45 protein-coding genes and 3 tRNA genes (1 of these 48 only partly in view) are annotated in these 57671 nt (G+C 37.0%); 21 read left to right on the top strand and 27 right to left on the bottom strand.

The window, feature by feature from the left end; translation table 11 throughout:
• Positions 1-114 precede the first annotated feature (114 nt).
• The 8 genes from HME9304_RS13845 (at position 115) to HME9304_RS13810 (ending at position 9796) form a co-directional block, all read left to right on the top strand.
• Positions 115-1557, top strand: coding sequence for an MBOAT family O-acyltransferase (locus tag HME9304_RS13845; RefSeq protein ID WP_112379144.1), 1443 nt, complete (start codon positions 115-117; stop codon positions 1555-1557).
• A 6-nt stretch (positions 1558-1563) separates the two neighbouring features.
• Positions 1564-2511: a hypothetical protein gene (locus HME9304_RS13840; protein ID WP_123877511.1), complete on the top strand. Its 948-nt coding sequence runs from the start codon at positions 1564-1566 to the stop codon at positions 2509-2511.
• Between the two features lie 55 nt (positions 2512-2566).
• Entirely contained in the window at positions 2567-3808 is a 1242-nt protein-coding gene (locus HME9304_RS13835) for a GNAT family N-acetyltransferase (RefSeq protein ID WP_112379142.1), read from the top strand.
• A gap of 82 nt (positions 3809-3890) precedes the next feature.
• Positions 3891-4838 (top strand): GNAT family N-acetyltransferase, encoded by a 948-nt coding sequence (locus HME9304_RS13830; protein WP_112379141.1) that lies wholly within the window; start codon positions 3891-3893, stop codon positions 4836-4838.
• Positions 4798-6090 carry a GNAT family N-acetyltransferase gene (locus HME9304_RS13825; protein ID WP_112379140.1) on the top strand — a complete coding sequence of 431 codons (1293 nt, stop codon included), beginning with the start codon at positions 4798-4800 and terminating at the stop codon, positions 6088-6090. The genes HME9304_RS13830 and HME9304_RS13825 overlap by 41 nt, the downstream gene beginning before the upstream one ends.
• Before the next feature lie 8 nt (positions 6091-6098).
• Positions 6099-7268 (top strand): GNAT family N-acetyltransferase, encoded by a 1170-nt coding sequence (locus HME9304_RS13820; RefSeq protein WP_112379139.1) that lies wholly within the window; start codon positions 6099-6101, stop codon positions 7266-7268.
• A gap of 112 nt (positions 7269-7380) precedes the next feature.
• The gene (locus HME9304_RS13815; protein ID WP_112379138.1) at positions 7381-8607 is read left to right on the top strand and encodes a GNAT family N-acetyltransferase; all 1227 of its coding nucleotides are present in this window, start codon (positions 7381-7383) and stop codon (positions 8605-8607) included.
• Between the two features lie 13 nt (positions 8608-8620).
• Complete coding sequence (locus HME9304_RS13810) at positions 8621-9796, top strand: GNAT family N-acetyltransferase (protein ID WP_112379137.1); 1176 nt, start codon at positions 8621-8623, stop codon at positions 9794-9796.
• Between the two features lie 13 nt (positions 9797-9809).
• Here HME9304_RS13810 and HME9304_RS13805 read toward each other — a convergent pair whose 3' ends face one another.
• From HME9304_RS13805 to HME9304_RS13755, 10 genes are all read right to left on the bottom strand, one after another.
• Positions 9810-10988, bottom strand: a complete 1179-nt coding sequence (locus tag HME9304_RS13805) for an OmpA family protein (RefSeq protein ID WP_164674847.1) — start codon at positions 10986-10988, stop codon at positions 9810-9812.
• Between the two features lie 116 nt (positions 10989-11104).
• Positions 11105-11563, bottom strand: coding sequence for a hypothetical protein (locus HME9304_RS13800; RefSeq protein ID WP_123877508.1), 459 nt, complete (start codon positions 11561-11563; stop codon positions 11105-11107).
• 1 nt (position 11564) lies between these two features.
• Positions 11565-12707, bottom strand: a complete 1143-nt coding sequence (bshA, locus tag HME9304_RS13795) for an N-acetyl-alpha-D-glucosaminyl L-malate synthase BshA (protein ID WP_112379135.1) — start codon at positions 12705-12707, stop codon at positions 11565-11567.
• A 15-nt stretch (positions 12708-12722) separates the two neighbouring features.
• The gene (locus tag HME9304_RS13790) at positions 12723-15647 is read right to left on the bottom strand and encodes a glycoside hydrolase family 3 N-terminal domain-containing protein (protein ID WP_112379134.1); all 2925 of its coding nucleotides are present in this window, start codon (positions 15645-15647) and stop codon (positions 12723-12725) included.
• Positions 15648-16428: 781 nt separating this feature from the next.
• Complete coding sequence (locus HME9304_RS13780) at positions 16429-16911, bottom strand: ABC transporter ATPase (RefSeq protein WP_112379132.1); 483 nt, start codon at positions 16909-16911, stop codon at positions 16429-16431.
• Between the two features lie 26 nt (positions 16912-16937).
• Positions 16938-17792 carry a LamG-like jellyroll fold domain-containing protein gene (locus HME9304_RS13775; protein ID WP_112379131.1) on the bottom strand — a complete coding sequence of 285 codons (855 nt, stop codon included), beginning with the start codon at positions 17790-17792 and terminating at the stop codon, positions 16938-16940.
• Between the two features lie 17 nt (positions 17793-17809).
• Positions 17810-18601: a (Fe-S)-binding protein gene (locus HME9304_RS13770; RefSeq protein ID WP_112379130.1), complete on the bottom strand. Its 792-nt coding sequence runs from the start codon at positions 18599-18601 to the stop codon at positions 17810-17812.
• A 13-nt stretch (positions 18602-18614) separates the two neighbouring features.
• Positions 18615-19940 (bottom strand): 4Fe-4S dicluster domain-containing protein, encoded by a 1326-nt coding sequence (locus tag HME9304_RS13765; RefSeq protein ID WP_112379129.1) that lies wholly within the window; start codon positions 19938-19940, stop codon positions 18615-18617.
• Between the two features lie 3 nt (positions 19941-19943).
• Entirely contained in the window at positions 19944-20909 is a 966-nt protein-coding gene (locus tag HME9304_RS13760) for an MlaD family protein (protein ID WP_112379128.1), read from the bottom strand.
• Between the two features lie 67 nt (positions 20910-20976).
• Positions 20977-22185, bottom strand: coding sequence for an N-acetylmuramoyl-L-alanine amidase family protein (locus HME9304_RS13755; protein ID WP_112379127.1), 1209 nt, complete (start codon positions 22183-22185; stop codon positions 20977-20979).
• Positions 22186-22315: 130 nt separating this feature from the next.
• On the opposite strand from HME9304_RS13755, the gene HME9304_RS13750 reads away from it, so the two are divergent.
• Both HME9304_RS13750 and HME9304_RS13745 read left to right on the top strand, forming a co-directional pair.
• Positions 22316-25012, top strand: coding sequence for a putative LPS assembly protein LptD (locus HME9304_RS13750; protein WP_112379126.1), 2697 nt, complete (start codon positions 22316-22318; stop codon positions 25010-25012).
• Between the two features lie 45 nt (positions 25013-25057).
• Positions 25058-25438 (top strand): RidA family protein, encoded by a 381-nt coding sequence (locus HME9304_RS13745; RefSeq protein ID WP_112379125.1) that lies wholly within the window; start codon positions 25058-25060, stop codon positions 25436-25438.
• Here the strand turns inward: HME9304_RS13745 and HME9304_RS13740 are convergent.
• The 4 genes from HME9304_RS13740 to HME9304_RS13725 all read right to left on the bottom strand — a co-directional run bounded on the left by HME9304_RS13740 (position 25431) and on the right by HME9304_RS13725 (position 32909).
• Positions 25431-26282, bottom strand: coding sequence for an N-acetylglucosamine kinase (locus HME9304_RS13740; RefSeq protein WP_112379124.1), 852 nt, complete (start codon positions 26280-26282; stop codon positions 25431-25433). The genes HME9304_RS13745 and HME9304_RS13740 overlap by 8 nt on opposite strands.
• 70 nt (positions 26283-26352) lie before the next feature.
• A complete protein-coding gene (gene gap / locus HME9304_RS13735) occupies positions 26353-27354 on the bottom strand; it encodes a type I glyceraldehyde-3-phosphate dehydrogenase (RefSeq protein WP_112379123.1) in 1002 nt (333 codons plus the stop codon).
• 21 nt (positions 27355-27375) lie between these two features.
• Entirely contained in the window at positions 27376-28362 is a 987-nt protein-coding gene (gene pfkA, locus HME9304_RS13730) for a 6-phosphofructokinase (RefSeq protein WP_112379122.1), read from the bottom strand.
• Positions 28363-28493: 131 nt separating this feature from the next.
• Positions 28494-32909 (bottom strand): translocation/assembly module TamB domain-containing protein, encoded by a 4416-nt coding sequence (locus tag HME9304_RS13725; protein ID WP_470299664.1) that lies wholly within the window; start codon positions 32907-32909, stop codon positions 28494-28496.
• Positions 32910-33017: 108 nt separating this feature from the next.
• Here HME9304_RS13725 and tsaD point away from each other — a divergent pair, with 108 nt between their 5' ends.
• Positions 33018-34046, top strand: a complete 1029-nt coding sequence (tsaD, locus tag HME9304_RS13720) for a tRNA (adenosine(37)-N6)-threonylcarbamoyltransferase complex transferase subunit TsaD (protein ID WP_112379120.1) — start codon at positions 33018-33020, stop codon at positions 34044-34046.
• 187 nt (positions 34047-34233) lie between these two features.
• Entirely contained in the window at positions 34234-34938 is a 705-nt protein-coding gene (locus HME9304_RS13715; protein ID WP_112379119.1) for a 16S rRNA (uracil(1498)-N(3))-methyltransferase, read from the top strand.
• Here the strand turns inward: HME9304_RS13715 and HME9304_RS13710 are convergent.
• Positions 34935-35720, bottom strand: coding sequence for a DUF1223 domain-containing protein (locus HME9304_RS13710; RefSeq protein WP_112379118.1), 786 nt, complete (start codon positions 35718-35720; stop codon positions 34935-34937). The two genes, HME9304_RS13715 and HME9304_RS13710, sit on opposite strands and share 4 nt — an antisense overlap.
• A gap of 39 nt (positions 35721-35759) precedes the next feature.
• On the opposite strand from HME9304_RS13710, the gene HME9304_RS13705 reads away from it, so the two are divergent.
• From HME9304_RS13705 to HME9304_RS13695, 3 genes are all read left to right on the top strand, one after another.
• Positions 35760-36410: a DUF4159 domain-containing protein gene (locus HME9304_RS13705; RefSeq protein ID WP_112379117.1), complete on the top strand. Its 651-nt coding sequence runs from the start codon at positions 35760-35762 to the stop codon at positions 36408-36410.
• A 3-nt stretch (positions 36411-36413) separates the two neighbouring features.
• A complete protein-coding gene (locus HME9304_RS13700) occupies positions 36414-37514 on the top strand; it encodes an AI-2E family transporter (RefSeq protein ID WP_112379116.1) in 1101 nt (366 codons plus the stop codon).
• Between the two features lie 73 nt (positions 37515-37587).
• Positions 37588-38718: a class I SAM-dependent methyltransferase gene (locus HME9304_RS13695; RefSeq protein ID WP_313789980.1), complete on the top strand. Its 1131-nt coding sequence runs from the start codon at positions 37588-37590 to the stop codon at positions 38716-38718.
• On the opposite strand, the gene HME9304_RS13690 is transcribed toward HME9304_RS13695, so the two are convergent.
• From HME9304_RS13690 to HME9304_RS13670, 5 genes are all read right to left on the bottom strand, one after another.
• A complete protein-coding gene (locus tag HME9304_RS13690; protein WP_112379837.1) occupies positions 38696-39409 on the bottom strand; it encodes a M15 family metallopeptidase in 714 nt (237 codons plus the stop codon). The two genes, HME9304_RS13695 and HME9304_RS13690, sit on opposite strands and share 23 nt — an antisense overlap.
• Before the next feature lie 4 nt (positions 39410-39413).
• Positions 39414-40085 carry a carboxylesterase family protein gene (locus tag HME9304_RS13685; RefSeq protein ID WP_239023285.1) on the bottom strand — a complete coding sequence of 224 codons (672 nt, stop codon included), beginning with the start codon at positions 40083-40085 and terminating at the stop codon, positions 39414-39416.
• Between the two features lie 62 nt (positions 40086-40147).
• A complete protein-coding gene (locus HME9304_RS13680) occupies positions 40148-40669 on the bottom strand; it encodes a 5' nucleotidase, NT5C type (protein ID WP_112379114.1) in 522 nt (173 codons plus the stop codon).
• A gap of 412 nt (positions 40670-41081) precedes the next feature.
• Positions 41082-41155, bottom strand: a tRNA-Arg gene (locus tag HME9304_RS13675).
• 162 nt (positions 41156-41317) lie between these two features.
• The gene (locus tag HME9304_RS13670) at positions 41318-42463 is read right to left on the bottom strand and encodes a formylglycine-generating enzyme family protein (RefSeq protein ID WP_112379835.1); all 1146 of its coding nucleotides are present in this window, start codon (positions 42461-42463) and stop codon (positions 41318-41320) included.
• A gap of 737 nt (positions 42464-43200) precedes the next feature.
• Here HME9304_RS13670 and HME9304_RS13665 point away from each other — a divergent pair.
• Together HME9304_RS13665 and HME9304_RS13655 are read left to right on the top strand one after the other, a co-directional pair.
• Positions 43201-43791 carry an RNA polymerase sigma factor gene (locus HME9304_RS13665; protein ID WP_164674845.1) on the top strand — a complete coding sequence of 197 codons (591 nt, stop codon included), beginning with the start codon at positions 43201-43203 and terminating at the stop codon, positions 43789-43791.
• Positions 43792-44150: 359 nt separating this feature from the next.
• On the top strand, positions 44151-44474 hold the full coding sequence (locus HME9304_RS13655) for a hypothetical protein (RefSeq protein ID WP_112379111.1): 324 nt from the start codon (positions 44151-44153) through the stop codon (positions 44472-44474).
• 414 nt (positions 44475-44888) lie between these two features.
• Here the strand turns inward: HME9304_RS13655 and HME9304_RS13650 are convergent, their stop codons facing one another.
• The 4 genes from HME9304_RS13650 to HME9304_RS13630 all read right to left on the bottom strand — a co-directional run bounded on the left by HME9304_RS13650 (position 44889) and on the right by HME9304_RS13630 (position 49957).
• Positions 44889-46271, bottom strand: coding sequence for an amidohydrolase family protein (locus tag HME9304_RS13650; protein ID WP_112379110.1), 1383 nt, complete (start codon positions 46269-46271; stop codon positions 44889-44891).
• 966 nt (positions 46272-47237) lie between these two features.
• Entirely contained in the window at positions 47238-48149 is a 912-nt protein-coding gene (locus HME9304_RS13640; protein ID WP_164674844.1) for a TolB family protein, read from the bottom strand.
• Positions 48146-49111: a TolB family protein gene (locus HME9304_RS13635; protein WP_112379107.1), complete on the bottom strand. Its 966-nt coding sequence runs from the start codon at positions 49109-49111 to the stop codon at positions 48146-48148. The genes HME9304_RS13640 and HME9304_RS13635 overlap by 4 nt, the downstream gene beginning before the upstream one ends.
• 90 nt (positions 49112-49201) lie before the next feature.
• Positions 49202-49957 carry a LytTR family DNA-binding domain-containing protein gene (locus HME9304_RS13630; protein WP_112379106.1) on the bottom strand — a complete coding sequence of 252 codons (756 nt, stop codon included), beginning with the start codon at positions 49955-49957 and terminating at the stop codon, positions 49202-49204.
• A gap of 488 nt (positions 49958-50445) precedes the next feature.
• On the opposite strand from HME9304_RS13630, the gene HME9304_RS13625 reads away from it, so the two are divergent.
• The 4 genes from HME9304_RS13625 to HME9304_RS13610 all read left to right on the top strand — a co-directional run bounded on the left by HME9304_RS13625 (position 50446) and on the right by HME9304_RS13610 (position 56880).
• Positions 50446-51816, top strand: a complete 1371-nt coding sequence (locus tag HME9304_RS13625) for a hypothetical protein (protein WP_112379105.1) — start codon at positions 50446-50448, stop codon at positions 51814-51816.
• A gap of 77 nt (positions 51817-51893) precedes the next feature.
• Complete coding sequence (locus HME9304_RS17190; RefSeq protein ID WP_239023284.1) at positions 51894-53966, top strand: T9SS type B sorting domain-containing protein; 2073 nt, start codon at positions 51894-51896, stop codon at positions 53964-53966.
• A 33-nt stretch (positions 53967-53999) separates the two neighbouring features.
• Complete coding sequence (locus HME9304_RS13615; protein WP_112379104.1) at positions 54000-54938, top strand: PorP/SprF family type IX secretion system membrane protein; 939 nt, start codon at positions 54000-54002, stop codon at positions 54936-54938.
• Positions 54939-54948: 10 nt separating this feature from the next.
• Positions 54949-56880, top strand: a complete 1932-nt coding sequence (locus tag HME9304_RS13610) for an OmpA family protein (protein ID WP_112379103.1) — start codon at positions 54949-54951, stop codon at positions 56878-56880.
• Positions 56881-57338: 458 nt separating this feature from the next.
• Here HME9304_RS13610 and HME9304_RS13605 read toward each other — a convergent pair.
• From HME9304_RS13605 to HME9304_RS13595, 3 genes are all read right to left on the bottom strand, one after another.
• Positions 57339-57413 (bottom strand) — tRNA-Pro (locus HME9304_RS13605).
• 35 nt (positions 57414-57448) lie between these two features.
• Positions 57449-57532 (bottom strand) — tRNA-Ser (locus tag HME9304_RS13600).
• Between the two features lie 112 nt (positions 57533-57644).
• Positions 57645-57671, bottom strand: partial view of an HD family phosphohydrolase gene (locus tag HME9304_RS13595; protein WP_112379102.1) — the 3' portion only. Its footprint extends 2010 nt past the window's final position; the window shows 27 of its 2037 coding nt (coding positions 2011-2037); its start codon lies beyond the right edge, outside the window; it ends in the stop codon at positions 57645-57647.

Here is a 57671-nt window from a genome sequence, read left to right as displayed (position 1 = left end):
AGAGCTATTAATCAAATATCTTCAGTTAGTATTAAAGACCGATTTTTCAAATTCGGATTATATTTATTCAAAAGAGAGATTTTGCACAACCTGTGTTAAACTTTAAGCTTCGCAATGCTTTTCAATTCCTTTAATTTTCTTTTGTTCTTTCCAATAGTTGTATTGGGTTTTTATTTAGTACCACATAAATTACGTTGGTTATGGTTACTGGCCGCAAGCTATTATTTCTATATGGCGCATGAACCAGTATTGATTTTGTTGTTGATTGTCTCCACTTTGGTAGATTATTATTGTGGACTAAAAATGTACAAAGCCAAACCAAAAACAAAAAAATTGTTTCTTGCATTGAGCACAGGTGTCAATATAGGTATACTCTTTGTATTTAAGTATTTGTATTTTTTTACGTCATCAATTCAAGATTTTTTATCCTTCTTTGGAGCTTCTACTGTTCAAGAAGAACCTTTAAACTCCTACAATTTTGGTCAACTTCTATTACCTATCGGTATTAGCTTCTATACATTTCAAACCTTAAGCTATTCCATAGAAGTATATCGGGGAAATTTTCGCCCTGAAAAACATTTGGGCAAGTTTGCCCTTTACGTATCCTTCTTTCCCCAATTGGTAGCAGGACCTATAGAAAGAGCCTCTCACCTTTTACCCCAGTTGGTCCGAAAAGTATCTATAGATCTGCCAAATATTAAAAAAGGGCTCATTTTAATGGCCTGGGGATTCTTTCTTAAAGTAGTGGTAGCAGATCGACTGGGAATCTATGTGGATGAGGCCTTTATAGACCCTGAAAGCCCGCACGGAGTGTCTTTAATTTTGGGGAGTATTTTCTTCTGCTTTCAGATTTATTACGATTTTTCTGCCTACACCTCGATTGCAATAGGTGCAGCAAGAGTAATGGGCTATGATTTAGTCCAAAATTTTAATCGTCCTTTTTTTGCTACCTCAGCTTCCCAATTTTGGAAAAGATGGCATATTTCCTTTATGCGTTGGCTAAGGGATTACCTATATAGACCATTGGTACGGAATTTTAAGCTCAATAGATTTTCTGCGGTAATTATTGTATTCTTTATAAATGGTCTTTGGCATGGAGCAAACTGGACCTTTGTAATATGGAGCTTATTGAACGCACTATTATTGGTATTGGAAGTAGCTACAAATAGATTTAGAACAAAACTTTTTAGGAAGCTAAAAATCCCCAAGCGAATAATTGCACTTACTGGATGGTCAGTTATGGCTGCATATTTGACCATTTCGCTAATATTCTTTAGATCGCCATCCATTGCACATGCATTGGCATACATTAGGAGCATGTTCTATTTTAAAAGCTTACATTTTAATATATTAGGTAATTATCTTGAACTATTTTTATGCTTTCTCTTTATACTGATTGTACAAACAATTCATTATTTTAAGGGAAACAATAGAGTTTATGAGTTGGTCACTAACCAATCAAGACCAATGAGATGGGGTCTTTATATTGGATATATAATGGTTATCGTATTATTTTCCATAAATAGACAGAACACATTCATTTATTTTCAATTTTAGCCTGATATGATGAATTTTATATTGAAAATCATGTTTTTTTGTTTGACCTTAATCGGGGCCTACTTCTTTTTCGTTGATAAGCTCTCAGAAGGTTATGTAGATGATTATTACAACAAGTTCACACAAGAGGCAGGTAGTTTGGTATTGGGCCTTTCTCGTGGTGAACAAGGAATCGTTCCAGATATAGTTGAGGAAACTTTCCATGGTCAAATTCAAACGCCTGTTATCAATTTCGCTACCAATCAATCTTCCTATGGAGAGGCTTACCTACGGGCCGTTAAAAGAAAATTGGGCATTAATCATAAAAAAGGGCTTTTTATTCTTTCTGTTACCCCCGGTAATTTTACGGCGCCGCAAGGTATGTCAGATGAGGAAATTATTGCCCTAGATGAAAATACGCCCATGGGAAAAATGGATGATTTTATTTCCTCCCCAAATTATGAATACATTATAGATTGCTATGCATATTCTTTATATAATGTCTTCAACCCCTATAAATCCCAAGGTCCTTTACTATCGCACAAGAATGGATGGAATGAAATAAGAATCGATGAAAATCCTGGTCCAGTTGTAGAAAATGACATAGCCAACTGGAAGGCATTGACAAAAAAATATTACAAAAGAAAATTAAAGGAGGAGAGTATCTCGCAATATAGAATTCAATCCTTTATCAAAACATTGAACTTTTTAAAAGAATATGGAAATGTTGTAATGGTAAGGATGCCTGCCGATGTTGAATTGATACACTTGGAAAATGACAATTGGAAAGATTTTGATTCGAAATTCGATAGCATCGCAAAAAAACATGATGTTCCATATTTAAACTATTCAAGATTGAAAGATTCACTTAAAACCTATGATGGGTCGCACTTGGTTTCAAAAAGTGCCAAAAGATTTACACGGATACTTTCAGATGATATTGACAACCTATTGGTACGCCAAAAAACAAAGTAGTTCCGTATCAATTTGGTTAATGATCCCTATAACCACATAGCAAAACGTATATAATATGGAAAGTAGTCCGTATTTATCCGAACCATTTATATCAACTTGGATAAAACATTTTAATGAGGGGAAGCCTTTTGTCCAGTTCAACTTCATGGAACAACTTTCCTTTGTTGAACATTCCCGCTTTCCCATATATTTCAACACGGGAAAGACCAACACCAAAGGATTGTCCTACACCCTCATACCCATCAAATTTGATGGCCCAAGCAGTAAAGTTTTTTTCATATATGACGTTCACGGTGCATTTCAATCAAAAGATTCGTTCAGCAATGCCAATATTGGAAGGTTGAGCAGCATGCAGTATATAGGATATCTATGTGATTTAAAAGGGCATTCTAATTTGGATACCTATATGAACCAGGTAATCAGTAAAAGCAGTAGATATAAGTTTAGAATGTATAAAAGAAAATTGGAGTCTTCCTTCAATATTCATTACAGGGCATATTTTGGAGACATTGCCAAACAAGAATACGAGTTCTTGTTTAATCGATTCAAAAAACTTTTAGAGAAAAGATTTCGCGAAAAAAGAATACAAAACAACAATCTCGAGCCTAAAGAATGGAATTTTTATAAAGAGGTTACATTTTCTATGATTTTGAAACAACAAGCTGCTCTTTATGTAGTTTATGACGGTGAAGAACCTATTGCCATAACCCTTCTTAATTTTTCAAAAAAAATCGCTTTTGATGTGATTCGAACTTTTGATATAGACTATTCAAATTTTAGATTGGGAACAATAAGTCTTATGCAACAATTGCAATGGTGCATTGCCCAAGGTTTTGAAACGCTTGATTTTTCAAAGGGTCATTTTGAGTATAAAAAAAGATGGGCGACAAGATCATATAACTTTGAATACCACATTTACTATGATTCCCGCTCTGTTTTGGCTTCTTTTATAGCTTTTTCAATGAACATGTATTACGGATTGAAACAATTTCTTAGGGACAAAAATCTTGCAGCGGTTTTTCATAACAGTATTTTTTGGCTACGGAACGGGAATACAACTACAGAAATTCTTCCCGACTATTGTTTCAGGGAAAATCCAGAAATTTATAAAGAAGAATCTCTATCATATATAAAACTCGATGATGAGAAGAATCATAGTTTCAAACGTATGTTTTATGAATTTTTATACCGATATTCAGAGCATAAGACAGATACAAAACTTTTCAAAGTTTCAAAAAATCCTGGTTTATTTTTAATTAAAGGAAAGAATTCATCGGTTGAAGCAATACTTAAATAAAATTACTCTGATGTATATTTTTAGTAAGTACAATTTGATACACAATTAATCGGTTCCAACAAATAGCTATTGATATTTTATTATGGGCAAATCCTTGGCAAAATCTCCGACCCGATTTGTTTTTGACCTTTTCTTGGATAGAAAGATTTTACCGCTGTACAGTCCAAAACTAAAAAACAAAATAAGCCATAAAATTATCTTGGGAGAAAACAAACCTGTAAAAGTATCTAACACCCATCCATTTACCGTAAAGGATATTCCTGACTATCTAGAACTCTCCACACAAGGAAACTATCCTTTCAAATGCAAAGAAATTCGTCAGTATGAAGGCTTTTTGGTCAATCTTACCAAGCATAATAATATAAATTCTTATCTCACTGATAATCTCAACAAAAGGAATAGAAAAAATGTATTCGCAAAACGGAACAAGCTGCATGAAAGGCACAACATAAAATATGTCTGTTATCACAAAAATATCGATAGGCTTGAATATGATCGGTTATTTAAACGTTTCTATACTTTTTTGGAAAAACGTTTCCATGAAAAAAGAATTCTAAACCGTTACCTTGATAACTGGAACACTATCCATAGGGATGTCTATCAAAAAATAATTGATGGATGTGCTTCCCTATATGTCATTTATGATAAGAAGGAGCCAATTTCCATTACTCTGAACTTCCATTTAGGGGATATTGTTTTTAGCCATATCCATGCATATGATATCTTATATTCCAACTATAATCTGGGGGATGTGAACATGCTCGCGAATATTGAATGGTGTTTGGAAAATAAAGTTTCAGTTTTTGACCTTTCGATGGGAAAGACCTATAACAAGCAGAAATGGTGCAACCATACCTATTATTTTGTTTATCACATATTTTATGATAGAAAATCCACCAGAAGTAAAATATTATCGGATATCATTATATTGAAACTAAAATTTCTTCAATATTTGAGAAATAAAAATATAGTGGGCAAATTATTTCAGTATGATAGATTACTATACTGGAAAAAGGCCAAGGAAATATAACTTACGTCCTAAAATCAATATTTATACGATGCCCAAATCTGGCGAACAGCATAACCCTAAGACAATTGATTTTCTGAATAGATTTCTAGAGAAAAGAAATCCTCCTCCCGTATATGGTAAAATAGAAAACACCTTATCAAAAAAAAAGGTGTTCGAAGACCCGCGCAAGATTGAAGAAATGTCGGGCAAGTTATTCCAAGTTTATGATTTCCCCAGTTATTTAAGGCCAACGGTAAATCAAAAAGCAGACGGATGGAAACTAAATGTGCTCAATACGTATAGCGGCTCCATGATCAATTTAACACAATATGAGGGTATTGACGATTACCTAAAACAAAATTTCAGTGCTGGTAGGAGGTCCAAATTTAGGACTTACAAAAAGCGTTTGGAGATTGCTTTCAATATAGAATATAAAACCTACTATGGCTATATTTCCAAACAGGAATACAACAATCTTTTTGATGCACTGTATCAAATGATCACGCGTCGTTTTTCCCAAAGAAATTTGCAGAACCATGATATTGGAAATTGGGAAGTCTATAAAGAAATTGCTTACCCGTTAATCAATAAAAAGGAAGGTGTGCTATTTGTGATTTATCATGACAAAAAGCCTATTAGCATCAGTTTTGATATTCTGTTCGACAAAATCGTTTACGGTTATTTAAGAAGTTACGATATTGATTATGCCAAATTCTACTTAGGTTTTATAGATGCAAATAGACAACTTGAATGGCATTTTACGAACGGCTTTGAAATTTTTGACCTTTTGAAGGGACAATATGATTACAAATCTAAGCTTACAGATAGCTCTTATTACTTTCAAAAACATATTATATATGACTCCAAATCTTTTGCGGCTTCAATTCAGGGCACATTGACTACTATAAGGGTAAAGTTATTTTATAACTTCATAAAGCTTTTGAAGATGTTCAAAGTACATTTAATCTATCATAAGCTTATGGATTATATAATTCAGAGAAAGCTCTCTAAATATCCTTTAACAGCATCAACAAAAAATAAGGAGGTAATTTCATGCGTAGATATTGTTGAACTTGAGGACAGTAAAATCCTTAAACCAATATCCTTGGAAAACCGTGATTTTTTCTTTCTAAAAAAACACGTATATGATTTCTTGTACACTAATAAAGAATCACTGGATAGTATAAAATTGTTTGAGCTAAAAGGAGAATCCAATGCTTTTGCAATTTGTGGTCAAAAAAAAATACGGAAAATTGCTTTTGAAACCGTCTAGCAGATAACATGGTGAGAACAAAAACAATCGTTTTTCTAAGGAACCTTTTAGTAAAGGGCAATCTATCCCCCTTTTACACTAAGGTTACCGGGTTCAATAAAGAGCTTTACCATATTACTCCTAAGGTATGTCTTGCTTTACAAGATAATTTGTTTTATATAAAGGACGTTCCGAACTATCTACAGGTAGATCCGCCAAATAAACTCAAATTGAGAATAATACGTGCTTTAGAAGGCTATATAATTCGTTTTGATGGTTTTTCTGTGTTCAAAGATTACTTGGACAAAAACTTTGGCGCTAAAAGCAAATCCAATTTTAGAAGATATACCACTAGATTGGAAAAATGTTTTAATATAGATTACAAAATTTACTACGGAAATATTACAAAAGATGAGTACGAAAGATTGTTCAAAGTATTACGGGAACTTTTGATAAAAAGGTTTCATCAAAAGAAAGAGGCAAATTATGAGCTGCAACATTTAGATGAGTTTAAAACAATTTTGTTCGATTTGATTATTGATAAAAAAGCGAATCTATTTGTAATTTATGATGACGAAAAACCAATAAGTGTCAGAATCAATATACATTTTAAAAGAATGGCATATTATATACTTAGTGCTTATGATATCGATTATGCCAAATTTCATTTAGGTACTATTGAAATGTTGAAGAATATAAAATGGCACTACGAACAGAATTTTGAAGCGTATGATTTATTAAAAGGGTACGGGTACTACAAAAAAAAATGGATGACACATACCTATCATTGTGAAAATCATATCGTTTATGACCCAACATCCCCAAGTGCTGTTATATTTTCCTTTTTGAAAGTCGTCTGGGGCAGAAGTTATTATAGCTTGGTAAAAATGTTGAAATCAGTGGGTGCCAACAAACCCTACAAAAAATTGAAAAAACATTTGTTCAAAATAAAAAACCCAAGAATTAGTCAAAAAAAAGTTTCCCCTATTGCCATTGATTCCATACATTCAAATGAAACCCTGGTTATTATTGATATAAAAAGTGATAATGATTATGCCTTTCTTAAAAAAAGTGTGTACGACTTTATTTTTTATACCCAAGAGTCATTCAATGACATAAGGGTATACAAATTAAAAAAAAGGCCATCCCATTTTCTAATATGTGGTAAAACTCAGAAAAAAGCTTTAGTGTTACAATGACCTGGATTTTAAACAATTTTTATTATTGTCTTCGTAAACCATTATCAAATAGGCGTACTGACTTGGGCACTATATCAAACACTTCGCTTTATGAAGTTCAAATGCATTGTCTATGAGTTTCATGAAAAAATCTGAATATTTAAGATTTAACTTCTTTTTTGATTTTTTTCTTAAAAACAAAGCCTTCCCCTCATTTTATGCTAAAATCACGGAAACATTTTCGGGGGAAAGATTTGATGACCAACAAATACGCAAAACTATCGGAATAGCAAACAAGGTGATTTCAATATACGATATACCGGGCTATTTAAAAGTTGAACCAAAGCATGAAAACGAGTCGACAGTATTGGAAATTCCCCTTTATTCCGGCTATCTGATAAATTTAAGTGGATACAGCGATTTCCAAAACTATATGCAAGCCAAGTTTAAAAAAGTAAGGCGTTCACAACTGCGGAGGCTGACCAAAAGACTTGATTTATGTTTAAGACCAACCTACAAAGTTTATTACGGAGCAATTGAAAAAGCGGAATATGACCACCTGTTTAAAACACTATTGGTCATGACAGAGCGACGGTTCATTCAAAAAAAAGAAAGAAATTTTGAAATACCCTTTTTAAAAATGTACCGGAAAATTATGTACCCCTTGATATTGGAAAAAAGGGCAAGCATATTTGTTATCTATGATAGAGACAAACCAATTAACATCTCATTGAACTTTATTGACAAAAACATCGTTTTTCATTGGAACAGCTGTTTTGATATTGATTATTCTGTATTTAGCATAGGTCGTATAAATATTGTAAACCATTTGCAATGGAGCTATGAAAATGGTTTTAAATTGTTTGATATGGGAAGAGGTGATTTTTTCCACAAGAGAAAATGGGTAGATAACACATATACCTATAAAGAACAACTTGTTTTTGATTCCAAATCATTTTATGCGATTGTCTCAGCTTATAGTAGATTCCTTTTATTGAAATTAAGGTACTACTTTATCCATATCATGAAAGCTTTAAAATTGCACCTATGGTACGGGAAATTTATAACCTACCGTTATGCGAGTTCTAGAGAATTTAAGGACAAACTCAGCAAACAAGAGATAACTATTGTCCGTGATGATTTTGAATTCCCCCCGATCGACCAACTGAAAAAGGTAAAATTTAATCAAATTGAAAGCTCTTTGCTTATTTGTTCAGTCAATAATTTTATCCATAAAAATCAAATTTATATTCAAAATTTATCGGTCTTTTCAGAAATAGGAAATCACAATACGTTCTATTTAAAATGGAACAAAGAAGTTCAAAAGCTCATTATATCTTCTAAAGAAGAAACATCATAAAGTCGAATCGTTCATGAAGTCTGAAAAAAATCCTGAATTCTTTTCAATCTTGGTTAAAACCGATAAAATTTCAAAACTCTGTTCTGAAATTCGGTACCATGGGCAACATGTTGTTTTTGATGATAAAAAACAGAGTTTCAAATACTCTCCCGTACTGTCCTTACATTCTTTGAGGTTGGTGCCAAATTATTTTGAGCTTTCATATAAAAATACCAATTACAAAATGAAAGCCATATCCCAATTCAATTGGGGCTATTCCATTCTTTTAAATTCGATAAAAACAGTTGATGATTATTTAGAGGTCCAGTTCAAATCAAAATACAGGAGCATTATACGTAGATATGTAAGGCGGTTAGAGAAGTGTTTTGATATTGAATACAAATTGTTCCATAGAACTATCAACGTAGAGGATTATGATTTTCTGATGAAATCCCTACATGATATGATGGTAAAACGTTTCCAACAACGAAAAGAGGAGCATAAAAACATGGACGAATGGGAGAAAATCGTAAAAACGACCTATAAATTAATTCTAGATGGAAGTGCATCCCTATTTGTAATCTATAATGGAAAGCAACCTATAGAAATATCATTGAACTACCATTTTGACAAAATTCTTTTTAGTACAATTTCATCTTATGATATTGACTATTCCAAATTTGGGTTGGGCCATGTTGAGATCTACAAACAATTGGAATGGTGCTTAAAGAATGGATATATATTGTTTGAAATGGGCGTTGGCGGCATGGACTACAAAAGAAGATGGTCCAACAATATCTATAATTACGAACACCGAATTGTTTATCAGAATATAAAGGGCGGCAATTTGTTGGCAATGGTAGAAATAAATAAAATCAAGCTCAAGGAATATTTAAAATCAAAAAAACTGAATACGCTTCGCGATAGATTTTTTGGTATTCTAAAGAAAAACGATACCACATCTATAACTCCTGATTTTGAAATTTCCAAGATTGAAAATTTTGAAAATAACCATCAAGTAGAAGATTTAGAACAAATTGACTTAAGAACCACGAATTTTTCGTTTCTGAAAAAATATGTAAACGATTTTTTATATGCAACCGAAACACATACCTCTCAAGTAAAAGTATACAAGGTCATCCAAAATGATACTTTTTACATAAACGGAAAAGGGAAAATCCAAAGAATTACTGGATTATCTTTATTCTAAACATTACTAAACCCTAAAATGAGACTATAGTAATTTCCGAACGTCTGTTATGACCATGCTTTTCTTCTGAACAGGGTGTGTTATCATTACATTCGTTCACCAATTTAGCTTCTCCAAATGCATCGTAAGTTATTCTTTTCCCATCTATTCCTTTAGAGATAATATAATCTACGGTTCGTTTTGCCCTTCTTTCTGACAACCATTGATTGTATTTATCTGTTCCCCTGGAATCTGTATGAGCGGTAATATTCACCTCTAGCGTAGGTGAATCTTCCAAAATCATGACAAGCTTATCCAATAGTTTTTTATCATTGGAAGTAAGGTAGGATGAGTTTAATTTAAAATATACATTGCCCAATTCCTCGATTTCGCTTTTTATTCTAGCTCGTTCTGCATCTTCTGCATCCTTTTTTGCCTTTTCTTCGGCAGCAAGCTGATTTGCTACTTTCTCTCTTTCCAATTGCTCTGCCAACAATCTGGCTTTTTCATCTTCTTTCTGTTTAGCATCAATGGAATCTTTTATACGTTGCTGCTTATCTTCAAACTCTTCCAAAAACGCTAACTTTTCCTCTCCCCTTCTGGAAATTCCTTTTTTAACATTGAATCTATAGGCTACACCTACTGCATGTTGAACATGGTTTGTACTATTTTCAGAATTCATGGTCCACTTGCCTGTGGAATTAAAATCAAGACCCCAATGGTCTGACAACCAAGTCCTGAACCCTACAATGGCATTATATGTTCCCCTACCCTGATTATTTGCATCTGTATACCCAGCTCCAACACCTATGTAGGGGTCAAAAAAACCAGTTTCACCCAAGATTTTATTTAAGTCATAACTAACCCTAAAGTCCAATCCTAGATAATCTGTATCTTGAGGGTTAACAACATCATCAATTATCTTTCCCTCATTGTATTTATTGTAACTACCGATCGCTTCCAGTCCAAGCCCACTTTTAAAATAGTGGCCAATGCTTATTCTTGATGGATATGGAACTGTATTCCATGCTTCTTCAAAATCAAAAAGTTCTCTAAATTCATCACCAGAATCATCTACAAAATTAGTTCCCAGAGTAACCATCCAAAAACTTTCGGCAATACTATCTTTTTTTGTAAGCTGGGCTTCTTGTGCATTAATAATAGATATGAATAAAAGTGCCAGCAGAAATATGACTCTATTTATAGTTTTCATGATAATGATTTGAGGATTATCTTTACAAAACTAAGTCTATGATTATCAAACTTATAGTTTGTGCTTTAAATTGCCCCAATTATCGATGAGCTGCAAAAAAGCAAAATTCAATTAACCTAATGCATTGATTTATTGAAAATTACCGATTTATGAGTGACAGGTGTTTTAAACACGTAAAAAGGATGGGATATTATTTCTGATAAAGTTTCATTCTCTTGAGATTCAACCATCTTCAGAGCAAAGGTAATTTCACTATCAGACTCTTCAGTTTTAAATAAGACTGGAAGTAGCTTCCCTTTTTGTTCCCCCATACAAATGATAATGACCATATTTTCAGAAAAATCTACGATCGGTACGGGTAGTCCCGGCTTACGGGTTTTATTGATTTGGGAGTAAAACCTCTTCAATGATTTTGAGTCTTTAACCACCATGTTATCATACTCCAAAATACCACTAAAATCATCTTTATCAATTAAAACAATATCCTCATCCTGTGCGAATTGTTCCGTAACAACATTCTGGGCCTTACAAGATGCCAAGGTTATGATAACGAACACTACAATGAACTGTTTCATATTAATAAGAATTCTTGAATCTTGATTTATAGGCTTTTTCATAAACTTCCTCGTATAGTGGTAGAATATTTACTATATCGAATTTAGAAGCTATTTTAAATGCATTCGCTTTGAATTTATTCAATATATTTTCATCCTTTAAAATATAAAGTGCTTTTGAAGCCATTTCATCCACATCACCAACATCTGCCAAAAATCCAGATTCACCCTCTATGTTTACTTCAGGTATTCCTCCTGTGTTGCTTGACACTACTGCTACCCTATTAATCATGGCTTCCAAAGCTGCCAAACCAAAACTTTCGGATTTTGATGGCAGTAAAAAAAGATCGGAGAAACATAATATTCTATCTATTTCATTGCTATTGCCCAAAAAAACTACCCTATCTTTTATGTTCAAATCATCACATAGCTGTTCTGCTTTTTCCTTTTCAGGGCCTTCCCCTACCATAATAAGCTTTGCTGGTAGCTCCTTTTGAATGCGATAAAAAATATTGATGACATCAGGAATACGTTTTACACCCCTAAAATTGCTAATATGTGTTACGATTCTTTCATCTTCATTGGCCATAAGAGAACGTTGGCAATCTGTATAACCAGTGCTATATTTTCTAGTATCGATGAAATTCGGGATAACTTCAATATCCTTTTCAATATCAAAGATTTTCAAAGTGCTCTGTTTCAAGTTTTCAGAAACGGATGTAACTACATCAGATTTATTGATACTGAACGTGACAGCAGGTTTGTAAAAAGGATGCTTGCCTACCAAAGTTATATCGGTACCATGCAACGTGGTAATCATTGGAACGTAGATTCCATCCTCTTGCAGCATTTTTTTTGCCATATAGCCTGCATATGCATGGGGAATGGCATAATGTACATGGAGCAGCTCTATCCCGAACAATTTCACGGTATCCACCAATTTACTGGATAAAGCCAATTCATAAGGTTGGTAATGAAAGAGGGGATATTCTGGAACATGTACCTCATGAAAATGGATATTATTGTTCAAGAGTTCCAAACGTACAGGTTGCTTGTAAGTGATAAAATGAACCTCATGTCCTCTTCCAGCCAGTGCTATGCCCAATTCCGTAGCCACAACACCACTACCTCCAAAGGTTGGATAACATACTATTGCTATTTTCATAATAACAAATCTAGATTATTTTAATGGCTCTTCAATAATAGAATCGTAAATAGCTTGTTGAATCCTAGTGCGCAACCCAGACTTTACCAATAACCTATTGGTAGCAGATGGGTATGTTCTATTGGACAAGAATACATAAACAAGTTCCTCTTCAGGATCCGCCCATGTATATGTACCCGTAAACCCACTATGTCCAAAGCTTTTTCTTGAAACACATCCGCAAGTCGGGCCCTTTTCTTTTAGCTGGGGTTTATCAAAACCTACGCCCCGCCTTACATCTTTGTGACAAAAATAACAGGTATTGAATTTTTTAATGGTTCTTTCATTTAAAAAGCGATTCCCGCCATAGCTTCCACCTTGTAAGTACATCTGCATAATTTTGGCTACATCGTTAGCGTTGCTAAATAGACCCGCATGCCCTCCAACTCCACCTTGCATTGCAGCTCCCATATCATGGACATAGCCTTGCACAGTTTGGTAACGAAAATATTTATCTTCTTCGGAAGGGACTATTTCATCCTTGGGGAATTTGTTCAATGGATTAAAAGATGTACGTTGTAGCCCCATGGGTCTGTACAAAAAATCATTTATCAATTCGTCAATCGATTTACCATAGGTTTCCTCAATGTATTTTTTAAATACGTAATACGCAACATCACTATACCTATACCTGTTGGACTTTAATGATTGTCTACCGATCCTATTATAGATAGAGTCTTTATAGGCATCCGTTATATATAAATTTTCAGCCACCTTAAATGAAAAACCGTCCATGGGTGCATTCCTATAAAAATCTGAAGACGGCTTTCTGTTTTTGGTCAATGTACTTATGTAAAAAGCTATCCAGGCCGGTAGGCGACCATAATGTGAAAGTGCCTTTAGTACGGTAACATCTTTTAGATCGGAATCTTCATATTCAGGTATCAATTCCTTAAAAGTATCGTTCAATGCAATCTTGTTCTCCTCTTCCATTCTCATAATCAAAGGCAATGTCGAGAGAATTTTGGTCAATGACGCCAAATCATAAATATGGGAATCTTGAATCTTTTCTTCGGAAATATAGGTTGGTTTACCAAAGCCTTTATTATAAACAATCTTTCCCTTTTTGGCAACAAGTACTTGAGCTCCAGGAAACATAAGGGAATCAAGACCTATTTGGACCAAACTGTCCACCATTGCAAGTTTGGTAGAATTTAAACCGACCCGCTCTGGAATACTATAGCCCAATCGTTGAAGTGGTTTTAGTTCTATTCCAGTATGAACAGGGAACTCTGGATGTGCGGAAATAGGGAGTTTCCCATTCGTTCCGATCGCACCAAAGATTGCTTCCGCGGCTTTTTCTTGAGCTATTGAACTGTTTTGATATGCAACGGCTACCGCATCTATAGTTTTAAAATTAACAACGTCCAATAGCGCATAGGGTTTTGCGAACAATGTAAGTATTGTATTACTGGTTCTTAACCTAGAAACTTCTTGAATCCAAAAAAGTTCATTTTCAGAGAACTTATATCCTTTCCAAGGGCTTTCGTTGCTTTTGTGCATACCAATGATAACTAAGTTAAAGTCGGCAAGCTTCTTTCTGTAGCCTGCGGCATCCTTGGCATTGATTTGGGTTACCTTGGCATATTTTGATAAAGTTTCATAAAATATGGTACTTGAATCATCACCAAATTTTACATACGCAATCTTTTTGTTCTCCAATTTTTTAATCGGTAGCAGCGAAAAATTATTCTTTGCTATCGTAATGGCATTTTCAATGGCTTCTTCATAAACAATGTCATTCTCTAGACTGTTTAAATCTTCATTAAGATTTTCCAATTTTACAGGCTCATAGTTATACAGGCCAGCCTTGTATTTAGCCATTAATATTTTCTTGACCGATATTGAAAGTCTTTCTTCGGTAATCGTTCCTGTGCCATAAGCCTCAGCAAGTTTTTCTTTAGCTTTAACAACATTTTCAGGCATCAATAGCATATCGTTTCCTGCAAGAAAAGCTTCAAGTTCAACTTCTCCCTCATTTGCAAATTGGGAAACGGCCTTCATGTTCAATGCATCCGTAAAGACCAATCCCTTAAATCCCAATTCATCTTTTAATAATCCAGAAACAATATCTTCTGATAGTGATGATGGATGTCCCTCCCTTATTTCCAGATTAGGTACGTCCAGATGTGCCACCATTATTGTGCTTATCCCATTTTCTATCAATTTTTTAAATGGATAGAGCTCTATGGAGTCCAACCGTTCTTTTGTTGAAGTGATTATTGGAAGAGCTTTATGTGAATCTGTTGCGGTGTCACCATGACCGGGAAAATGCTTCCCACATGATAAGACCCCTGCCTTTTCCATTCCTTTCATAAATGCGATGCCCTTTTGAGTTACGTTGGTGGGGTCCTCCCCAAAAGAACGGTTTCCTATAATCGGGTTTTGGGGATTGTTATTTACATCAATATCCGGCGCAAAATTAATATGAACTCCTAGTCTTTTGGCGTGTCTCCCGATTTGAAAACCGACCTTTTCAACTATGGTACTATCCTGAATGGCGCCTAATGTCATATTCCAAGGAAAAGCATAAGTGGAATCCAGACGCATTGCGAGACCCCATTCTGCATCCATGCCTATTAACAAAGGTATTTTGGAATCAGCTTGATATTTATTGGTAAGTTTTGCTTGACGTTTTGGTCCTCCCTTCGAAAAAATAACCCCCCCGATATGATGTTCTTTAATAAGACTTGATATTTTGTCTGTCGAGGATTTATCTTGATTTGAGGAAACATTCACCATAAAAAGCTGACCGATACGCTCATCCAAAGACATATTTCTGTATTGAGTCTCCACCCAACTGGATTGTGCAACTGAATCAGATGTAATTAAAGGGGCTTTTTGCCCTTGTACTTCAAAAAAAAGGAATAAGAAAAGGGGGAAATAAAATTTTATCCGCATAAATATGTTGTCTAAGACATCAACTTATTGCTGCTAAAAATATTGCTTTTCATCGAAGAAAGCTTAGTAATTAAGATATTTTAAGAAAATTGTTCTCTAAGGGTTTAGTCTAATTGCTTGCTTTTTCTTGTCTATTATCCTTTATGACAATAATGGCAACCTTCTTTTTTACAAATAAATAATAGATAGTTGTGTGCTTATGTATAACGGCACGTCTTAAGTTTCTCTTGGATTTTGATTCAGGATAGAGTGTTGGGAAATTGGATACCGTTAATTCAAATTGTTTTAGTATACTTTCAAATTTCAAGACTTCTTTGTGAGTGAATTTTTCAGTAAGGCATCGTTTAATAGTAATAGCATTTTTAACGACCTTTTAGTCCATTTCACTTCGGAAAGCTCATCCATTTTTCAGATCGTTCCAGAATTCCTTTGAATCGATTATATCATTATTATGAAAATCTTGAATTCCCATCAAAGTATTCTCCTTATCTTTTGTGATAAGCGTTTCCCACCAATCAGTTGATTTCCCTTCGCTGGGCAATTTTAAAGAGTTTATAAGCCTAATATGGGGTCATCTGTCAAGGATTCAATCCAACTTACTAATTCTTTCGTTGTATTGTTTGATTTTGCCATACTCATAATCACCATTTAAAGTAAAGTCACAAAACCACACTATTTTATATCGATACTTATCCTATTGAAAATCTAAAGATGAATAGTGTAAAATAAGAGGGAGAAAGTCCAGTGGACTGAAAATTAGCTAAACATGGTAGAAAATACATCAAACAAATCGTGAATGCCAACTTTCACTAACGGGAACTTCCCAATGTTCTAAATATTCAGATTTATTGGTTACCAAGTTGTTGAACACTATTGTATTACTTGAGATGGCTTTTTCCCTGGCCATTTTTTTAAAATCTTTTAAAGGCTTATAGGTTATGTATTCCCCTTGCTTAAAAGACACGTTCATTCTATCCAATAGTTCTACATCGTATTTTTTTTCCAACTCTTGGATAAAATGTACGGAAGCATCTATGGAACACCCAGATGCACCTGTACTGGATTGGTTCAAACCAATAATTATAAATCTCTTGTACTTGATTTCAAAACCCGCTTCCAATTGACTTCCATGTGCTGTCCATGCCGTAATAAAACTCTTCATTTTCTCTTGAATTTCTTCAAGCTCGGCTTCGTTAAAATTTCTGTTGGATTGATAAATCCAAATTCTGGAGTCATCAGGAAGCTTATCAAAAGGTACTAACATAAAAGTTGTAATTATATGTTCTTAAATTAATCCAAGAGAGATTTTAAACCATCTTTTGCGTTATATATACGTCCTATTTCATCAGTATTTAACGGTCTGCTGAATATAGAAAGTTCGTCGAATAAGCCTATATAATTGAGCCCCAATAAAATATTTGCTTTTTCTTCATCCCAAGTGAACGGGTCTTTTATGGGAGGAACTTTTCCTTTAATTTCCCCGTTAACGTATAATTCTGCGCTGCCATTCTCCGTATTCAATCCTGAAAAGTTGATTACAATATGCGTCCATTCGCCCCTCATAAAAGGAGGCTTGCTTACAGTAACCAATCGCCTTAAATAATCTTGATTCTCATCCGGGCCCAATTTTTTAGGATTCCAAACTTCCAAATCCCCTAACACGCCCAAACGAAAATTCCTAGGGTTTTCTTTGGTAAAATCTACCCACAGTGCAGCATCGTTATAATTGACATCCGTTATTTGAACGGGGTCACAGTAACCGGGTTCTAAATCTTTTGCAGGGTCCAATTGTAACCAAAATGACACTGCACCGTTCCAATTTTCTTTAGAATAGCCCACATTTTCAGCTGCTTTGAAAAAGGTAACCATCTTGCTCTTTTTCTTAAATTCCAGAGCGTCTCCACTTAGACCCGCACCCTTTGCAATGACCACATCTGGATTCAGGAGTCCAGGTTTTGCATCTTGGAGGTTCTTTCTAAGTTCGGAAGTGTAAATTGTATTATCGCCTGTAGCAATGTCAGCAGTCGAGCCTTTGTCAAACGAAACATAAAACAATAAATCATCCTTTAATCTATCTTCTGCTATAAATGCAAATAGCAAAATGCAAGAGGAAAGTAGAGCCGTATATCTAAGAAAGTATTTCATTTTGGTTTAAATTTGTATTATAAATCTTCTGCTGACGCAATAAGTTCCGCAACGTCCATGACTTTGATGTTGGCTTCCTTCTCTTTATTCTTAACCCCATCCGTCATCATAGTATTACAAAAGGGACAAGCTGCTGCAATTATTTCGGGCTGAGTCTCCAAAGCTTGTTCGGTCCGTTCTATATTGACTTCTTTATCCCCAGGCTCTGCTTCTTTGAACATTTGTGCGCCACCAGCGCCACAACATAATCCACGTTTACGGCAGTTTTTCATCTCCACCAGTTCTGCATCCAATTTTTGAATGAGTTCTCGGGGAGCTTCAAAAACATCGTTTGCCCTGCCTAAATAACAGGGGTCGTGATAAGTAATGCGTTTACCTTTATAAGTTCCACCTTGCAAAGTTATTTTTCCTTCATCCAACAACTGTTTTAAAAACTGTGTATGATGGATTACTTCATAATTTCCACCCAATCCCGGATATTCGTTTTTGATGGTATTAAAACAGTGTGGGCAAGCTGTAACCACTTTTTTGATTTCGTAGGCGTTCATTACTTCGATATTGGTAACCGCTTGCATCTGAAATAAAAATTCGTTTCCTGCTCTTTTCGCAGGGTCGCCCGTACAGCTTTCCTCGGTACCCAATACCGCGAAGCTTACCCCTGCCTTGTTCAGTATTTTCACAAAAGCTTTTGTAATTTTTTTTGCCCTGTCGTCAAAACTTCCTGCGCACCCCACCCAAAATAGAACCTCGGGCTGTTTTCCTTCAGCAAAAAGTGAAGCCATAGTGGGTACTTTCATTTCATTTGCCATTCAAAATTTTCTTTTAGGATTCTTGTGTCCAGTTGAGCCTGTCCATTTGGTTAAAGGGCCATGGAGCACCATTGTTTTCCAAATTCCCCATCATATTATTCAAGTCCGATGGCGCTGCAGATTGCTCCATTACCAAAAACCTACGCATTTCTACTATAATGGATAAAGGGTCTATGCTCACGGGACAAGCTTCTACACATGCATTACAAGTTGTGCACGCCCACAATTCTTCTCGCGTGATGTAATCATCCAATAATTGTTTTCCATCTGATACAAACTCCCCTTTGTTGGCATCCATATTTTTACCAACTTCCTCTAACCTATCACGGGTATCCATCATTATTTTTCTAGGAGAAAGTTTTTTACCTGTCTGGTTTGCAGGACATTCTGAAGTACATCTTCCACATTCTGTGCATGTGTAGGCATTGAGCAACTGTACCCAGTTTAAATCCATAACATCTGAAGCCCCAAATTTTTCTGGTTCCGCAGCATCTTCAGTTGGTGCTGCAAAAGGGTCTGCTGTTGGGTCCATCATCAGCTTTACTTCATTGGTAACTGCTTCAACATTATCAAACTCTCCCTGTGGCTTCAATTTTCCATAGTAGGTATTTGGAAAAGCCAATAAAATATGTAGATGTTTGGAATAATATAGATAATTTAAAAAAGCCAATATCCCAAGAATGTGCAGCCACCAAGCGGTACGCTCAACTAGAATAAGGTTCGATATCGACATGCCCTCAAATAACGGCGCTATGAATTGGCTTATAGGAAAAGCACCTGCTTCTGTATAGTCTGCGGCACCCATCTGCTGCAATTGAAAATCAGCAGCATTCATGGTCAAAAACAAAAACATGAGCACCAATTCAATATAAAGAATAAGATTCCCGTCCTTTTTGGGCCATCCTTCCATTTCAGGTTTTATAAATCGTTTTAGCTTGATAATATTTCTTCTAAGCCAAAAAATGACAACGGCAACGATTACCAAAAATGCCAAAATTTCAAAGGAACCTATCAAAATATTATAAAATGCCCCCAATGAAGCAAAAATCCTGTGAGTCCCCAATAGTCCATCTATTATAATCTCTAAGACCTCAATGTTTATAATGATAAAACCAATGTATACAATTAAATGCATAAGTCCTGCTATAGGACGAACGACCATTTTCGTCTGGCCCAAAGCAATTTTTGCCATATTGGTCCAGCGTTGCGATTTATTGTCATTTACCTTAACATCCTTTCCCAGTTTGATATTCCTAGAGAGCTTCTTTACATTTCTAGAAAAAAAACCTACTCCTGCTATAAGGGCAAGTGCAAAAAGTATATTGGGCAAGTACTCCATAGTTTAGTTTTGGTTTTTTGCAGCGGGGTCGTCCTCGGGAAGTTCATATTCTTTTTGCTTTTTTCCAAAAACAGAAACATTGACATATCTTTTTGGATTCAGCCTAAAGTCCTGTAACAAAAGGTCCAGTTCCCTAGAAGCTGAATTGAGATTATCGTATAACTTTTCATCTTGGGTGAGTTTGCCCAAAGACCCTTCGCCTTTCTCAATCTTTCCGAGCACATTGTTCAATTTGTCCACTGTGCTTTGAAAACTTGATATCGTTTCCGCTAGACCAGCACTTGCCAAGGAATCTGAAAGTTTGGAAAAATTAGTGGTGATATTATCTACGTTTTTTAAAGAATTATCCAATTGTTCCTTATTATCATCCAACAGGACATTAAGCTTTTGAGCACTTGCATTGAAGGCTCCCACCACTTGGCTAAGTCCCGCTATACTTTTTTTAAGCTCTTCTCTTGTTTCCGTATCAAGAATGTCATTGAATTTAAGAAGAAGTGAATCCGCGTGGGATACAGCACCTTCTACTTTCATCTGTAACGGGGTCAATTTTTGTTGTACCAGTTCCGTAATACCTGGCTTGGTATCGGTTTTTAAGGTATCTCCTGATTGGACAGTGGCACCTCCGTTGAATACTGGTTTTATCTGTATGCCCTTTCCCCCTATTATACCTGTATCGTACAATTCGGCAATACTGTTTTTGGAAAATTCAAAATCATCGCTTATCGTAAGAGTTACGAGCAGCTTTCCAGAAGTATCCTTAAAACGAATATCTGTAACGTTGCCAACTTCTAGGCCGTTTATCGAAACCTGTGTGCCAGGTTGCAAGCCACCTACATTGTCATATATGGCGTAAAGGGTCTTGCTGTTTTCAAAAAATGGAGAGGACTTTAGGTAACTTAATCCGAAAACCACTGCTAAAATTCCCGTAATTACTATTATTGCAGTTTTAATTTCCCTGGTTAGTTTCAAAAGATTCAGTTTACTGTTCCAACAAAATTAGGAATAATTTTGACAAAGCAGGTATCGAAATCAATACCTATTTGAGCGCTTGCGATAACGAAACTCTTTTTCCGTTTCTATATGCGACTATGTAAGAGGATGTATAACCTTTTGCATCGGCTTCAACTTTTAGAACTTTGGCCTCTTCATAGGAACCAACGTCACCGTACATGTAGCGATATAAATTTTTAAAAGGTTCCTTGGATAATGTTTCCAGACCATTAAAACTGCTTGCTCTCAAAGGGATGTTTTTGGCACTTGCCATTAATTGTACTTTAAAGACCAAGCCCGAATCTTTGGTGGGAGTCGTGATTTCCGGTTCGGGATTTTTCGTGAGCTCTTCTCTTGTTTCTTGAACATTAACAACAGTTTCAGTTGTTTTGGGTTCTTCAACATTAGTGGCTTCTTGGGTAGTTTCTGTTTCAACTATGGAAGTTTCTTCATCAATGACCGGTTGCACTATTCCGCTATCAATATCGGCTTTATATGCTAGAACAGCGTTGGCAATGGCTTTGCCCATCTCGGCCTGCCCTTTTTTTGAATTTAGATAACTTCCTTCGTTTTTATTGGTTAGAAAACCTGTTTCCACCAATACGCTCGGCATAAAGGTTTGATGCAAAACAATGAAGCCAGCTTGCTTTACTTTTCTATCTTTCCGACTCAATTTCTTGGTAAAGTTGTCTTGAAGTTTTTTTCCTAGAAGAATGCTCTGGTCCAAGAATTCTTCTTGCATAATGGTAAGACCGATTACTGATTCTGGTGAATTAATATTGTACTCCGCATAACGCTGTTCATAATTATCCTCTAGATATATTACGGAATTTTCCTTTTTGGCCACCTCAAAATTTTGTTTGTTGGCATGAAGTCCAAGAACAAAGGTCCCTGCACCATGGGCGTCCGAGGTATGCGAATCACAATGAACAGATACAAAAAGGTCAGCTTTTGCCTTATTGGCAATTTCCCCTCTTTTCAGTAGCGGGACAAAAGTGTCATCATTCCTTGTATAAATAACCTTAATATCCGGGTTTTTCTCCAGTTCCTTTCCAGTCTCCAAAACAATATTCAGTGCAATATTTTTTTCCAGATAACCGTTTCCCAAATTACCGGGATCATGACCACCATGGCCAGCATCCAAGACTACAATAAACTTGTCTTTTAAAGATATTGGTGCATCATTATTTGTGAACGATGTAAAAGAGATGACTATAAGTAGAAAAACAAAAAAAGATAAGCAACTTTTAATCATAAGAAACAAGAAATAATGACGTTCCGTAATGGTTAAAAATATTGTAATCCCCAATCAACGGAACAAAAAATATATGTAAGTTTGAGCCCAAAAACTAAGCCAAACTAGCACAAAAATAGGATTTATCACGTTGCAATCAAACAAACATCCCTTAGTTTTCCTATTTGTTCTGCTCTTTAGCACAATAAGTACAACGGCTCAGGAAGATCCCATTGTACCGTTGCCCATCAAGGCGATACAGGATACCATAGTTGCTCCACTCCTACCACAAAATATTTTAAATGATTCCATCCCTTTAGATTCCATCCAGTCAGACACAGTTCCCAAGAAGCAGCCATTGCTCTTGGATAAAATTAAGTACAAGGCCAAAGACTACGTAAAATTAAGTCAAAAGGACAATAAGATTTACTTGTACAACGAGGCAGAAATCTATTATCAGGATACAGAGCTAAAGGCCGGTGTCATTGTAATGGATTACATTAAAAATGAAGTGTATGCAGGTAGATTAAAGGATTCAACTGGAACTTATTCCCAATTGCCGTATTTTAAACAGGGCACCAACGAGGTGCGACCAGATTCCATTAGATTTAACTTTGATACACAAAAAGCATTAATATGGAATTCCAGAACTGAGCAACAAGCAGGTCTGGGACAGTTGGGGAGCGATGCAATGAAAGTCTATGCCGAAGTAACAAAAAAAGAAAACGACTCTGTCTATTTTTTAAGTGAAGGAAAACTAACAACCTCAAAGGATACCATAGATCCAGATTACTACATAAGAATCCGTAAGGCAAAATTTGTTCCAAAAAAGAAAATAATTGCTGGTTTTAGCAACCTTTATATTGTGGATGTACCAACGCCCATTGCATTGCCATTCGCCTACTTTCCACTTTCTCAAGGACGAACAGCAGGATTGATATTTCCAACCTTTGGGAACGATCCGCAAAGAGGCTATTTTCTTCAGAACGGAGGATACTATCTGCCCATAAGCGATTATGTGGATTTAAGTGTATCAGGAGACTTTTATACAAACGGTAGTTATGGTTTTAGAACTCAATCCATCTATGCAAAACGCTACAGGTTTAGAGGAAATTTCAATTTCAGCTTTGAAAACATTATCCAGAGTCAAAAAGGATTTGATGATTTTAGCCGATCCTCGATTTATAATATTCAAATCAGGCATACGCAAGACCCAAAGGCCAGTCCAAACTCACGGTTTTCAGCGTCGGTCAACCTTGCAAGTAGTCAGTTTTTCACAAATTCACTTAATCAAAATAATAGGTCCCAAGTCCAGACCAACAATTTAAATTCGTCTATAAGTTATTCCAAAACGTTTCCAGAATATCCATCGGTCAACACAAGTCTAACGCTGACCCATGGTCTAAATACACGAAGTGAAACGGTTACCATGCAATTACCAACATTTCAAGGGAGTATGGAACGAATTTTTCCATTTGCAAAACGTGACGGTATTAAAAAAGGGATTATTGACAACATCAACTTTCAATATGATGTCAATGCACAGAACAGCATTACTACGCCAGAGGAAAATTTTTTTACAGGGGCAATGTTTGATGATGCCCGTATTGGCGCAAGGCATAGGATACCGATTGCAACCAATTTTAAGGTTGCCAAATATTTAAGTGTAAGTTTAAATGGTAATTATCAGGATATCTGGACACTTGAAACCATAAATCGAAGATTTGACCAAGCACAGGAAGAAATAGTTACGGATACAATTTCCGGTTTTGACCGTTTCAACCAATATAATTTTGGAGCCAGTATCGGAACTACCATATACGGAACCTTTAACCGAGGTGAAGATAAAAAGATACAAGCAATACGGCATGTAATGCGACCATCCATAGGTTATAGTTATGCCCCATCTTTTGAGCAATTTTACGAAACCTATGTAGATGGTGATAGGGAAGAAGTTCAATATACTCCTTTTGAGACAAGTATTTATGGAAGACCTTCCTTAACAAGAGGTAATTCCATGAGCTTCTCATTACAGAATACTTTAGAGGCCAAAGTGAGGGATAAAGACTCAACGGCAATTGAGCCTAAAAAAGTAAGTATTCTGAGTAATCTAACACTTTCCACAAGTTATAACTTTGAAGCGGATTCTCTTAAACTACGCCCAATAAGCCTAAATGGGGCAACGGAAATCATAAAAAATGTTCCAATCAATTTTGCAGCTACCCTGGACCCTTATGCCATTGACAATAACGGGTCTCGAATAAACACCCTGAACATTAATAATGGTGGTGGTCTTTTAAGGTTGACTTCGGCAAGAATCAATACAGGTTTTAGCTTGAATAGTAAGATGTTCATAAAAGGTGGTGATAAAGAAGATGATGATGAAATCAATGTAGAACCGCCCAATTATGGTGAAAATCCTTTTGATATTGATGGTGTTCGCACTGATCAACCGTTTTTTGACAATAGAAATCCTGAGACCAATGAAGTTGACAACCCACTTTACAATACTAAAATTCCTTGGGATATACGATTTACCTATGTTGCCACCTATAATAACAGTAACCGACAAAAGGAAATTACCAACCATTCCTTAATGTTTTCGGGAAACATACAACTATCGCCAAAATGGGAAGTAGGTTTTAATTCGGGTTATGATATTAAGGACAAAGGTTTTACGGACACCCGTTTTACTTTCAATAGAGATCTTGATAGTTTCCGTCTTAGTTTTGATTGGACTCCTTTTGGTCAATTTGAAAGATGGTACTTTTTCATTGGTATAAAGAGTTCTATTCTTAAAGATCTAAAATGGGAAAATAGAAGCCAGCCTTTTAGCAGCAGAAGATAATTTTAAATATCTTGGTAAGCACTAATCCCATTAAAAACTAGTTACATGAAGAAAATCATCAATACTCCAAATGCTCCTGCTCCAATTGGACCTTACAATCAGGCAGTTCTAATAAAGGATATACTTTATATTTCTGGACAGATTCCCATAGATCCATCTACCGGTTCACTGGTTGAAGGTGACATTAAAAAGGAAACAAAGCAATCCATGGAAAATTTAAAAGCAATTCTTTCTGAAGCGAATATGACTTTCGAGCATGTTATAAAAACATCGATTTTTATAAAGGACATGCATCAGTTTTCAGAAATTAATGAAGTTTATGGCTCTTATTTTGATGTAGAGACCGCACCAGCCAGGGAAACCGTGGAAGTTGCCAATCTCCCAGCGTTTGTAAATGTTGAGATTTCGATGATTGCGGTCAAATAGTAGCCTTGTGGAATTCAACCAAGCCCTCAATGGGCCTTTGACGGATTACACCCAAGATCAAATCATTTCTTTCCAGCACCATTGCCAATTCATCCTTTAAAAAATGGGCTATGCTGCCAACAAAGTTTATGGGTACTTTAGTGGCCAGTTCAAACTGCATGATGTAATTGTTGACAAATTGCTGTAACCCTTTGTCAATGACTCCGCGACAATAGGCATGTTCCTTATTTTCAATAATGAACTTGGCAAAAGTTGCCAAATATGTATTTGGATTGGGCTGTTTATATAAATGCTCTTTAATTACGTCTGCTTCCAGATTATACTCCTTGGCAAATTTTATTCCCAAATCTTGAGGCATTTTATGGAAATAATAATCCCTTAATAATTTTCTGCCAAAAAAGTTACCGCTTCCGTCGTCCATTAAAATGTATCCCAACGAAGTCACTTTTTGAAACAGTTGATGCCCATCATAATAACTACAATTGGAACCTGTACCCAATATACAGACGATACCCTGATGGCCTATTTTAGTGGTGGAATAGATTGCCGCATAGGTATCCTCACGTACTTCTGCTTTGGCATTGGGGAAAAAATCCTTGAAAATGTCCTTTAAAAAGTTCTTCATCCTATCCGTACCACAACCTGCGCCATAAAAAAATAATTGACTCACATTATCCTTGTTTTTTGATATATCAAAATTATTGGCAAGACGATCTTCAATAACTTCGCGGGTAAGCACTTCCGGACTCAATCCCAAGGTCTGTGTGAGGAACAATTGTTCACCTTCTTCATTCAAGGCAATCCAATCAGATTTTGTTGCACCGCTATCAACAATCAATATCATAGGTCAGTATTTATATAAAACCCTGAAAAAGAAACGACCTCTTTCAGGGTTCGTATGCAAAAGGAAAAAATTATAGATTGGATACGTGCTCTGCCAAATCAACCAATTTATTGGAATAGCCAGCTTCGTTATCGTACCAAGAAATTATTTTGAAAAATCTTGAATTCAATTCCATACCTGCTCCAGCATCAAAAATACTTGTTCTGGCATCTCCTATAAAATCTTGTGAAACAACAGGCTCATCAGTATATCCAAGAATACCTTTCATGTCTCCTTCAGAAGCATCTTTAAACGCTTTCTTAATTTCATCATAGGAGGTTTCTTTTTCCAATCGTACGGTTAAATCCACAACCGAAACATCTGCGGTAGGCACACGAAACGCCATGCCGGTAAGTTTGCCAAGAAGCTCGGGAATAACTTTGGTAACTGCTTTTGCAGCACCCGTAGAAGCGGGAATGATGTTTAGCATAGCGCTACGCCCACCCCTATAATCTTTTTTTGAAGGGCCATCAACGGTCATTTGTGTCGCTGTAGTCGCATGTACGGTAGTCATCAACCCTTCTTCAATTCCAAAAGTATCGTTCAATACCTTTGCAATGGGTGCCAAACAGTTTGTTGTACATGATGCGTTGGATACAATTGTATCGGACGCCTTTACATCATTATGGTTAACTCCCATAACGAACATTGGCGCATCTTTTGATGGCGCGGATATGACCACCTTTTTAGCACCACCATCTATATGGTATTGGGCTGTTTCCAAAGAGGTAAAGATTCCCGTACATTCTGCAACTATATCGGCACCAACTTCATCCCACTTCAAGTTCTTTGGATCTCTTTCTGCCGTAATTCTAACGGTTTTTCCATTTACCACTAAGTGACCATCCTTTACCTCTACCGTTCCGTCAAATTTTCCATGAACAGAGTCATACTCCAACAAATATGCAAGGTGTTCAACATCCAACAAATCGTTGATTGCCACTACATCTACATTATCCCTTTTTACGGTCGCCCTGAATACCAGTCTTCCTATTCTACCGAATCCGTTAATTCCTATTTTTAAATTTGACATATTAGTGTATTTAAATTTTTATTAAGTAGTCATTATATCTGAAACTTTCACAAGTTCCTCATCAATTTCCGTATGTGCTTTTATGGCTTCGCTGATTGGTGTAAGGATGAGTTTATTATCACGTATTCCCACCATGTAATTGGATTTGCCCTCCAAAAGACTTTCAACGGCTTTTACTCCCATCCTACTGGCAAGAACCCTATCAAAACATGTAGGACTTCCTCCTCTTTGCATATGTCCCAAGACAGATACTCTTACGTCATAAATAGGTAAGTGTTCTTCTACGTACTCCTTTAGTTGAAAAACATTCTTACCGATTTTATCACCTTCGGCAACAATAACGATACTAGAGGATTTTCCTGATTTTTTACTTCTTTTTAAAGAATCCAACAAACGTTCCAAGCCCAAGTTCTGCTCTGGAATCAAAATCTCTTCTGCTCCGGCACCCACTCCTGCATTGAGTGCAATGTGGCCAACATCCCTGCCCATGACCTCAACAAAGAAGAGTCTGTTGTGCGAACTGGCCGTGTCACGTATCTTATCAATTACTTCCACAACCGTATTTATGGCAGTGTCAAAACCTATAGTGTAGCTAGAACCTAAAATATCATTGTCTATGGTTCCTGGTATCCCCATTACGGGGAAATTGTATTCTTCGTTAAAGGAGAGTGCTCCGGCAAAACTTCCGTTACCACCAATTACCACAAATGCATCTATACCCTCTTTCATTAATTGGTCGTAAGCCTTTTTACGACCTTCCTTTGTTCTGAATTCGTGACATCTGGCAGATTTTAAGATGGTTCCGCCTTTATTGATAATATTGTTTACGCTACGAGCGTCCAAGGTTTTAAAATCCCCTTCTATCATTCCTTCATATCCTCTGTAGATGCCAACACATTCTAATTTCAAATAAGCGCAGGTCCTAACTACGGAACGTATACCCGCATTCATTCCAGGTGAATCTCCACCTGATGTAAATACAGCGATTTTCTTAATTTCTGAAGCCATTCAAAATTTTAAAAAACCAAAACTAGCAAACTTTATCTAATTAAAGTATGACATATTAACTAATTTGTTTTCAGGCAATTTCGCAAACGTTTTCGTAGGTTTTTTTTATGGTAGACTATAGAAATTAAAATTTAATTCGGCACTTTTCTGGCCGTTCTATTTTTGGGAATAAAACGTATTAGACTATCCTTTCCCATAATTTCAGTGGATTGTACCGGTTGTTCGGGATTTGTTTTATTGTCCTTTTTTTGAAATACTTTTCGGATAAGTTCTTTAAAATTATTGAAATCAACTTGATAAGAGAGACCTACACCTTGAATATAACCTTGTCTTTCAGCCAAAAACTGTTGTATTTGATTCTCTCTATTGAATATTTTGGCACTTAATGTTCCTTCTTCGTTCAACAATACCTGAACTTCAACGTCCCCAGCGACAACAGTTTCTGAAACTCCGCCTACGGGTACTCCTACTCTACCGTTTACCAAAACCCTATCTGATATTTTTGTGGAAACCGTTACACCGATTCTATTTTCTGTTTGAATATCCGCATTGGGATCTTGGAGACCTTGTTCGTAAGAAACACCTAAATCAAACTTATCATTATCTCCTGATAGAATTTGATTAAGAAGGCCTGACGCGGTCTGGATCAGGTTTCCTGTTACGGCCTGTTGGTTAATACCCGCTTGATCGTTTACGAATGTTCCCTGGGCCAAAAGAAAAAAAGCATTACGCTCTTTAATCGTTGGATCCTGCAATCTATACTCTAATTCTGATTGTACCACAGAATTGGTGCCCGGAAAGTCAATATCAAAATTTATATTGGGATTTTCCAACTCTCCATCCAACCTAACGACCACTTCGGTCGGTATCCTACCTGTATACCCTGCATTTTCTAAAAGTGGGGCAGGATTTGCATTAAGATTATAAACGGCTTCAAGATTCAGTTGTGCTTCTAGAGGATCCCTTTCCCAAAGAATGGTACCACCTGGTCTCACCAAAAACTTTTTATCGATTATGCCTCCGTATCTAAAATTGTATTCGCCAGTTACTGCAACAAATTCACCGTACATATTAAATTTTCCGTTCGTATTGATTTCTATTAAAAGAATACCTTCCCCTGTACCCTTAAGGGAACTTCCCGTATTTTTATCTACAACTATCTCTACTTCTGCATCAGGGGTTACCGCCAAATCAAAAGCCATTTCAAGACCTTGGTAATCTTTAAGAATACGTTCTTCCCTAAAGGATTCTCCACCACTTTTTTCAATAAAATTGATAAACGAATAATCCCCAACACTGGTGACGTCGCTTAAAGGTATCTTTAGGGACGTCCCTTTAGCGGTAGAAGCATCCACCGTTATATTCAATGCGCTTGTAGGTCCGTAGATACTGCCCGTTCCATTTATAAATCCAGTACCATAATATAAGGACTCGTCACCATAGGTTGTGTTCAAAATCATGAAACGGTCTTTTTTTGTATCCACATCCAAATCCAAGGACCAATCTTCAAATGCTGTGTGGTTTATTGTTCCATCCAACGTTGCAGTGGTTCCTTCTACCACGTCAGAAAGCCTGATATCTTCAAAATAAAAAGTCTGGTCAAAAAGGCGAACTCGCGAATAAGGAGCAAAATTATAGTCAACATTAAGGTAGGGAATTCCAATCCCCGCATCGTTCAAACTAAGTGTCCCATTTATTGATGGATTGGAAATATCTCCAGTAATTTTTGCATTACCGATTACTTTGCCTCTTATATTGGAAATTACATCTTGACCTAATGGACTAAATGGCTCTAAATCAAAATCGGTGAAATTAACCGCCAAATCCAATTTTTGTTTCTTATTGATGTTGGTAACGTTACCATTTATACTCAACTTTTCCTTTCCATTATCATTTAACCAGCTACTGACACCAAATTGTGTTAAATCATTGTTTCCAAAGATTCCCAGTTCTAAATCCCCTAGCCGAATATTATTAATACTGAAATCCCTAATATTAAGGCTCGAGGTTGGTAAATAGTTACCTTCTTTCTGTAAAATATTGAGAAAACCGTCCACGGAGCCATCCAACTTTAGACTATCTATTTCTGGAGTTATTTTGCTGAGCGAAACTATTTTAAATTGTAGATCCAAATCTTTATACGTAGAATCGGCCAACTGACCTTTTAGGCGTATCTGCTCACTGTTTTCGTTGTCCATCACCAAATCCTCTATCCTAATGCTGTCCAGTGTCCTATTTACGATTACCTTGTTCTTACTGTTCCCATCTTTGTTCAATACCCATGTGTTTCCCTTAAAATTGATATTGGATTTTTTAAGTCCTATGACCGATTTATTTTCTACATTAAAGGTGTGGTAAAAATTTAAGTTATAACTATCGTCATAACCGCTACCCCCTTTAAATTCGGTTCTAAAGAATAGCGTATCCTTTAAAGTGGTATTGATAAGACTAAAATCCTTAACATCATAATATACTGTAGACATATCCTCTACAGATACGAAAGTGTTGAAAAGTGGGTTTTTATTATCGATTTTTAATTCAATATTATCGAATTGATTACCATATGCCTCTATGCTCGGAGATTTAAAAGTGAGTTTGAAATCGCCTTCATCTGAGATTATATTTCCTCGAATAAAAGTATTGGGGTCAAAGTTCACCTCTGGAAAAAAAACATCGACAATCTTATTGTATATCTTAAAATTAAAGCTCAATTCCTGACCATCGGAAATCTCAAATGGCTTGTAGTTTGTGTAGATACTGCCCAGGGAATTTTGCATTAACTTATCTATCTCCCCTACCTTAAATTTTCCTTTTATATAACCTGTGATTATATCGGGCGAATTTATTTCAATCGTTCTTACCGTATCTTGGTCAAAGGCTGAGGATATTACGAAATCATCAAAATAATAGGTTTGATTTATATTTTGATAAGCTGTATTGGAAAAACGAATTTGTCCTGTAGTATTGTCCAAGGTACTTCCTTCAATGTCCATGTTCAAATCTCCCTTGAAAACAGAAACACTATCATTGATGAAGTTTAATTTTTTCAAATCCGCATAATCAACAGAGGCTATAAAATTGAAATTATTTGAATTTTCGCCAAAATCTGCCAACCCTTTAAAATCGAACTGAAAATTTTCATCTTTACTGACTAGACTACCATCAAAAAGCTTCTCTTTTAATACCCCTGAAACTTTTAAGTCATTATATTCATAATTATTGAATTCTAGTTTATATACCTCTCCGATCACTTCGGTATTCAGATACTCTGCAATAAATCCCTTTCCTTCAACATTCACATCCAAAGTTGCAAGTCCCAACTGACCATACTGGACAAAATTCCCTAAATCAAAATCAATGAGTGAAATGAACCCTCTGTAGGAAGCATTGTCCACAGTTTGGATATTGGTCATTTGTAAATCTGTATAGCTGCTACCTATTGCTGTGTTGAGATTTATCTGTACATCCAAAGAGGTTTCAGTAATTTCGGCATCTCCCCGTATAGTAAATTCTCCGAGTTTTTGGATTGTTGATGGAATGTTCTTTCCAATTATGTTTGGCAGTATGGACCTTAATTGATAATAACTGGAAGTAATATTGCCAATATCCGCCCTCATGATAAAAGGTGCTTCTTGACTGAACAGATTGTCAAACTGAAAATCTCCCCGAATACCTGTATTTTCTGATTGTAGAAACAATTCTTTGAATTGCAAGCGATTGAGCACGCCCCTTATATTTGCTGAAAACACTACTTCCTTATCGGTCCCAAATTCATCATATAATGTATTGATTTCATTTAACGCAACGGATGATTCTTTGAAATCCGCTACTATATTCACTTGGTTTGCAAAATCTGCAAAATCTTCACGATTGTAATTGAATACCAAATCCCCTTTAAGGTTGGACTCTACGGTTTTGATTCTTAAGGAATCAAAGCGCATTTGTTGCTTGGTATATTTAAAGTCAGTGGAAAAGTCATTTATACGTATGCCTCGGTTACTTTGAAGAGCTAAATTCTCTATACTCAGCGTGACCTCAGGTCCCAAAATTTGAAAATCTGTAGCGTTGATTTCCAATTCTGAGAAGTTGAGCGTCTCTTCCTTTTTCAAGTTTTCGTCCGATAGCTTGAATTTTCCACCGGAAATTTTGATTTCATCCGAAGACATAAAGAATGGTGGAGTTCCCGGTGCCCTAGGTTTTCCGTCATCCAGTTTTGCAACGAATACATCTAGATTGGTATCATTATCACCTTTATACGTTTTCAGATTGAAAAAAAGACCATCAACCTCAATATCTCCAAAACGCAAAACCCCGTCGACCATATTGCGAAGGTTTAAAATGGACGTAGATAGTTTTTGTATGTAAAAAAGTGTATCCTTTTTGTAATCTTCAACATAAATTCCCTTAAGCCCTGTATTTAAGTTAAATAGTGAAAGGCTCAAACGATCAATTTGGATATTGGTACCATACTTTTCATTGAGCGAATCTGTGGCGCTCTTTGCAAGCTTTGTCTGAACTACGGGCATGGAGAGGATCAAAGAGCCCAAAACCAGTATTAGCAAAAGTGCCAGTACTAATCGTAACAGTATTTTCCGTAGTCTTCTGATAGGGCTTTATGTTTTACCTTTGCTCAACCAATTTTTGTTCCAAAACCTGTGGCAAATAAAAAAAATTACATTCTTGCAATAGAATCTTCGTGTGATGATACTTCTGCAGCAGTACTTTGCAATACAAAAGTGTTAAGCAATGTGGTGGCCAGACAAGAGATTCATGAACAATATGGTGGTGTAGTCCCGGAATTGGCTTCCAGAGCACACCAACAAAATATCGTTCCTGTGGTTCACCAAGCCTTGGCCAAAGCAAATATCGATAAAAAACAGCTATCCGCCATAGCTTTTACAAGAGGTCCTGGCCTTATGGGGTCTTTGTTGGTAGGCACTTCTTTTGCAAAGTCGCTGGCATTGGGTTTAAACATACCATTAATTGAGGTCAACCATATGGAAGCACACATTCTGTCTCATTTTATTGAGGGTGCGAGTGTCCATATTCCAAAATTTCCTTTTTTGGGAATGACGATCAGTGGCGGACATACCCAAATAGTAAAAGTGAGTGATTACTTCGATATGGAAATTCTAGGCGAAACCCTTGATGATGCAGTTGGTGAAGCTTTTGATAAAAGTGCAAAAATAATGGGTCTGCCCTACCCAGGGGGTCCTTTAATAGACCAGTATGCCAGACTTGGAAACCCCAAAACTTATAAATTTTCCAAACCAAAGGTTGATGGGCTTAATTTTAGTTTCAGCGGCCTAAAAACAGGAGTTCTCTATTTCTTGCAGCGTGAGACAAAAAAAGATTCCAATTTTATAAATAAAAACTTGAACGATATCTGTGCATCAGTACAACATACCATTCTTGAAATTTTAATGGACAAACTTAAAAAGGCCGTTACTGAAACAAGGATTTCAAGAATTGCAATCGGTGGCGGTGTGGCAGCAAATTCAGGAATCCGCGCAAGACTTAAAGAGGCAGAAGAAGACTTAGGTTGGCAAACGTATATTCCAAAGTTTGAATATTGTACGGATAATGCAGCTATGATAGGCATTGTTGGATACCATAAACTTTTACAGGGAATCTTTACTGATCAAAGTATAGCTGCAAAAGCAAGATATGCATTAGGGAGTTAATATTTGTTGTTCTAAATAGACAAATAATTTAGACTTTATAATAATGTATTGGTTAAGATATCCATAAAACAAAATATTTAGTCGATTGAGAAAGATTGGATAAATCTTAATTTATAATTTTGAAATACGGGTATGAATACAATTTGATTAAATCAGGTTTTTAATGTTTCAAAACTAACTGTAGACCATGCAACTCTTTTACAATCCATCACTAGAAAATAACAATGAGGAATTCTTTTTTCCTCCTGAAGAGAGTAAGCATATTCTAAAAGTGTTGAGAAAAAAAGAAGGTGATGTTTTAAATATTACCAATGGAAAAGGATTTCTTTTTAAGGCTGAAATTTTAATTGCCGATTCTCGAAAATGTAAAGCACGAATCACTTCTATAAAAAAAACCATCCCCAAACGTTACAAATTGCATCTTGTAGTAGCTCCAACCAAAATAAACGACCGTTATGAGTGGTTTTTAGAAAAGGCTACTGAGATTGGAGTCGATGAAATAACGCCCATTATCTGTGAACGTTCCGAGCGCAAGACCATAAAACTCGAACGAATGGAGCGAGTTCTGCAATCCGCAATGAAACAATCATTACAAGCTTTTTTACCTAAACTTAACCCAATGATATCTTATCAGGGATTTATGGAAAAAGAGGTCAAGGGCTTTAGATTTATAGCCCATTGTGACGATGGTGAAAAAATGGAATTTAAAAGAAGGGCTGTTGCGGATAGGGATATTGTTATACTTATTGGCCCGGAAGGTGACTTTACTAAAACAGAAATTAGTGAGGCAAAGTCCAAAGGCTATGTTCCCGTATCCTTGGGAATGAACCGCCTAAGAACAGAAACTGCAGCCATTGTAGCCTGTACAACAGTTTCAATAATAAATAGTTAGCGTTTTATTTGGAGTTTTGCAGCTCCATTAATATCCAAATCATCGTTTTCAACAAATAGCATCAATGTAATAGTGTCATTTTCTGTTATAATTGCAGGGATGGTTATTTTAGAAGTACCATTTTTGTATTTCAACGGAATATACCTTTCGGAGACTACTATATTGCTGTTTTTTAAAGTTCTATTTTTATTCTCTCCCCTTTTTACTACTGTAGTTCGCTCATCAAGTACTAAGACAGCTCTTAGTTGTTTTTCGGATAAATTTCCCAATATCGTATAATCAAATTGTATAGAACCTTTATCAATTTTTTTTACTTTTAGCTCTATGGGGTTCGCTATCTTACTTTTTTTATAATCGTTGATTTTAAGATACATTTTTGACTGATCGGAACCAACAAAATGTTCCTTTCCATTTACTACTAACTGTGGCGTATAATTACTTCGAGAACCAAATTTAATATTGTATTCTCGTTGTTTTTTGGTATGGGATGGTTTGCTAAATGGGTCTTCCCAGCCAATATAATTCCAGTAGTCCACATGATAGGATAATGCGTAAACTACTTCGGGATATTCATTTTTCACCTTGTTCAACAGTAAATCGGCAGGCGGGCAGCTGGAGCATCCCTGAGAGGTGAACAATTCCAGGACAACAGGATAAAAATTGGTCTCATCAGCTATAACTTTGGGCTTTAGCTGAACGCTTTCTTCATTTTTAATAGTATAAAATGCCATCAGGAACATTCCAAGAAAGACCATTGATGGAATTATGACTTTTTTAAACATGAATACTGTACTTTTGATTTACTGGTTATTCGTTGGCAGATGAAACAACTTACAGGACTTTGGTGTTTTTTAACTTTTTTTGTGATTGTCACTAGCTACGGACAAAAAATCGCGGTGCTCAAATACGGTGGTGGTGGCGATTGGTATTCAAATCCGACAGCCCTTCCCAATCTAATAGAATTTTGCAATAACTCCATCGATACAAAAATCCAAGCCAAACCTGAAACGGTAGAAGTTGGTAGTGTATCTATTTTTCAATACCCGTATCTGCATATGACGGGACACGGCAATGTTTTTTTTTCTGATGAAGAAGCAAAAAACCTAAGAACTTACTTGCTTTCCGGAGGCTTTCTACATATTGACGATAATTACGGAATGGAACCCTATTTAAGGAGAGAACTAAAAAAAGTATTTCCAAACAAGCAATTGGAAGAACTCGGTGCCGATCATCCAATCTTTACTATTAAATACAAATTTGAAAGTGGTCTTCCAAAAATACATGAACATGATGGAAAAAGACCCCAAGCTCTAGGAGTTTTTGAAAAAGGAAGATTATTATTACTGTTCACGTTTGAAAGTGATCTTGGGGATGGTTGGGAGGATCCGTCTGTACATAACAACCCTGAAGACATTCGATTAAAAGCTTTGCAAATGGGTGCCAACATTGTCGCATTTGCCTTTAAAAATTAACGTATGACGTCAAAAACCATTGCCAATGGAATATTAAGGGCTGTTGCCATTATAGCTGGCATCATTCTTCTGGGTTATTTTCTGTTTAAAATTCAATCCGTCATAGCTTATTTGGCAATTGCTGCAGTTATAGCTCTACTTGGCAGACCTATTGTACTCTTTTTGAGGGCAAAGCTAAAACTACCAAATACTTTGGCGGTAATCATAACCATGGTTTTGATTTTGGCGCTTTTTTTGGGGATTTTGGCATTGTTTATTCCATTGGTTTCCGAACAAAGTAAGAATCTTTCATTGTTGGATATTGATGCACTAAAAATCAATCTGAATACCTTATATCTACAAATTTTGGAATATTTTGGTGCGACCACAGCTAACGTAAATGAACTAATAGAAGAATCTGAACTTGAAAAAAACATGTTGGAAGGGCTGGACCTAAACTTTATCCCAGACTTTCTAAACTCTTTCGTCAATTTTCTCAGCAATTTTAGCGTTGGCCTTTTCTCGGTACTGTTTATTTCATTTTTCTTTTTAAAGGACAGCAATCTTTTTCAGAATGGTATTTTAACTTTTGTACCGGACAACAAGGAAAATAATCTTGTAAAATCTATTGATAAAATAAATGGACTTCTATCAAGATACTTCGCTGGAATTCTATTACAGCTTTTTATTCTATTTGTAATCTATACCATTACACTGTTGATTGCAGGTGTTGAAAATGCCATCGTTATTGCATTTCTCTGTTCATTGTTCAATATAATTCCGTATATAGGTCCAATTATAGGTGGAGTGGTTATGATTACCCTAACCATGACAAGTTTTTTGGGAGCCGATTTTAGTACCGTGATCCTACCCAAAGCTATATATGTTCTTATTGGTTTGGTCATTGGTCAGATAATAGATAATTTCTTTTCCCAGCCCTTTATTTTTTCCACTAGCGTGAAGTCACACCCTTTGGAAATCTTTCTTATAATCATCATTGCCGGACTTGTTTTTGGCATTGTTGGCATGGTGGTCGCCGTACCGGGATATACCGCCATAAAAGTAATTTTGAAGGAATTTTTAGCAGAAAATCAAGTAGTGAAAAAATTAACGAAAGGCTTATAGTAAAAGTTTGAATACATTAATATTAAATACTGGTGTTCAGAGTTTTATAAATAAAAACTATAATACTGACATCATGTCAGTATTACTTAAAAAGCCAATTTTTGAGGGTATATCCCAAAAAGAACTGGCACAACAGTTGGAAGCCAAAAAAAAGTGTGAAAACAAACTGCCCACCTGGTTCAATACCACTAAGATCTATTATCCAAATAAACTTAATATTGAACAAACAAGTTCTGAGTTGACTGCACAGTATAAGTCCACACTTATAAACGGCAAAACACTTATGGATATTACCGGAGGTTTTGGTGTAGACTCATATTATTTTTCCAGAAGAATGGAGGCTGTAGTGCATTGTGAAATTAACCCAGAATTGAGTAAGATAGCCGCACATAATTTTTGGGTCTTGGAACAAAAAAACATTGACTGCTTTATTGAAGATGGCATTGAATATTTGAAACTAACCAATCAAAAATTTGATTGGATATATATTGATCCATCACGAAGAGATGAAAAATTTGGCAAAGTCTTTTTGTTAAAAGATTGTTTGCCAAACTTGCCCAAACATCTTTCCATGATTTTTGAGAAAACCAAAAATGTATTGATTAAAACCTCTCCCCTTTTAGATATTTCCAAAGGGATTAAGGAATTAAATTATGTAAAGGAAGTTCATGTTATTGCTATAGATAATGATGTAAAGGAATTATTATTTGTTTTGGAATTTGGATTTAAAGGAGAGATCACCATCAAAACAATCAATTTTGTCAAGGGAATTGAAAATAAATTTGACTTTCAGCTAAATGAAGAAAACCATATAATCTGTTCATTTGGCCAACCCGAACGCTATTTGTACGAGCCAAACTCGGCTATTCTAAAATCAGGTGGATTTAAATCTGTGGGGAAAGTCTATGGATTGAAAAAATTACATCTAAATTCCCACCTATATACTTGTAAATCATTAATAGCTTATCCTGGACGTAGATTTGAAATTTTAAAAACCCTTGCCTACAATAAAAAATCAATCCAGTCACTTTCACTTAAAAAGGCCAACATAACGGTCAGAAACTTTCCATTATCTGTTGCCGAATTGCGCAAAAAACATCAAATTAAAGATGGTGGAGATGATTACCTCTTCTTCACTACCATTGGTAAAGAAAAGCTTACCATATTGAAATGTAAAAAAATCAATTCTGACAATCCCATTTAAAATTGGCTACCCTATCGTTTGAACCTAATGAAAGGTTATAATGCCACCATTCTGTGCGTATCGACCAAAAACCATATGCTTCCATGGTTTCCTTTAAAAGTTTTCGGTTTTGCAATATTTCTTCGGGCAAATCAAAATTATCATGGTATGCCCGCTTTCCAAAAAAATCAAAATCCGTTCCCATATCCAGTTCATTGCCTTCCAAATCAACGAGCGTGATGTCTACAGCACCTCCCTTATTGTGGATAGATCCTTTAACGGGATTTGCCACATATTGGGGATTAGGAACTATTTTCCACATTTTGTACTGTACGGAATTAGGGCGATAACAATCAAAAAACTTTATTCTGACCCCTTTATCCATAAATTCCCTATTTGCATCGATCAAGGCTTTTGCAGTTTTTACGCGCGTGTAGCACTCAGCGCAATCATATACTTTGGCTTTTAAAAAATTATTGGTTGTCGCATAGCGAAGATCATAGGCAAAATCATTGCTGAAATCAGCCAACCGAACAAAAGTGGTGTCAGCCAAGCCTTCAAATGTTTTCAGCTTCTTTTCTTGAACGGGAATAATTTCTGCCAAAGGCTTCTCAACTTTCTCGTGAGCCTCATTGCCCATATTTTCCTTGACTACCTCATCGCGACAGCTCAATAGAGAGAATACAATGAAAAATGATATGTAATATTTCATTAAATTATTTTTGTTTTTGATTAACAAGCCATTCGTACAAAGCGTCGGTGGTATACGCCCTACTCCAAGAATTGTGTCCCACGTCTTTGTATCGCGTATATCTGACATCATAATCCATTTCTTTAAGTTTCGCTACCATTTTATCCGACTCCTCAACCGAAATGACTTCATCCCTGTCTCCATGAAAAACCCAGATAGGCATTTTTTTATTGATCCAATGTGCATAGGGCAAAGGAGCCATTCCACAAACTACTGCCATAGCAGCAAATTTTTTGGGATATTGGGTAGCTAACTCCCATGCTGCGCTTCCGCCCCTGCTCAGTCCCGTTAAATAGATCCGCTTTCTATCAACGTTATTGCTCTCAACAACAGAATCCAATAGTTTCATAATTGCTTCTGTGTTCCACCATTTTCGTCTATGGGGATTTTGTGGGGCCAATATTAAAAAAGGGAACTGTTTGCCTTCTACCAAAAGTTTTGGGGGACCATTTTTTTTGATTTCTTCCAATTCACTTCCTGATTCTCCCCCTCCATGTAAAAAAAGTAATAATCCAAAACCCTCTTTGTCATCGAGTTCATAACCTTCGGGATAATATAAATAATATTTTAGATTCTCCTTGGTGACAGTTTCAATCTCATCATTTACAAGCTGTGATTGTGCTGTGCAGCCTTGCATCAAAAAAAAACTGTAAATAAAAATCGTTTTAAGCAGAAGATGGGGCATTTTCATGGTCAAAGTTACAAAAGTTTGTTAGCGATATCGCTCCAATTATTGGCCCTATCAAAACCTACCGTGTTGATATTATGGGGAGATGTAAAAATTATGGACCTACCATTAAAGTTCTTTAAATTATAACTGCGGTCATCTATAAGCACATCGCCCTTTAAAATATGTTTATCGCCACAAAGTATTCGTTTTTGCCAAGGAATAAAGGGGAAGTGTTCATCTAACCAGTCTGATTTTTCTTTTAAGGAATCTGGAAACTGCATTGCTGCAGAAGCAATATATACTTCATATCTATCGTTCAAAGCTTTCAATACTTTTTGACTATCCTGAATCACATTTAAATTTTTAAAAAAACCTATCCTTCGGGCATGGTCCTTTACATTTTGTTGATGTACTTCCGGAACGCTTTGCCATACTTCCTTTCCATTGCATCTGTCAGAAGTCAAGTATCCATTAAATTCTTTGTTGTACAGTTCAATGTGTGCTCCGTAAGTATCGGCAAGCACTTCATCCATATCCACGAATATTGTCATTTTTCCAATTTAGAATTCCGAAGAAAGAGAATACTCCTGTATCTACAAACTAAACTGTAAAATATGATTATAAAAAAACCCGAAATCTTTATTTGGCTCTATATTGAACCCGTTTCAACATCCCGTACCAATTTTGCACCCGATTTTGAGAATGGGACCCTGAAACAATTTCAGGTTAACGACAAAAATGTGCTGTTTTAACATCTATACCTCCAAATTTTAGGAATGAAAGGTAAAATAGCAAAATGTACTAACCGGCTATATAGTTTAATAGCATATGTATACTATTGCCAAGCGGAATTTCTCAACAACAATGATTGGTCCCATAAAAATCTTAGGGGAAATCATTAAATACCGGGAACAATTTTTAATAAAAAAAGCCCCTGATAAATTGGGGGCTTAGTATTCTTTGTGATCGCGGCAGGATTCGAACCTGCGACCGTCTGCTTAGAAGGCAGATGCTCTATCCAGCTGAGCTACGCGACCATATAGCTATGAAAGCCAATTTTAGACTTTCGGCGGACAAAAATAGAAAAAGTATATCAATTGAATAGCCAATAGAATGAATTAATTGGAGTTTTGAACGAAAAAATTATATCTCCCATACCTGTGATCATAAAATGGACTTTTATATTTCAGTCTAGCTGATCAATCATTCGATTTTTCTCTTCTAAGTTTATTAAGATATTCATCAATTCCAATAACGGTACGAAAGCCTAAATGTTCAAGTCCAGTATCTATGTTAGTACCCATTCTCGCACTTATTCTATAACTGGCACAATAACTTTCACTGCATAGAAAAGACCCTCCTTTTATAACTTTTTCACTTGCGTAGGGATTATTTATATTAAATGGAGAATCGGCTCCCTTCGGGTTCTTTAGGAATTTTTCCTTTTTAACACTACCATAGTATTTGGTATTGTACCAATCGGTTGTCCACTCCCAGACATTCCCTGCCATGTCGTATAGACCAAAGTCATTTGATGGATAGTTCTTTACAGGGGAAATACGTTCAAACCCGTCTGCTTTTGTATTACTATTTGGAAACTCCCCATCCCAAGTATTGGCCATAAAACTCAATGAATCCTTATTATTGCCCCAAGAGAAAATAGCCTCTTTATTTCCCGCTCTGGCGGCATATTCCCACTCTGCTTCAGTAGGCAATCTTTTTCCGGCCCACTTGCAATAAGCCAGTGCATCTTCGAAAGCAATATGAACAACCGGATGGTCCCCCTTTCCTTCAATTGAACTATCTGGTCCCTGTGGGTGCTTCCAGTTTGCTCCAATTTTCCATTCCCACCATTGTGAGTAATCATACAAATTAGGTACTGAAGTTGCAGTTTTCTTAAAAACCAGTGAACCTGGTTTTAAGAGCGAATCATTTGGTTTTTCCGTGTCATCAGGAAGTTGCTTTTTCATCTCATCCCAATCAATTTCCCTTTCTGCTACGGTAACATAATCGGTGGCTTGAACAAATTTTGAGAATTGCGCATTGGTAACCTCATGTTCATCCATAAAGAATCCATCGACAATAACTCTATGTGAGGGTCTTTCATGGGCCATAGCCATTTTATCTCCTTTTCTTGCTCCTTGAATAAATTCTCCCCCTCGTATCCATATCATTCCTTTTGGAAGCTTTTCCAAATCATTTGGCAAATCTTTAATGAATGTTGGAGATTCCGAAGTTTGCTCTAATGATATTTTTCTTGGAATAATTTTATCTTCCTTTTTACACTGAATGAAAAAGAATAATACCAATAAAATTAGTCTTGCTGGATAAATCGTCTTCCTCATAAGATTGGGCTGAAGTTTCATTAGAAATTAAAGTTCATCGTTTTAACTTTTTGGCGAGTGCATTTGACTACATAAAGGTAAAAAGAGAATTCCCTTTATAGTTTATTTTTGAAATTAAATATCTTGACTTTATCAAACTGGGCTCTATCTTTCATCAAAGCTAACTTTATAATGTAAGTTTTCTATTTACAACCGCAAATACAATCTTTACTTTAGTTTGACTTGTAAAGAACTTTTGCCGTACAGGGTATGAAAATGGGCAGCTCATTAACAATAACACTTGTAGACGGCGGTTGGGGGACAAAAAATTATTTGTTCTGAACAATATATAGCAAGAGCAACAAAAGCGATTAAATCTAGCTCGATTCTTGAAAAGACGTATCTAATTAAAACATTGATGTTGGTTTTTGGCTATTCTATCTTATGTAGTTGTGTTTTATAGTAATTTGAGATTATATTAATCCTCCTTTAACCCGTTTTAGCTTTGAGAATATTCATATGCAACGAATTGCCTATTGGATAATCTTTAAAAAATTCCCCTCACTTATTTATAGTCCAAGGAAAAGACCACTGACTTTCTCTTTTTTGAAATTCCCCGTCTGGCGTAAAAAAATTAGTTGAAGTAAATAAGAAAATATACTGACTCAAAATGCCTTTGCTCAGAAGTGAAAAACTAACTTATTATATTGCATCTCCATATTAAGTAAGTGACCTTTGGTCGATATCTATTGAACTCAGTGAATAATATATCTAAAATAAACGAATTTATCGACCACTTTTTCAGGCATGAATCAGGAAAACTGATTTCAGTTCTAACTGGTATTTTTGGTTCTGATAATTTGATTCTTGCCGAGGACATCGTACAAGATACTTTAGTCGAGGCCATAAGTAATTGGACATATAAAGGGATTCCTGAAAACCCTGTTGCCTGGCTTTACACTGTAGCAAAGAATAAGACTTTGAATGCCATAAAAAGGGAAAAACATCTCCAAAAATATATTTCGGAAAGTTTATATACCGTAAAGGCGCATAGAGAAACTGAATTAAAGGGGACCGAATTTTTTTCGGAGCAGGGCATTTCGGATGATCAATTGCGAATGATGTTCATGTGTTGTCACCCATCAATTTCCAAAGATTCACAAATTGCATTGATGCTTAAAACACTGTGCGGATTTAGTATCGGCGAAATAGCGAAAGCATTCTTGACCAGTAACGAAAATATTAACAGGCGTTTAGTAAGGGCAAGAAAAGCAATTAGACAGGACAACATCCCTTTTGAAGTTTCTTCCGCAAAACAGCTAGACAAGAGGTTATCTTTGAGAATATAGAATTAATCAAAAACAATCTTTCCAACAATCTGGGCCTTGAGTTTACAGATAATATCTATTTGATCAATCATACGGCAATAAATAAAAGACGAAAAGGAAGTAGTTGGGGATTTAATACCTATCCCACATTTGCCTTTACTGGATTGGATTTCGAAAAATTAGTAGATGCTGACGGGAAATTCTTCGATCATCATTTTAAATATTTCAGACATGCATTTGGTCATAATTATTTTGGAAGTAACGTAATGTCCGGGAATTAAGGAGGGTTTTGGCTCGAATCATTCGCTGAATATTTATCTTATAATACTGCAGAAGATTTATCTGGAAAACAATTTCTATCGGAAGTTTTGATAGGGCAATTGAAATACTTAAAAGACGACAACTTCATTCCCTTAAACCAAATTGAAAATAGAAATGAAATAGGAGAAACGTATAGATATGTCCTAGCTCCTCTTATGCTAAAATGTCTCGAAGATAAATTTGTCAGGAGTAAGATGATTCTGGTGATTCAGTATTTATTGGAATTTGCAAAAAATGAAACATTATCACTACAGCTTTGGAAGAATTCGGCAATCAAAAGTGGCATAAAAAAAGAAGCGTTTGAAGAATTTGAGAAACACTTTATTACCAATAAAGAATTCAAACAAAATATTATAAATGAAATTTTAAAAAACTACAGTTAATAAGAATTGAATTAAAATCTCCTATAATTAATATTTCAATAGTAGGAACTATAATAAATCCGTAACCCCTTTTATGAAAGGCTACAAATAGTAAAAAGACCATTGATGGCGGCAAAAAAATATAATTTCGAATCCTGTTTTCCCGATGAACCTTTTGCTAAATAATCTTTTCTTCAACAAGTTGTAAAAGTAGGAATACGTTGTTAAACGATTTGTTGATGAAACTATGAATGAACTTGGAGCAAAATGTCTTACCATCAGATAATACAAAAATATAATTTGTAAAATTCAAATCAATATATAGATATCAAATCTTAAGCACTTCTATCTTATGGCTAAAAAGCAGTTCAACAAAACTTTGGTTTTACCGAACTTGATTCTTATTCTTGATAATTGTCAAAGCACCTCCATTAATCATTCAATCCGAGCTTGGGTTTTGCCATTTTTAAATACCCTATTTATTTTTAAAGTATTGCTGATGGTTTCCAATGGGTTTTTATCCAATAGTACCATATCCGCAAATTTACCAACCTCAATAGATCCTAGGGAATCTTGGGCATGTAACATTTGTGCAGCATTTAAGGTGGCCATTTTGATAATTTCGATAGGTCGGTATCCGCCAATTTCCATCATTTCCATTTCTTCGTGCATACTATGACCGGGGAAAATAAATGCATTATAAGTGTCCGTTCCAATTACGATATTACAGCCCGCTTGTTCCAACAATTTAATGTCTTCCACTTGGGGAATAGAAGTATTTTCCAAATTAGGATTAGGGATTCCCATTACTTTTTCGATAAAACTGTTCATCTCGTGCGCCAATTGAATACGGTCTGGAGTAATATGGGTCTTAGTTTCCTCTGGTTTGTAAACCGCAGCAAGCTCTGGTGCTTCGAGCCACTCCGGATGCAAAGGATACATAAACGATTTTCCCATCGTTAGCGTGGTTACCCACGAGATGTTTCGTGCACCCAACGCTTCTATAACTTTCTGATCTCTTTCCCATACTACATCAACACCAATAAAGTGGATAATATTCTGAACGCCCGCTTTCTCCGCAATACGTACCTCCTCCATATCATCTACATGTGCAAAGACTTCCAAGTCATATTTTTTAGCCTCTTTGACGATCTTGGTTACAAACTCTTGGGGAATTCTAGGTACAAAAGGAGGATGTGGCCCATCTTCAATGGTCACTTTAATACCTTGAATAGGATTTTTGGAAACCCGCCTGACATAATCTTCAATTTGCAAGGTATCTTCCAGAAGAAATACCGTTTTCTCATGTACCCATTGGTCACCCCCATAGGTTTTCACGGGGTGCCGCCCTTCCATGGTAAAGTGTTGGCTTGTATGAAAGACCCTAGGAGATGGTATGATGGTATCTTTGGATAACTCTCGCATATGAGCAAAGTGTTCATCGCTGCAATGTCCGCAGCCAGGAACTAAAATACCAGTTACACCATAATGAATGAATTTCGGAAAATTCTCTTCCGGTGGCCCAGGATGGGCATGCCCATCTATAAGTCCGGGAATGAGGTATTTACCCTCTCCATTGATAACGTTCTTATGCTCATTTAACTCGATAGTGACCGTATCTATTTTTGAAATTTTGGAATCCTTGATATATACATTTACATTTTTTCGCAGGTCTTTACCGGTGCCGTCGATCAGGTTGACCTTTGAAATGACCATATCATAATTCATTTTGGCCTCTATTTCCTTTTTACAGGAAGCACCGATCAATATCAATGCCAGTACAATGACATTTGTTGTTGTGTTCAAAAGCTTTTTCATGACTCGATTTTCATTTTATATTATTTTTATAAAACCTTCCCTCCTTCATCTCAAATTCGAAATATTCAAGTATGCTAATGTCTTCCAAAGGATTTTGGAACTAAATAATAGGATAGACAGTAAAAGGAAGAAATTTCTAGTGAATCCCATGCTAAGAATATTTATCAGTTATATTCTTGGGGGAAGTACCGAACAAGGTATTAAAAATATTTATTCAGAAGTTATTTTCATAGAATATTTTATGGATGGATGTTTACAGTGTATGATCGGATTAACTTAGTTGACATAGGGATTGGTGTATGTTTCGAAAAACGTTCCTTTTATGAAACTTGGAAGCAAATAATTCCCGAAACAAGCCCCGAGGCATTAATATTTCAAAATAGTTTCAGTTGGCCATCCTCATGTAGAAACTTTTCATTACGGTGACGGCTTACCGTATTGATATAAAATCCACTTCCCCAGAAAGCCACACCCCATTAGGCACACATCATACCTAGAGCGTAAAAGAATATTTATTAAATAAGGATAGTATTTTTATCATAAAACTAGTTAGGTTGCTTAAATAACAATTTACTATTACAAAACGAATAGAGTTCTATAAGGACTTTAATTGCCGGTTCGTAAATTGAACTTTATCCAATGTTTCAATTCTTTATGGACTATCATCAGGAGATTTACCTCAACAGCCTTGGTAGTTTTTCATGAAATTTGATATAAGGTTTCTAAGCAGTGAGGCTACAGATGTGCAGTGGTCTTGTCCTTGACGATTCTATGTTGCACCTTAATTAAATATATAACTTTTTTTCTTTTTAGGATATGGAATAGGTAACGTAAAAGTTTATAATCAATTTTCATCTAATCCTAGAATCCCTAAGTGCTATTTTGCATTTGCAATATTTTACACTTAGTTCAATCGGTTTGGGATGAAACAAGTTGCAAAGATTCAATTGTCGTTGGTTTATGATGTTATTGACTGAAAAGCGATAATTCAAATATGTCAATAGAATCTTTTCTTAACCATCTGGAATAGAAAATACTATTACCATGTGGATTATATATAGGAGTCATGTCTTCTTGGCTTGAAGGATGAAATGTTAGTCGTCTTATTTTTTTGTCCAATAAAGAATATTCATATATACTAACATCATATTTGTTTTCTCCATCGCGGTTCGAAGTAAAGAAAACCTTATGTCCATTTTTAGACCATGTAGGATGGTTATCAAATCCCAGGCTTTTTGCTATCCTTTGTTCTTTACCTGAACCAATATCCATAATTACGATTTCAGAATTCGAATTTTCACCTTCTCCAAAGAATCTTCTAAATGCGATTTTGCTTCCATCAGGCGAATATTGTGCATGTGTTGCTTCTCCATTATTCTTCCGTATTTTGACACGGTCTGTTCCGTTGATTTTCATGGTGTAAATATTATAATTCTGGCCTTTCATAGTAGAATTATAAATAATCTGTTTACCATCTGGAGACCAATACGGATGAATATCTTTTGATAATGAATCTTGAGTTAGATTTGTCTGATTGCTTCCGTCTAAGTCCATTATAAAAACATCATAATTTCCATCACGGGTAGAGACAAAAGCTATATGTTTTCCATCTGGAGAAATAGATGGTGTTCTATCATTCGCCTCATTTTTGGTTAACTGTTTTAACTTTCCAGTTTCCAGGTTTTTGATGTAGATGTCATTATTGCCCAATCTATTGCTATGAAAAACCAGGTTCTTGCCATCTCTAGTAGGAAAAGGATAGGCATTCTTTATGTTGGTAATCTTTTTAGGTTGGTTTAAGTCTTTTCCTAACTGCCCGAATGATTTTGTAAAACCTGACAACAAAATCAATTGCAAGAGTATAATGGTCTTTTTCATGGCTTTTCCAAGTCTATGATAAATATCTCGACATTCCCATCCTTGGTTCTGGTACAAATTATTTTTGAACCATCGGGGGACCATTGCGGCTTTGCAAAATATCCTCCCTGTGAATCAAATTCGGTTATTCTGGTAATATCCGTCCCATCTGGGTTAATGGTATAAATCTGCCAGTTGTTAAAACGTTCTCTTTCCGAAGCGAAAGCAATTTTGGAACCATCGGGTGACCATGCCGGCCAACCGTCATGATCCGGATAATTGGTTAGGTTATAGGCATTGGAACCGTCGCGGTTAGCGACAAAGACTTCTGAGTTGGTCTTGTAAATGCCCATTTGGGTTTCAACAAGTCTCCTGAAAGCTATTTTAGAACCATCGGGCGAGATATCGGGATAGGTATCCCAGAGCGGGTAATCGGTAATTCTCTTGAAGTCGGAACCGTCTATGTTCATCTCGTATAGTTCATGGTTGATATCCGTAGTAAATTCATTTTTTATAAAAGTAGAATCCGGCATTGATCGATTGCTATGGAATATAATTTTTTGACCGTCAGGCGAAAAATTGGGATGCCCATCATGTGCAGGATGGTTAGTCAGGTTTTTTACATTGGTGCCGTCAACATCCATTAAGTATACTTCATAGTTTCCATCCCTCTCGGACGCAAAAAGAATGCTTTTACCGTTAGGAGACCATATTGGTGTCTCATCTAGGCCTGGACTATGTGTAAGTCGTTTGGTATTGGTGCCATCCATATCCATAATATAGATTTCAGAATCGTTGTCGTTTCGATTTGATTGAAAAACGATTTTGGACCCATCCGGTGACCAGTATGGATAGGATGTTTCTATATTGGTATGTTTGATTATTTTCTTTAAATCTACCTTTATTTGGGAAGTTACCGTTCCTGAACTAGCAAGAAGTATTAGAACCACTAATAAATAAAAACCCTTGTTATTTAAAACCATGCTTATAAGTTTAAAAGGCCAAAATAAATTATTGTACTTATGATTTCAGGGCCTTGCAGTAAACAGACCCGATTTTGATAGCGAACGGTCTTAAGAAGTTCTGTCTTTAAAAAACAGGATGATATCTTTTGTAAAATTTCTACTTACGCTACGTCTGGTTCCGTCCTTCATAATGATTTCAAGTCTATGATTCCGACCACTGGCAAGTTCTGATACATAATTTACATTAATTATAGTGGATCTGTGAATCCTCTTGAATACATCTGTTGGAAGTATGTCTTGAAAATGTTTGAGAGGTTTGCGCATTACAAAAACGCCCTCAGTAGTAAATAGCTTGGTATAATAATTTTCCGAGGTCAATAAACTTATTTGTGAGGGCTCACAAATGTATTTACTATTCCCCCTTGTTAATTCCAACAATAGAGGTGGTTGGGCATTTGGGTCAGCATTTCGCTTAATCCTGTCAACAACAAACCAGACAAGGCCGATGTCTATCAAAGTCCAAAAAATAAAGAAATAGGGGAAAACGCCGAACCCACTTCCCCTTTGACCAAGATAAGGGCTGAAACTAGAGCTAATCAAGAAGAACCAAGCAAAGTGTGCGGCCACCCATAAAAGACCGGATAAGAATAGCAATGCCATCCCAAGTTTTAATTTGTCAGCTCTTTCGACGACTTTTTCAAATACCTTGAAACTAAAGGCCCAAGGTATCCAAATTACGATTTGCCATAATAGCACATGAACAAGTGAAATCCCTGCGTTGTCGGCATATTCCCGCCAATAGATCAATAGACCGAACAGGATACCTACAAAGGTAAATAAAGCGAGCGCTCTTAGAATTTTCATACTGCTCAAAAGTTAGTGAAATATCACTGTGATGATATAATTTTTGGGCCTTTTCTTGAAATTGCAATAGTATCTATTCAACCGAGTTTTTATGGGGCAGTTGAGGCAAAGCGACTCTTTTCACCATAGGATGTCCCATAAATCTGCCATTTTAATGTGCACCTTGATTTGGGTAGTTCTCATTCGAAAAAGCGACTACTTAATAGTATTGATAGCTCCAAACCTTACTACTTATAACAATGTATCTACTTTAACTCTTACCAAAAAAATAGTCATTTACAAAGGTTTAAAGTGCACACATACCTAACACTAGAAGCCAGTAATAACAGAGCCTCATCGATAAGCCACAACATATAATCAATTCACCCACATAAATTTATTCTTTACAACAAAGAATCTTATTTCCTACAACTTAATTATACGTTTGATGTTAAAATTTATAAGAAAAAGATTATAATTCTTTTTTCCAAAATTAAATTATTTAGACCATGACCGTAAAAAAATTACTTCAACTAACCATTTTTCTAGCATGTACTCATTCCTTTGCCCAGCTTGGAGTAGGAACATCATTGCCCAATTCTTCCGCACAACTTGATGTAGTGTCTACCGATAAGGGTATTCTAATACCTAGATTGGCACTGGCCTCTACAACGGATACTTCCACTATTGCCAACGGCAACATAGAAAGCCTAATGGTGTACAATACAAATACTGCAGCGGGACTTTCCCCAGGGTATTATTATTGGGCGAACAATGTATGGAACAGGCTTGCCCTACAAGAGGAAATCACTTCATTACCCCAAAACGTAACCTCCACCAATGGTTCCATAACAGGTATTGCGAACGATGCGGCACTGGCAGCCATGGATCTAGAGGTGAACGTTGATGATACGACCATCGAGGTGGACGCGACCAACGGGGTTCAAATAAAGGACGACGGGATTACGACCGCCAAAATTCTAGACGATAATGTAACCATATCCAAGATTGGAGCGGTAGTGGGCGACGCCAATAAGGTTTTGGGCACGGATGCCACCGGTAACGCGGAATGGCAGGATGCAGCCACAATAGCCGCAAGCCTTGGCGAGAACGTGACCTCTACCAACGGTTCCATAACAGGTGTTGCCAACGACGCCTCTCTTGTGGCAATGGATTTGGAAGTAAAGGTAGATGATGCTACTATAGAAGTGGACGCCACCAACGGGGTTCAAATAAAGGACAATGGTGTTACGACCGCAAAAATTGCTGATGATGCCGTAATAATTACAAAGATTGGAACGGCCGGTGTGTCGGATGCCAACAAAACATTGACCACCGATGTGAATGGCGATCCACAGTGGGAAACGGTAAGCATTTATATTGTTGGGGAGATAAAGCAAACTATTGGATCTATGCCGGCCGGTTGGATAAAGCTTGAAGGGCAGGCCATTTCCAGTTTAACGGCCTCACAGCAGACACAAGCTACAAGTTTAGGGTTGAGCGGAAATCTACCCAATGCAACAAATGCGTATTTGAGCCAAAATGGAACTGCTTTGGGAAGCCTAAGCGGAAGCAACGCTAAAACAATTGCACAGAACAATTTGCCCAATGTTGCCCTATCAGGGTCAACAAACACCGCAGGTAGTCATGTTCATTTCATTAGCGGTAATGCAAGCGATGATTTGAGCGCTTCGGGCATATCCGGTGATTATGTACTTCAGAATAACGATGGAAGCGGAACTGGTGAGAACACCAATGCGGCTGGCAATCATTCCCATACCTTTACGACATCGTCTATTAATGGCGGTGTTGCCCAACAACCTTTTGACATAACACCGAACACCCTTAGTGTTGAAACCTACATTTATTTAGGTGAATAAGTAATCATTTGAAAAACAATTAAGTAAAGATCAATTAGACCTTTATGATTGTTAAACAAAATCCTAAAACCAAATAAATGGATCAATTAAGAATATATATAACAGGCCTATTCTTGCTTGGCCTACATGCAGCCCAGGCCCAGGTGACCAATACCGGGGAGATAACCGTGGTATCTGATACCCAGATCAGTTCGGTCTCGGATTTCCAGAATACGGCGACAGGCTCGGTGAACAATAACGGGGAACTGTTCCTCTATGCGGATTATGATAACGGAGGCTCGTTTACCTATCTTACGGCCACGGGCGGTACCGTCCGTTTTCAAGGCACTTCCTTGCAGCAACTGTCCGGTAACGGAACAAATAGTTTCTATTCGGCGGTCTTCGACAACCCTACCGGGCCGATTGCCTTCGAACTGGCCGCTGCCATAAATGTTGCGAACAATGCCGATTTTGTACAGGGCATTGCCAAGAATGATGGCTTTGGCGGAAGCATCCAATTCGGGCCCGCTGCCGGGTATACAAACTCATCCAATAGTAGTTATGTAGACGGGGCGGTACAAAAAGAAGGAAATTCGGCTTTTACGTTTCCGGTCGGCGACGGCGGTTTCCATAGGACGGCCGCCATTTCGGCATCGGACAATGCCAATGCGATTTTCGCTTCCCGTTATATACTGGAGAACAGCAATACAGTCTATCCCCATAACGTCTTCTTGGGTAACGTAGGGTTCATCGACGATATGGAATACTGGACACTCGATAGGGTTCAGGGAACTTCGGACGTGGGCCTAACCTTGCGATGGGATGCCGCAACCACGCCAACAGAACTATTGACCGCGGATTCCTCGGAAATACATATTGTACGTTGGGACACGGCACAGGGTGCCTGGGTGGATGAAGGAGGTATCGTAAACGAAGGAAACCAAACGGTGGCCACCACTGCGATGATAACGGGATATGGGGTGTTTACCCTAGCAAAGGTATCGACCGATGAGACCGATACGGATGGCGATGGCGTGCCAGACTTTGCGGAAAACAACGCAATGCCCCCGACCGACCCCAACAATCCCAATGATTATATCGATACCGATGGTGATGGCGTACCCGACTATGTAGAAAATAATACAGCTCCAGGCAGCGACCCCAATGATGAGAACGATTTTATGGATGGCGATGGCGATGGCATTCCGGACTATATCGAAGAGTTTGGCGTAGATACCGATGGCGATGGCGTACCCGATTATATAGAACTGACCGATGATCCGGCTACGGATCCCAATGACCCGAACGATTTCACGGACAATGATGGTGACGGCGTACCCGATTACGTGGAAACCAACGGGGATCCTGAGACCGATCCAGACGACCCCGCCGACTTTATGGATACCGATGGCGACGGTGTACCCGATTATATAGAGATCAACGGCGATCCTTCATCGGATCCGAATGACCCTACTGATTTTGTGGATACTGATGGTGACGGTGTGCCTGACTATGTGGAGACCGAGGGCGATCCCGCCACGAATCCCAATAATCCGACAGATTTTGCCGATGGCGATGGTGATGGTGTACCCGATTACGTGGAAACCGAGGGTGATCCTTCATCAAATCCCAACGACCCTAACGATTTTGTGGATACCGATGGCGACGGGGTTCCCGATTACACGGAAATCAATGGAAATCCTGCCACTGATCCAAACGATTCAACCGACTTTGTGGATACCGACGGGGATGGTGTGCCCGATTACGTAGAGATCAATGGCGAACCCTCATCGGATCCAAATGACCCGACCGACTTTGCCGATGGTGATGGTGATGGTATTTCCGATTATACTGAAGGAGGGTACATACAAGATGACATCTTTATAGAAAACGATCTGGTCTCCAAGTCCCAGCCTTCCGGTTTTTTTGAAATCGTGAACATTGAGCGTTTTCCAGATAATACCGTGGAAATATTCAACAGAAACGGCATAAAGGTCTTTAGTATCAATGGGTATGACAACAATTCAAGGGTCTTTAGGGGCATTTCCGATGGTAGGGCGACCCTTCAGAATGGGGAAGGCCTACCTACAGGGGTCTACTTTTATATAATCAAATATATACAAGAGGGCAACGGCAGGACCAGGTCAGGTTATCTGTACATTCAACAATAATCGAACGCCGAACTATAATATTACGATAATAGCATGAAAAAACTCTTTATAACACTTGTATTTGTAATCGCCTCCTTTTGGAGAACCGTTGCACAACAGGATGCCCAGTATACACAATACATGTACAATACCCAAGTAGTGAACCCAGCCTATGCGGGCTCACGTGGTGTATTTAGCATTGCCGCACTCTACAGGTCGCAATGGAGCGGAATAGACGGGGCACCCACCACGCAGACATTGAACCTGAACACCCCGGTTTCCGAAAGGGTAGGTATAGGTCTGTCCATTGTAAACGACGAAATAGGGAATGGTACGAACCAGAATACTTATTTTAGTGCTGATTTTGCCTATACTATCCCTACATCGGAATTAGGAAAATTATCGTTTGGATTGAAGGCCGGCGGTCATTTGTTGGATGTAAACCTGACCAAGTTGAGAAACTATAATCCGGGACTGCTTGCGCCTGATGATAGTGGCATAGATAAGCGATTTTCCCCGAACTTTGGTGCTGGGATTTATTTCCATACAGATCGGTTTTATACGGGGCTTTCGGTACCCAACTTTCTGCAGACCGAACATTTTGAAACTTCCCAGGGGAGCAATTCCTATTTGGTTAAAGAAAGAATGGAATATTACCTCATCTCGGGTCTTGTCATGAATCTCGGCTACAGAATGCAGTTCAAACCGGCAGTGCTGTTCAAGGCCGTAAGTGGTGCCCCTTTACAGGCAGACCTGTCCGCAACGTTCCTTTATAATGAAAAGTTCTCGTTCGGGGCTGCTTACCGTTGGGACGCGGCCGTAAGTGCATTGGTCGGTTTCCAGATAAACGATAAGTTCATGTTGGGAATGGCATATGACCGCGAGACTACCGAGCTTGGTGGTACACAATTCAACGATGGTTCCTTTGAGTTCTTCTTAAGATTTGAACTCATATCACGGCATAGACGTGTCTTGGCACCCAGATTCTTCTAAACGATATACAATGGATAATAAGATAAAGAATACAATCATTTGTTTGCTGCTGATTTGTAGTTTGGGCAACGCCCAAAAAACAAAAAAAGCGGAACGGAGTTTCGATAACCTTTCATACAAAGATGCTATCGCTACCTATGAGCAATTATTGGAAAAAGGGCATTCCGATAAGGATATTTTTGAAAAACTGGGAGATGCCCATTACATTAATGCAGAGTATGGAGAAGCCGCGGCTTGGTACGAAAAATTATTTGAGCTGGAAGGTGCCGATCCCCAACCGGAATACATGCATCGCTATGCGACGTCTTTAAAGTCATTGGGGGAATATGAAAGATCGGACCAATGGATGCAAAAGTTCGGGAACAGTAGGCCGTCGGATATCCGAGCCTTAAAATTTAACGATAACCCGGATTATCTGGCCCAAATAGCAGAGTATTCCCATAGATACTCAATAGAGAACCTACCCCTAAATTCCAAGGAATCGGATTTTGCCCCTTCATTATACGGGAATCGGTTGGTATTTTCCTCGGCAAGGGACAGCGGCGTTGTGGCACGCAACATACACCTATGGAACAACAAACCTTTTCAAAAACTGTACAGTGCATCGATTTCCGGGAAAGGATCGTTTACGGGAGTTTCCGGGTTCTCAAAAGAATTGGAAACAAAGGCGCACGAGACCTCGACCACATTCTCCAACGATGGTAATACCGTATACTTCACGCGCAACAATTTTGGCAACGATAGTTTTTCGAGGGACGACAAAGGCATAAGTAGGCTCAAAGTATACCGGGCAGTTTTGGAAAACGGAAAATGGAAACAGGTTACCGAGCTTCCCTTTAATAGCGATAGCTATTCCGTGGCACATCCCTCGCTCAGTGCGGATGGAAAAAAACTATATTTTGCCTCTGATATGCCCGAAACCATCGGAAATTCAGATATTTTTTATGTTGATATCCAGGCCGATGGTACGTTTGGAACACCAGTGAACCTTGGGGCGGGAATCAATACCGAGGGGCGCGAAACATTTCCTTTCGTTACGGCCACGGACGTACTGTATTTTGCATCCGATGGACAGTTGGGCCTCGGTGGATTGGATATTTTTGCTGCCCAACTGGAGAATGCCAAAAGCAACTGTATAATTAACATTGGGGAACCCATTAACAGCAAAGCGGACGATTTCGCCTTCGTGCTGGACGGCACGGGCAAGCAAGGTTTCTTTTCCTCAAATCGTGACGGGGGTATTGGCAGTGACGATATTTATGGCTTCACAGAAGAAAAACCTTTGCACATAAAATGTATCGAAATTATTTACGGTACCATAAAAAATGCAGTAAGCGGGCGACCGTTGGCAAAATCCGAAGTAAAGGTATTAGACCAACACGATAACATAGTGGCCGAAGGCATCTCCGATACTGCAGGGGCTTTTAGGCTGGAACCGAAATACAGGTCCGGTAATTATCGTATAATGGCAACCAAAGAAGGCTTTGAAACCAATGAAGCTTCTTTTACCATGGTAAAGGAAAGGGATATCGCCAAAATAGATCTAGTGCTGAAACCAAGTATGGCTCCCGAAGGAACCGATTTGATCAGCTACTTGAAAATAAGTCCTGTCTATTTCGATTCCGACATATCGGCGATAGGGGAAGAGATGAAAGTAGACTTGGATAAAATCGTGACCTATATGAAGGACTATCCATCATTGAAAATAGAGGTCAGGGGGCATACCGATTCTAAAGGAAATGACAGCTACAATGCTGCACTTTCGGATAGAAGGGCTGTGGAAAGCAAAAAGTATCTTGTTTCCCAAGGAATAGACGGATCGAGGATATCAGCATCAGGTTTCGGCGAGAAACAGTTGAAAAACAATTGTGACACATGGGAAAAATGTTCGGAAGAGGAACATCGGCTTAACCGGAGGTCTGAATTTATTGTCGTAAAGTGATATTGAAAAGACTAGTAAGATGTCTTTTGAAGAAGGCCCATAAATAGAAAGATTTATAGTACTGTTTCTTCATTAGTAATGGTTGTAATAATTATAAAATTTGATAATCCTAATTATTGCGTTTAATTATACAAATGATATTTTTATATTATCAGAAAGTAAAATATTTTACTCTAAGTTCATTCATAATATTGTCAACAAATCGTCTAATAGGTTAATTTTTTTAATCTGTAACTAATTGATTTATAATTATTTGTGTGGTATCGGCATAACCCTGTTATCCCGATGACCTTTTTCACGGTCTCCCTAATATCAATACATTGTGTAGGCTGAATTATTTTGTTGTCCGGATTGTTGACTTTTTAAGAGGATTTTGATATGATAAAGTACTTTTTAGAAGGTTTACTGAAGAACAAAACCCTGATAATCAATTGATTATCAGGGTTAAAATGTTAAAGTCGGGGTGGCAGGATTCGAACCTGCGACCTCCGCGTCCCAAACGCGGCGCGATAACCGGGCTACGCTACACCCCGATATGGTTATCATTTCTTATTTCCAAGAAAAATTGCGGAGAGAATGGGACTCGAACCCATGCGACACTTACGCGTCGACAGATTAGCAATCTGCTCCGTTACCACTCCGGCACCTCTCCTAACATTTTTTATGAACGTACACTCTAAAAATGCGGATGCAAATGTACCTTTTCATCTGTAACATCGCAACTATTTTTCTACTTTTTTGCCTTTAAATTTCATTGGGCGAAATCAATCGGGGTATTCTATCCGTAAGTG

The organism is Flagellimonas maritima (genome assembly GCF_003269425.1).
Lineage (GTDB): Bacteria > Bacteroidota > Bacteroidia > Flavobacteriales > Flavobacteriaceae > Flagellimonas > Flagellimonas maritima.
Note: the sequence above shows the minus strand (reverse complement) of the source record. Positions and strands in the feature narration are given on the sequence as shown.

Bases quoted from the DNA above. Each gene is read 5' to 3' on its own strand.
- HME9304_RS13610 (WP_112379103.1), top strand. From the start codon at position 54,949: ATGGATAATAAGATAAAGAATACAATCATTTGTTTGCTGCTGATTTGT.
- HME9304_RS13685 (WP_239023285.1), bottom strand. From the start codon at position 40,085: ATGCAAGGCTGCACAGCACAATCACAGCTTGTAAATGATGAGATTGAA.
- HME9304_RS13775 (WP_112379131.1), bottom strand. From the start codon at position 17,792: ATGAAATACTTTCTTAGATATACGGCTCTACTTTCCTCTTGCATTTTG.
- HME9304_RS13715 (WP_112379119.1), top strand. From the start codon at position 34,234: ATGCAACTCTTTTACAATCCATCACTAGAAAATAACAATGAGGAATTC.
- HME9304_RS13805 (WP_164674847.1), bottom strand. From the start codon at position 10,988: ATGAAAACTATAAATAGAGTCATATTTCTGCTGGCACTTTTATTCATA.
- HME9304_RS13825 (WP_112379140.1), top strand. From the start codon at position 4,798: ATGATAGATTACTATACTGGAAAAAGGCCAAGGAAATATAACTTACGT.
- HME9304_RS13810 (WP_112379137.1), top strand. From the start codon at position 8,621: ATGAAGTCTGAAAAAAATCCTGAATTCTTTTCAATCTTGGTTAAAACC.
- HME9304_RS13640 (WP_164674844.1), bottom strand. From the start codon at position 48,149: ATGAAAAAGACCATTATACTCTTGCAATTGATTTTGTTGTCAGGTTTT.
- HME9304_RS13830 (WP_112379141.1), top strand. From the start codon at position 3,891: ATGGGCAAATCCTTGGCAAAATCTCCGACCCGATTTGTTTTTGACCTT.
- HME9304_RS13800 (WP_123877508.1), bottom strand. From the start codon at position 11,563: ATGAAACAGTTCATTGTAGTGTTCGTTATCATAACCTTGGCATCTTGT.
- HME9304_RS13845 (WP_112379144.1), top strand. From the start codon at position 115: ATGCTTTTCAATTCCTTTAATTTTCTTTTGTTCTTTCCAATAGTTGTA.
- HME9304_RS13615 (WP_112379104.1), top strand. From the start codon at position 54,000: ATGAAAAAACTCTTTATAACACTTGTATTTGTAATCGCCTCCTTTTGG.
- HME9304_RS17190 (WP_239023284.1), top strand. From the start codon at position 51,894: ATGGATCAATTAAGAATATATATAACAGGCCTATTCTTGCTTGGCCTA.
- HME9304_RS13790 (WP_112379134.1), bottom strand. From the start codon at position 15,647: ATGCGGATAAAATTTTATTTCCCCCTTTTCTTATTCCTTTTTTTTGAA.
- HME9304_RS13835 (WP_112379142.1), top strand. From the start codon at position 2,567: ATGGAAAGTAGTCCGTATTTATCCGAACCATTTATATCAACTTGGATA.
- HME9304_RS13680 (WP_112379114.1), bottom strand. From the start codon at position 40,669: ATGACAATATTCGTGGATATGGATGAAGTGCTTGCCGATACTTACGGA.
- HME9304_RS13765 (WP_112379129.1), bottom strand. From the start codon at position 19,940: ATGGAGTACTTGCCCAATATACTTTTTGCACTTGCCCTTATAGCAGGA.
- HME9304_RS13650 (WP_112379110.1), bottom strand. From the start codon at position 46,271: ATGAAAAAGCTTTTGAACACAACAACAAATGTCATTGTACTGGCATTG.
- HME9304_RS13820 (WP_112379139.1), top strand. From the start codon at position 6,099: ATGGTGAGAACAAAAACAATCGTTTTTCTAAGGAACCTTTTAGTAAAG.
- HME9304_RS13635 (WP_112379107.1), bottom strand. From the start codon at position 49,111: ATGGTTTTAAATAACAAGGGTTTTTATTTATTAGTGGTTCTAATACTT.
- HME9304_RS13780 (WP_112379132.1), bottom strand. From the start codon at position 16,911: ATGTTAGTACCTTTTGATAAGCTTCCTGATGACTCCAGAATTTGGATT.
- HME9304_RS13630 (WP_112379106.1), bottom strand. From the start codon at position 49,957: ATGAAAATTCTAAGAGCGCTCGCTTTATTTACCTTTGTAGGTATCCTG.
- HME9304_RS13695 (WP_313789980.1), top strand. From the start codon at position 37,588: ATGTCAGTATTACTTAAAAAGCCAATTTTTGAGGGTATATCCCAAAAA.
- HME9304_RS13745 (WP_112379125.1), top strand. From the start codon at position 25,058: ATGAAGAAAATCATCAATACTCCAAATGCTCCTGCTCCAATTGGACCT.
- HME9304_RS13705 (WP_112379117.1), top strand. From the start codon at position 35,760: ATGAAACAACTTACAGGACTTTGGTGTTTTTTAACTTTTTTTGTGATT.
- HME9304_RS13815 (WP_112379138.1), top strand. From the start codon at position 7,381: ATGAGTTTCATGAAAAAATCTGAATATTTAAGATTTAACTTCTTTTTT.
- HME9304_RS13690 (WP_112379837.1), bottom strand. From the start codon at position 39,409: ATGAAATATTACATATCATTTTTCATTGTATTCTCTCTATTGAGCTGT.
- HME9304_RS13710 (WP_112379118.1), bottom strand. From the start codon at position 35,720: ATGTTTAAAAAAGTCATAATTCCATCAATGGTCTTTCTTGGAATGTTC.
- HME9304_RS13670 (WP_112379835.1), bottom strand. From the start codon at position 42,463: ATGAGGAAGACGATTTATCCAGCAAGACTAATTTTATTGGTATTATTC.
- HME9304_RS13740 (WP_112379124.1), bottom strand. From the start codon at position 26,282: ATGATATTGATTGTTGATAGCGGTGCAACAAAATCTGATTGGATTGCC.
- gap (WP_112379123.1), bottom strand. From the start codon at position 27,354: ATGTCAAATTTAAAAATAGGAATTAACGGATTCGGTAGAATAGGAAGA.
- HME9304_RS13840 (WP_123877511.1), top strand. From the start codon at position 1,564: ATGATGAATTTTATATTGAAAATCATGTTTTTTTGTTTGACCTTAATC.
- HME9304_RS13700 (WP_112379116.1), top strand. From the start codon at position 36,414: ATGACGTCAAAAACCATTGCCAATGGAATATTAAGGGCTGTTGCCATT.
- pfkA (WP_112379122.1), bottom strand. From the start codon at position 28,362: ATGGCTTCAGAAATTAAGAAAATCGCTGTATTTACATCAGGTGGAGAT.
- HME9304_RS13770 (WP_112379130.1), bottom strand. From the start codon at position 18,601: ATGGCAAATGAAATGAAAGTACCCACTATGGCTTCACTTTTTGCTGAA.
- bshA (WP_112379135.1), bottom strand. From the start codon at position 12,707: ATGAAAATAGCAATAGTATGTTATCCAACCTTTGGAGGTAGTGGTGTT.
- HME9304_RS13755 (WP_112379127.1), bottom strand. From the start codon at position 22,185: ATGATTAAAAGTTGCTTATCTTTTTTTGTTTTTCTACTTATAGTCATC.
- HME9304_RS13625 (WP_112379105.1), top strand. From the start codon at position 50,446: ATGACCGTAAAAAAATTACTTCAACTAACCATTTTTCTAGCATGTACT.